Raw genomic sequence first — 57,671 nt, forward strand, 5'->3', positions numbered from 1 at the left:
TCGAACCGGTTACGGCAATGTTGCCTTCTTCATCTACAACGTTATAACCATATGTTGTCCGTAGACCATCATATGCTTCTAACCATGTCTCTACATTTGCAGGTTGACCATAGCGAATTGGTTGTTTGAAATACATATGCGCATCAACAACTGGTGAAACAATTCCTTTCTCTTCCATATCAAAATAACGAAAACCTAATTCTTCTATAAATGCTGTTCGACCTATTTCAAACCAAACAAGGTAATTCGCATGATAAACGACCCCCATTTGATCTGTTTCCTGATAGCGTACTTGGATTGGTGTTCTAACCTTCATATACAATTATTCCCCCTTGACCGTTTGCCATGCTTTTTCAAAATCTTCTTTTTTTAGTAGTAACAGTGTATCCGTTGCGTACTGATCCTCTGATATGCGTAATGATTGAAATTGAATTGCTTCATCAACCAAATTAACGACAAAGCGTGCATTCCCTTTGATCATATGCGCTTGATATTGCTTCTGGAGAAACATTTTTGCTTCTGTATCAAGTTGATATTGATAGCGGGCAACATGGTAGTTTGTAATTTCAACCAATTCTTCTCCATTGTAATCAAGAAACCTAAAGTATTTCTTAAATCGCGATGACAAACCGGGATTACTATTTATAAAACGTTCCATTTCATTCTGGTACCCAGCTAAAATAACAACCAAATTTTCATTATGTTTGGTCATTTCATCTACTAATGTATCGATTGCTTCTTTACCAAAATCATTTTCTCCACGAAATAATGCATAAGCTTCATCAATAAACAATACACCACCCAGCGCTTCTCTGATCTTTTGTTTTGTCTTGATTGCAGTTTGTCCAACATATCCAGCTACAAGATCACTTCGAGAAGCTACTATAAAATGTCCCCTCTTTAGTAATCCACAATCTTTCAGTAATTGCGAATAAATATTTGCAACGGTTGTCTTCCCTGTACCTGGATTACCAGAAAAGACTGCATGCAATTGAATTGGCACAGCTGGATATCCCAGTTTCTTTCGCTTTTGTTGTGCTGTAACGAATGAAGATAGTTTTTTCACTTCTTCTTTAATATTTGTTAATCCAATTAAACTATTTAATTGTTTCATTGGGTTAACATCTTGATTTTCATTATCATCCATAATTTCTAAATCACTTACATCAATACGCATGTGGTCTAACCAATTATCAGTGGAACGTATTATTTTGGTAGAACCCTTTTTAAATATTGCTTTCAAAACAAGATCCCTTACTGTTCGTGCATTACCAAAAGTATCATCTACTTTAGCTTGTTCAATTACATTCTCAAAACGATTTAATGCCTCTTCTGTAAAATAATAATCATTGCTTAAAGCAGTGTTTTGAGCAATTTGCACTAATTCATCCATTTTAAAATCAGGGAGTGAAATAACATTTTGATCTGGAAAACGACTACGCAATCCAGTATTTGACCATAAAAACTGACGCATTTCTTCTGGATAGCCAGCCAAAATAACAGCAAACTTATTCGCATATTCTTTATCAGTCATAGCTGAAACAAGTGTATCAATTACTGCTTGGCCATAATCACTACCACTTTGTTCTGGACGTTTTAAACTATAAGCTTCATCAATAAAAAGAATCCCATCCTGTGACTGTTTAATGTATGCCATGGTATTCTCTTCGGTCTGTCCGACATAAGAGCCAACTAAATGTGAACGATTCACTTCCGTTACTTCCTTTGTATCTAATAAGCCTAACTCATAATAGATCTCCGCTAAGAGACGAGCAATTGTCGTTTTGCCTGTCCCTGGATTACCTGACATAACCATATGTAAACCAGGTTCATCAATCATATGAAAGCCCATTAGTTTTCGTTCCTTTTGATATTTAAGGTAATGATAATATTGTGATATGTATTTTTTTACTTCATGTAAACCAACCATTTCATCTAATTTATCTAAAGGATTTTTTTCATTAGCTCCACGCAGCACATCAGGAAATGCCTGATAAAATTCCTTTTTCAAACTAGCTAATTCTCTGATATAATCATTTAATTGCTGCACGTAGATACCAGATCGCTTATTCTCTAATAAAGCGATGTTATCTTCTACCATTTCTATAAAGTCTTTTAGTGTCTTCTCTATACTTTTATAAATCGTAACAATTTTAGGTTGTGTTTTATTCGATTCTTTTTTTATGATCGCTCTTTTTTGCAATGTTTGTAATTGCTTTAGCCATTCATTTAGTTTTTTGAATTTAACTGGATCGAAATCTGTTTCTCGAATCGACCAAGAATCAACTTCAAGGTTTTCTAATTCGTTATAGAAACGTAAATAAGTTTTTATGTCACGTAATGATTGATATACAGGTACTGTATCATCAAATGATGCTGCCTTATCTAATAATAAATCAATTAAATAGTCCGAATTTTCAAGACGTTTCAATCGATGAAAAGTCAACATACTATATAGAACAGCAATTGCCTGTTCTGAATAATTCATTTCATTTGATTCTACACAATCTAATATACGTAAAGTGGCAACTTCAGTAAGTGGAACTTCTGTTTCTAACGTATCCCATTTCATAATTTCTTCTTCAGTAATTATGTTTCTCAAAAAATAATCGCTCCCTTCACTTACACCTACATTTTATCATATCTGTCTATATATGTTGACTTGAAAGATTCAAAAGAGATATGAAGGATTAGTTTTCCATTGATTGGATAATTAAATGCTTCTATCTTGAACTTTGTTTTTACGTATGTAATTAAAACCTGTATTTAACAGAGTTTTCTGGATTTTTATGATAAAATAAGAGTACGTATATTTTGATTATGTACAAATCAATGTAGGAGTTGTTTCTTTGAATAATATGTATGTTTTTAAAGATACCCTCAAGACAGCTGAAGACCTTCGCACGCTTATTGGTCGTCCTAGCGAATTAGTCGAAAATAAAGTAATCAATTATTTAGATCAAAATTGTATAGATTTTATTTTGAAATCCACATTTTTAACACTCGCTACTTCCACTAAATCTGGTTATTGTGATGTATCCCCCAGAGGTGATCACAGTGGTTTAGTAAAAGTATTAAATGAAAAACAATTAATCATACCCGAAAGATCAGGAAATAAGCGTAGTGATTCTTTACGCAATATCTTGTCCAATCCTAGAGTCGGTATTCTATTCTTTATACCTGGTCTTGAAGAAACGTTAAGAATAAACGGAAAAGCTTGCTTAATTAAAGATGATCAATTACTCGATGAAATGATAATCCAAGAAAAAAAACCCCTTTTAGGAATTGGTGTAGAGGTGGAAGAATGTTTCATTCACTGTGCGAAGGCTTTTAAACGGTCTGGTATATGGGAACCAGACTCTTGGACCAATAAAGATCTCTTACCTAACGCAGCAAAAATTGTATCTGAACACGTTAAACTATCTAATCTCAAAACATGAAATATTTTAAATGAATCGTTACTCAAAATTCTTGATGAAAATTTCGTAATTGATCGATGAGAAGTAAGTAAACCAATGGAGAACAACTTCTAAAATATAGGATTATCTATGAGGTGAGAATAATGGAACTAACGATTGTTAAACCAGATGAAAATCACGCAAGTGCGGTTGCTACTATTTGTGCAAACGGCTGGAGACAAACGGTGGAAGGTAAATTTAGTGAAGCATATCAAATTAAGACTGTTGACTTTTGGTATCAATATGAGCGAGTAAGTAAGGATATAAGTAAAGGAATTTATACATATGTAGCTATAATAAATGATGAAGTTGTAGGAGTAATTGGTGGAGGACAAACAAAGGCAAACTCTGGAGAAGTTTTTGTCCTTTATGTGGATGAAGAAAATTTACACAACACCAACTTAAAACAAATGTAAACGAACAATGGGTATCTGTACAAGATGGGAATCAAAGAGGTATTCCCTTTTATAAAGCGCGTGGATTTGATTTTCAGAAAAAAAGAATAGAACAAACGGAAACTGGAGAAAAACAGGTTTCGCTTCGTTATAAAAGATATATATCTAACTGAACACTTATCCTAATAGTTTAGAAAAAGAAGCCAATAATATCCTGCACCCCAAAAGTTAGAGTTGAAAAACTAAATTTTGGGGTGTTTATTTATGGCTAAATATAGTGAGAAGTTTAAGATGAAGGTAGTTAGTGAACTTGAATTGAACAGTAAAAGTTTCCTTATTTTTTTGTCATTAATCCTTCTATCCCAAACTTCTCATATAACTTTACCCATCGTACAATTTGTCCGTCTGACCCTATATTATATTTTTGAGCTAAAGATCTATAGCTCAACTTCCCATGTTGATACTCTAGATGTATTAAGCTTTATGAAAAAGACAGGTTCTTCAGAAATTGAAACTGCCCTTCACTTTGGGCTAAAAAACCCTCCTCTAATAGCTGCGTGGAAAAAGGTTTTTGCGGAAGGTGGTATTGAAGCCCTGAATAGACTGAAAGGAAGGCCACCTATGTCTGATAAAGCTAAGAACAGTAAAAATAAACCCATAGATGAAAAAGAATTAACCTATGAACAACAATTACAAAAAGAAAATGAGCTTCTTCGTTTAGAGGTAGAATATCTAAAAAAGCTGCGAGCTTTTCAGATGGATCCGGAAAACTATCTAGAAAAGCACAAGCAGCGTTATCATACGAACTCAAGGAAACGTTCCGATTTAAAGATGTTTTACAAGTCGTCGGTATTCCTGAGTCTTCTTATCATTATCATATTAAAATGATAAAAAAAGAGAATCCAGATCAGGAACTAGAAGCGCGTATTCTATCTATATTTGAGGAGAACAATGGGAACTATGGATATCGCCGTGTCTACTTAGAATTGAAAAACCGAGGAATTAAAGTGAATCATAAGAAAGTTTTGCGTATCATGAAAAAGCTCGGAATCAAAGGTGATAAATTCATACGAAAATCACGCAAGTATAGTTCTTACAAAGGAAAAGTGGGTAAAGTGGCGAAGAACCGTATTAACCGTCGCTTTCAAACTTCCGTATATTATCAAAAGTTAACAACAGATATTACAGAATTTAAGTGTCTAAACGGTGTGAAGTTATATATGAATCCAGTCATGGATATGTTTAACGGTGAAATTCTATCAAATGGGATTAGTATGCGCCCAACACTTGAACTAGCGCTTAAACCACTCGAGGAAGCCCTCGACATCGTAAAAAATTCTAAGTACAGAACAACTGTTCATTCAGATCAAGGCTGGCATTATCAACATAATAAAGGGGTGAAAACACTTAAGGACAATAATGTATTTCAGAGCATGTCGAGAAAAGGAAATTGTATTGATAACTCACCAATGGAGAACTTTTTTGGGTTATTAAAACAAGAAATGTATTACGGTGAAGAACTATGCTCATTTGAAGAATTAAAAAAGAAAATTGAAGAATATATCGATTATTATAATAACAAGCGCATAAAGCAAAAATTAGCGGGCATGAGTCCAGTTCAATACAGGATTCATACCAGCCAATTAGCTGCTTAATTTAAAACTCTAACTTTTTGGGGTCGCAACATAACTGCGCTTCTTTTTCTTTATAGCATGAAATTTATTTTTGTTGATTTTTATACTCGTCTTTGATCTCTACGCGTATTGCTTCTAAGGACTCTTCTCTTCTTGCATTCTTAGCTTCAATATTTTCTTTCTCTTGATCCGTTGCATATTGCATTGCGTCATGTGATTGCTCAATATTTTCAATCGTATTATGAACCATCTCTTGTAATTTTTCTACGTTATCTGCACGATTATCAGGATTTGGTTTATTATCGTTTCTACTCATTGTTCATACCTCCTATTGGCCTTTTCCTTTTTGTATGAGGTCGGGTTGTTTGTTACTTTTCATACCCATTTGTTTGCCTTTGTTAGCTTCTGCTTTTCTCGGCTGTGTGCCGTAGTGATCTGGCTGAAACTGTTCACTATCTCGTTTAGGATTACTCATCAAAAAGCCCCTTTCTTTGTTCACGATTAGTTTGGCTTACGTTATTTAATTTATACGAGTCATTCTTCAGGAATATATGTTTCCTTTTACCGTTGCATGAATCTTATCCTCTATGCGATCTATAATATTATCCATCAATTTTTCATCTTGCAACATTTCTTTTTTATTTTCTTCAATTAGTGTTTGAAAGGATAACTTTTTAGCTCGAGCCATTTCTACCACTCCTTTTCAACTGACTTAATATAATGTTTTCCATTATTCTGATAATTTATACACCCTGAATAATCAGATAATAATCATTTGAATAAAAAAAGGTTCCGCATATGCGGAACCTTTTTTACCTGTGCTATTATTCTTTCAGTTTATTACGTAATACCATTTGCAGAATACCACCGTGACGGTAGTAATCAATTTCAACTTCACTATCAAAGCGAGCTAAAACTTGGAAATTCACTTCACTTCCATCTTCTCGTGTTGCTTTTGCATCTACAAGTTGATTTGGTTGAACTGTTTCATCAATATTTACTTCAAATGTTTCTGTTCCAGTTAAGCCAAGCGAGTCAGCAGATTCTCCTTCGTTAAATTGCAATGGTAAGACGCCCATCATCACTAAATTACTACGATGAATTCGCTCATAGCTTTCTGCAATGACTGTTTTAATACCTAGAAGCTTGGTACCTTTTGCTGCCCAGTCACGCGAACTTCCCATGCCATAATCTTTTCCTGCAATAATTAGTAAACCTGTTTTGTCTTCTTGGTATTTCATTGCTGCATCATAAATTGGCATCACTTCATCTGTTGGCCAATATGTCGTATATCCGCCCTCTGTGCCAGGTGCAAGTTTGTTTTTTATACGAATGTTAGCAAATGTTCCGCGCATCATCACCTGATGATTTCCACGTCGTGAACCATACGAGTTAAAGTTTCTTGGTGTTACGCCATTTTCTTGCAAGTATTTACCTGCTGGCATGTCTTTTGCAATTGCACCTGCTGGTGAAATATGGTCAGTTGTAACAGAATCAGCAAATTTACCAATTACACGTAAACCAGATAATACTTTCACTTGACCGGCTTCTTTAGCTAAACCTTCAAAAAATGGTGGATTTTGAATATAAGTAGAATCATCATCCCACTCAAATATAGGCTCATCAGTTGTTTCAATTGCATTCCATTGTTCATTTGAATCGAAGACATTCTCATATTCTTTCTTGAAAATTTCTGGTGTAACAACTTTAGCAACTTCTGAACGAATTTCTTCCATAGTTGGCCATAAGTCAACAAAGTAAACAGGTTCGCCGTCTTTATCCATACCAAGTGGTTCATCTTTGATATCTATATCAACCGTTCCAGCTAAAGCATAGGCTACAACAAGTGGTGGTGAAGCTAGATAATTTGCTTTCACAAGTGGATGAATACGTCCCTCAAAGTTCCTGTTCCCAGACAGAACAGAAGATACGGTCAAGTCTGTATTTGCAATAGCTTGTTCAATTTCTGGCAATAAAGGACCAGAATTACCAATACAAGTCGTACAACCATAGCCAACCAAGTTAAAACCTAGTTTATTTAAATACGTCATTAGACCTGCATCTTCAAGATATCTTGTCACGACTTTTGAACCAGGTGCCAAAGATGTTTTCACATAACTTGGTACGCCTAATCCCTTTTCAACTGCTTTCTTTGCAAGTAAACCAGCCCCCAACATTACGTAAGGATTTGATGTATTGGTACACGATGTAATCGCGGCAATTGCTAATGAACCAGTCTTCATCTTAGAAGTAGAACCATCCGGATGTTCTATCAATGCTTCTTTATCAAATTCTGATTTGTCTAAACCAAAACCTTGATTTCCGGCAGGATTAGAAATAGTTTCATGAAAAAGCTTTTTCATATCGGATAGAGCAATTAAGTCTTGTGGACGCTTCGGACCAGATAAATTTGGTTCTAAATCAGATAAGTTAATTTCAACCAAATCTGTAAATTCTGGATCTGCTTGATCTGGAGAATACCAAAGACTATTTTCTTTGCAATATTTCTCGACTAACGCAATATGATCCTCGTTACGACCAGTTAAACGCAAATAATTCAACGATTCTTTATCAACTGGGAAGAATCCACAAGTTGCACCATATTCAGGTGCCATATTTGAAATTGTCGCTCGATCAGCTAATGGCATATCTTGTAAGCCAGGTCCGAAAAATTCTACAAATTTGCCTACCACTTTTTTCTCGCGTAATACTTGTGTTACTTTTAACGCTAAGTCTGTTGCTGTTGTTCCATCTGGATAACTTCCAGTAAATTTCACACCAATTACTTCTGGTGCTGGTAAATAAGATGGTTGACCTAACATACCTGCTTCAGCTTCAATACCGCCAACACCCCAACCTAATACGCCTAAACCATTAATCATTGTTGTATGTGAATCAGTTCCGACTAATGTATCAGGGTAAGCATCAAATTCACCATCTTTATTTTCGATTGCATGTACAACATTTGCAATATACTCTAAGTTAACTTGGTGAACAATACCAGTTGCTGGTGGTACCACACGATAATTTTTGAATGCCTTTTGAGCCCAATTTAAAAATTCATAACGCTCTGCATTACGCTCAAATTCAAAGCTCATATTTGCTAACAGAGCTTTATTTGTACCGTATTCATCAACCTGAACCGAGTGATCGATAACCAAATCTACCGGTACTTCAGGATTAATTTTATCAGGTGAACCACCAAGATCAACCATCGCCTTTCGAAGGGATGCAAGATCAACTACAGCAGGAACACCAGTGAAGTCTTGTAGGATAACACGTGACGGTTTAAAAGGTACGTCTGTTTTAGCTACCTTACCCCATTTTGCTAAACCTACAATGTGTTCATCTTTAATAACTCTTCCATCATATTGTCTAAGTAATGATTCCAATAGTACTCGAATTGAAAAAGGCAACCTAGATATATCACCTATTCCTGCGTTTTCTAGCGATTTTAGTTGATAATAATTATACGTTTTCCCATTCAAATCGAACTTTTTTTGCGCGTCAATAGTATGATTTTTTTCTGTCATACATAATACCCCCCAAATTAAATAAAACTCATTTTAGTCACCGTATCCTATCCAAAATAGGATTCCAACACATACGTATCTTTCATTTTAATTGAAATAGGCAGATAAGTAAAATAATTCGTCTACATTTGTCAGTTATATTGTTAATCAAATTGTTTTAATTAAGAATAAAAACCAAGCAGCAACGCACATTACATAGTAAGGTGGTGATAACAAGTGGCAGACAAAAAGCAAACGGAAAAGCCGAATAAACCTTTAAGTGGATCAAAAAAAGTTAAAAATAGAAATCATAGCAAGCAAAAGAAAAATGCAAGTCATGATTTATAATATGCATACACATGAAAACAGCCAAGAATAACATGGCTGTTTTCATGTGTATCATATTTTCTTGTTAATACGTGGTAAAAGCACACTAAAAGTACTACCCTTATTTTGATTCTGTGAAATATTTAATTTGCCGTTATGATTTTCTACTATTTTATTTGAGATCATTAGACCTAATCCAGTACCTTCTTTTTTTGTTGTAAAGAAAGGTTCTTTTAATTTATGTAGTAAACTCTCTGGTATACCTGGACCTTCGTCAATAACAGAAATAATACAATAGGTGTGATCATCTGTGACTTGAATTTTTATTGCACCACCATCAGGCATTTCTTCAATTGCATTTTTAATTAAATTTATAAGGACTTGTTTTATTTGTGTACGGTCACAATAAACAGTATGGTCTATTTCTATTTGTGAATCAAGATTAATATTATAAACTTTGGCTTGTGTATTCAATAATGTCATAACGTCTTGTATCATATCAGATACATTTTCATTTTTACGTTCATCTGTCATAGGTTTAGCTATAAATAAAAGTTCTGATGATATAGCATCTATTTTTTCGATTTCATCAATCATAATCTTATAATATTCGTCTTTACGATCTATACCAGCCTGTAGTAGTTGAACAAACCCTTTCAATGATGTAAGTGGGTTTCTAATTTCATGTGCAACACCGGCTGCTAACTGACCTGCTATGGACATCTTTTCAGATCGGATTAACATTTGTTCTGCTTCTTTTTTGTCTGTGATGTCTTTGGATAAAGAAATATATAATTTTTCATGAGTGTCTCTTGAAATTAAGGACGCAATTACTGAATCAATCGCCTTGTATCTCCCTAATGCATCGCGAATGCTAGCAGTAAATTTTTGAACTTCTATTGTGTTTTTTATGAATTTTTCCGAAATCCTTACTTGATCACTAGGTGAAAAATAGCTAATAGCATTGCTTTCAATTAAATCGTCTCTATCAAAGCCTAAAACCTTTTCAATAGAATAAGATATGTAAATGACAGCGCCTATATCATTACATATTGTAATAAAATCAAACCCTTGTTTTTCAATCCAATTTAACACTTCTTTCGGTAAACTGGCTAGGCTAAATTGTGCAGGTTTATTTGCAATTGAGAATGTTGCTAGAACAGCATTGTCTGTATTTTCATCAATTTCATACCCTGACATATTATACCCCCTTTCAAGCAACCAAACCAATCCAAATATTACGTAATAATGATACCACAGTTATTTCATATATATTAGCAATTTATAGTAAATATTAGCGAAAATAGTGATGAAATCATCTTTTTTATAAACATTATTAGATCTAATGTACATAATAACACAATGAGACTTATGACCTATTATTTTATTGGAAATTCTCTTTTTTTAATTTCAAATACTTAATAAACATTACCATTCTCCATGTCGCAATCATTCCAAAAGCTAATAAGAAAAACATACCACTCGTCTCACCTACGGATATAGTAGAACTTAAAGCTAACTTCATTATAATTCGAATAATTAATAGTCCTATCAAAATAACAACAAAATATTTTGAAGGCTTTAAATAAATATTTCCTTTTTCATAGGTAAAAGAAGTTGATTTAATAAGAAAAACCGAAAAAATCATTCCCACAATTAACGCTTCGGTAACTTGTGATAGTGAGACACGAAATAAAGGCACAACAAACATAAAAGCACCTGTACTCATAAAAAGTGGTGGGAGTAAAATTCTCACAGCATTTGTCGGTCTTTTAGATGCACGTGCACGAACAATAATCATCATTGACGCCATCATTAACCCTACAACTGTACTAGCAATAGCCCAAAACATCATTTATACTTCCTTTACATTTTATTTCAACTAATAATTAGCATTAAAACTTATAAATCCCTTGCACCAATTGGTGGCAAGGGATTTATAAGTTGCAATGCCTATACGTATAGAATCATTGAATCATTGAATATATTATTTCGTTTGATTTTGATTATTCATTGCACGCATCATTTGATTAATCTTTTTCTGTGATGGTTTTTGCCCCATCTGCATCATTAGTGTACGTAACATTTGTTCATTAATTGGTGGGTTCTTTTTCAAATAATTCATCATATATCTTCTAGCGATGAAAAACCCAAGCGCAACACCAGCAATTAAAGCTACTATAGCAATAACTACAATCCAAATCGTGCCCATGTCTAGCCTTCCTCCTTCAAATTCTCTCTTATACAGTATAGTAGACAATAACAAAGATTACAATAGTTGAACTAGGAAAGCAAGACTTGTTTTTTAATAGGAGAGAGCCAGCCGTAATTAAACCCACTTGCCTCCATAATAAAACAACAGTGATCATACTTTTCCAGACATTCAAATAACATGGTATTGGCTACCTCTAGTGATTCACAATCTACTTCAAGCCATCTATCATAAACAGTAAACGTATTCGTAGCATTCTGATTAAAATAGTACACAATACGTTCATTTTGAACATAACGATTCTTTTTAGCGTTCTCACTTACATAATGCAGTAATTGATCAGCGGATATCACTCTGGTTATGTAATGGAATTGCGCTGCTAAATCCATTCTATTTTGCTGATTAAAAAAAGATTGGAAAAAACGGTTAAGTAACTCTGGTTTATAGAAATAAGAATAACAAACTTCACTATTTAGAAAAAACACATAATATTTTTGCATCAGCTTGTCCCCCTCTTTTGACAAACAGTATACAAAAGAAATGATGCGTAACGTGTCATAATGAGGAGAAAAAATAATAAGCTTTTGTCAAATACAAAAAATTCCTCACCTTATTATGAAATAAAGTGAGGAATTAGTTAAATTACGCTTTAATCATCGCTTCAAATCTCTTAACTACATTGTCAACAGTGAAACCATACTCTTTCATGATCTTGTCACCATTAGCAGATGCACCAAATGTATCAATTGCTAATATGTCACCTTCATCACCTGTATAACGATCCCAGCCGAATGGTGAAGCCATTTCAATTGCTAGACGCTTCTTAACAGTAGATGGTAAGACTTGTTCTTTATATGCTTTATCTTGTTTATTAAAACGATCCCAAGATGGCATACTTACAACACTTACATCATAACCTTTTTCTTTTAATTCAGCTTGTGCTTTCACTGCTAATTGAACTTCAGAACCAGTAGCAAGCAATAGTGCGTCAGGTGTTGCTTTCGTTGCAGCACTTACTACATAAGCACCTTTTTTCACACCTTCATACGCATTATCTTTTGTATCTGGTAATGTTGGAAGGTTCTGTCTTGTTAGAACAAGCATTGTTGGCACCTTTTTAGACTCTAAAGCTAGACGCCACGCTGCTTGTACTTCGTTAGCATCACCAGGACGAATAACAGAAAGGTTTGGCATTGCTCTAAATGCAGCAAGTTGTTCAACAGGTTCGTGTGTTGGACCATCTTCCCCAACTGCAATTGAATCGTGTGTTAATACATATGTGACAGGTAATTCTTGAATAGCAGATAAACGTACAGCAGGACGTAAATAGTCACTGAATACAAAGAATGTGCCACCAAATACTTTTAACCCACCATGTAATGCCATACCATTTAAAGCTGCAGCCATCGCAAATTCACGTACACCAAACCAAATGTTACGACCTGAATAATTATTTTTCGAGAAATCTTCTTCACCATTAATTTTTGTTTTATTTGAACCTGCTAAGTCAGCACTTCCACCGAAGAAATATGGTACTGCTTCCGCTACTGCATTTAAAACTTCACCTGATGAAGCTCTAGTTGCAAGTGTATGTTCGCCTGCTTCATATACTGGAAGATCTTTTGCCCAATCAGATGGTAGGTCACCTTTGATTGCTTCTTCAAGTTCCTTAGCAACCTCTGGATATGCTTTTTTATAATCTGAAAATACCTTGTTCCACTCTGATTCTGTCTTTTTACCACGTGTAACAATTTTCTCTTCGAAATCTTGATATACTTCTTCAGGTACGAAGAAATCTTCATGACTCCAGTCATAAAATTCTTTTGTTAATTTAATTTCATCAGCACCTAATGGGGCACCGTGTGAGGCAGAAGATGCGGATTTATTTGGCGAACCATATCCAATAACAGTCTTCACTTCAATTAAAGTAGGTTGATCTAGATTAGTTTTCGCCTTTTTGATCGCTTCCCGAATAGAGGCAACATCATTACCATCTTCTACGCGAATTACTTCCCAACCATATGCTTTAAAGCGGTCTTCTACATTTTCTGAAAATGCTTGGTCTAACTCACCGTCTAATGAAATGTCATTGGAATCATATAGCGCAATAAGTTTACCTAAACCTAAGTGGCCGGCTAATGATGCTGTCTCATGTGAAACACCTTCCATTAGGTCGCCATCACTTACAAGTGCATAAGTAAAGTGATCAACTACTTTAAAATTATCTCTATTGTATTTAGCAGCTAGGTGCTCTTCAGCCATTGCCATACCAACTGACATAGCAACACCTTGCCCTAATGGTCCAGTGGTTGCTTCAATTCCGTCTGTATGTGTTACTTCAGGATGACCTGGTGTAATTGAACCCCACTGACGAAATCCTTTTAGATCTTCAATTGACACTTTGTAACCTGATAAATGTAATAACGAGTACAAGAGCATAGAACCGTGTCCAGCTGATAGTACAAATCTATCTCGGTTAAACCAACTTGAATTTTTCGGATTATGGTCCATAAAGTCAGTCCATAGTGTATATGCCATTGGCGCTGCCCCCATTGGTAATCCTGGGTGCCCAGAGTTAGCATTTTCAATTGCATCGATCGATAATGTGCGAATCGTATTAATAGAACGTTGTTCCGTTTGATTTGACATACTTTGTATCCCCTTTCGAAAATTATGAAAATATGTACGTACAATTAATATCCTATAATGAAAACGGATAATAAACAAGTACTATCTTCAAGAATATTCAATTATTTTAGTTTTCTTTTCTTAGATTTTTCACTTTTTCTGGTGTAACATCATCCCCATTAGGGTCAATGATCTTCATGCCTTTGAATTCATTTTTAAAAGATTGTCGTACATTTTTTAAATACTCTTGTCTCAATTTCTGCTGTTCTTCTTTTTCTTTGGTTGTTAAACCATCTTGTTTAGCTTTTTTAGCCAGCAAGTTAATACGATCTAATTTATCTTTTGCTAACATCCTTCTTCTCCTTTACCTATAGAGTTTTCTGAAAAACAGAAAAGACAAGTATCCTCTAAAAAGGATTCCTTGTCTTTTCATTCTATATGAAAGGGATGCTCGGATTCAAGCGATACATATTCTTGATAACGACGATGTACTGTAGCTTTGGATACCGGAAACCCTAATCCTCGAAGTGTTGTGGCTATTTCAGCAAAAGTTAATTGATTATCTCGTAAACGCTTTACCTCTTCAATTGGGAATTCAATTCGAGTTCGGCCAGTCGCATGATCACGGTTACTAAGGTTTTTAGAGGGATCATAACCATTTTCAATTGCCTTTTTCATCCCTCGTTTTATTTTAATGTTATGAATTTTCCGTTGGTACTCTTCGACAACTCCTACAATCTGCAAGACCATTGAATCCGATTCAGATAATTCTAATTCTCCTTGATTGGATAACGCATAAATTTTCACATCTAACTTGGAAAATTGATGAAATAAGGCAATTTTAGTATTACCTCTTCCTAGTCTTGTCTCATCTTGAATTAATAGACAATCTACTTTTTCAGTTGTACATTTTTCTAATATAGTTAATATCCCGTCCCGTTCAATCTCATATCCACTTTGCTTTTCTTCTATAACACTAATAACTTCCATTTTTTCTTTTTCTGCCAACTCTATTAATTCTTGTTTTTGTCTATGTAAAGATGAAGATTGTTCTTCTTTTTCCGTACTTACCCGACAGTATATAATTGCTCGCATAATAACTACCCTTCTTTTTAAATTGATGGATTTAACTAGAGACTAAACCCATATACATAAATCCTAACGTAAGAATAAACGAAACGAAATAGAATAAATCCACCATTGTGATATTAGTAATTTTATTAAACATTTTGTTTCCCCCTTTGTGATTAAGAACGATTGTTCGTACCTATATTTTTATTATAACCGAACAATTGTTCTTGTCAAGTCTTTTTCAGAACTTATGTTTGTCTTTTTGAGATAAACATGCTATACTTTCACTATTAAAATATGTACGGAGGTGCATCATTATGACGAAAATATCTAAACGTCAACAAGCAATCTTAGATTATATTAAAGATGAAGTAGCAGCAAAAGGATATCCACCTTCAGTAAGAGAAATTGGCGGAGCTGTTGGTCTAGCATCAAGTTCCACCGTACATGGGCATCTTGCTCGACTAGAGAAAAAAGGATACATACGTCGAGATCCAACGAAACCTAGAGCAATAGAAGTTCTTCATGCCGCTGATGACTCTAGTATTCCTAAAGGAGAAGTTACGTTTGCACCTGTTATAGGTAAAGTTACGGCTGGTATCCCTATTACAGCTGTTGAGAACATTGAAGAATATATTCCATTACCTTTAACTCTTACGCATGGAGATGCAACTGACCAGTCCATATTTGTACTTGTAATTGAAGGCGAAAGCATGATAGAAGCAGGTATATTAGACGGTGACATGGTCATAGTAAAACAACAACAAACAGCTCAGAACGGAGAAATTGTTGTTGCGATGACCGATGAAAATGAAGCTACAGTTAAACGCTTTTTTAAAGAAAAGGATCATATTCGTCTGCAACCTGAAAATGCAACAATGGAACCACTTATTTATGATAATGTATCCATTTTAGGTAGAGTAATAGGCTTATATAGAAATATCCAATAACAATAAAAGAAATCTCCACTAATATATAGTGGAGATTTCTTTTATCCGTTGAACGTGCTAATAAAGGAATTGAAACCTAATTTATTTAATTCATTTACACGTTCTTCTGCATTCGCTCTGTTTTGAAATGACCCTACAATTACGCGGTAATATGTTTCCCCTTGGTCTTTAAATACAGCTATAAAACTACTGTAACCATGCCTGTTTAAAACATACCTACGTTGCTTTGCGTTTTTCTCCGATTGAAAAGAACCTGCAACAACACGATAAAACGACGATGTATCAGGTTCTGCTGCACTTGAATCTTCTTTTAATTTAAAAGCCTTTGCAATACCAGATGCATGTCCTCGTGCTACTTCTTCAATCCATTGTGGTGTTTTCATTTCCTCAGCATCTGTATCATTATCAATAAAGCCATTTTCCGTCAACATTGCTGGCATCGCTGTTTCTCTTAGAACATGAAAATTCGCTTCTTTCTTACCTCGATCACGCCAGCCAACCGTTTCAACAATTTCATTGTGAATAGCAGACCGTAATCGCTCTGTTTCAGATCTTGAGGCAAACTTGCCATTCCATATATAGCTTTCAAAGCCTACACCACCACCGGCATTAATATGAATGGAAAGATAGTAATCTGCATCCCAATTATTCGCATTATTTGTTCGATTCGTTAAGGAAACTGTTTGATCTGTTGTTCTAGAAAGACGTGTAGTAACATCTTGATAAGAATTTTTCAATATCTGTTCTAGTTTTAAAGCAATATTTAATGTTACATCCTTTTCTACTAACCCGTTACTACTTGCACCTGGATCATTTCCACCATGTCCAGGATCAATAAAAATTTTCGGCATTTGTCAAACCTCCTTCACTACCTTTATATGACGTACAAAGGTTTTACGTGTGGACTGGTTTTCCAGCAAGAGTATTAAATTTATTCACGCTTGTCTCTTGCTACGTAATTGGATGTAATATGATAGAATATTAGAAAAGGTGAGGGTGGTATATAATGGATAGAGTGAAAATCCATCCATTGATATTATTAAGTCTTTTTATCAATGTAATTGCAATCGGAATGTTTGCTTATGAAAATTATAACGAAAATAATTTAGGTTATACTGGAACATTTATTGTTCTTACAATTTACGGACTAGTAAGAAACAGCAAAATATACCGTATCAGGAAATAAATGAAATTTATGCTTCTTTTATTCGCTGAACAGCACTGAAATAGCTGTTCTTTGGAGATGCCACTTCGTATCTTATGCGCCCAATAAAATTTATATATAAGATTACCCTAAAATATTCCCCGGGTAACCGCAAAATCCGACTTTTCCTATTTCCCGATCTTTCTTTTGCAAATCACTATGGATAACAGGACACTGAAAATTGATAAAATCAACGATGTCTTAAAATATGGTGGATAATATATTAGCTCTATCTCATTCTTCCCTTTATCTATTGGAAACCCAATAAATGCATAGTTAACCTTTTCTATTGCCTGTTTTTTATTATTAACTTTAAGATGCCATCCTTTTTCAAACGGAATTGGTAGCATCATGTAATGATCTTTATATTCATTCTGATAGGTTATTGTTATTCTATTATCTTCCCAATTTAACGCACTACTATTTAACGCCCTATTTTTTAGGAATTCCAAACGGGTATAATTTACTTGATATAGTTCTAGATCTTTAAGGCTATACTTTCCTTTTGGTAATCTAATCCGAATAGTATCCGTGCTATCTACTCGTATAGTTAATGTATCGTCATATGTTTTGTAGATCGATTGATTGGATTTTCGAGCTGTTTGATAATCATTTACTTTTAACGTAAATCCCTGATCAAGCGCAAGGTTTTCTAAGTGAAATTGAACATATAGCTCTTTAGCTTCAGACTGTAATGTATCTATTTTTATATCCATCCCCCCATTATCGTCAGTGACGGTTAACGTATTATTAACATAGGACGCACCAACCATTGTGCGTTTCGTTAGATCGATAATATTTTTCGCTTCTGCTATTTTTGCATTTGTTCGCTTTGTGTTCGGTACAATTACTCCTTCCAACATCGCATATTCTTTACTTAAATCAGACACATGTGCAACATCTTTTTCCGTAAAAAGTTTTTTAGTTGTTCGAATAAACGGTAATACATGCATGTTTTCAAACACAGTATAGTTCTTTGATTCAAGTATTTTAGTGAACCCATATGGTACACGCTCCTCCTTTTCCTTTTCCCTTATCATGTACTTTCCTTGAAATAAACTATATAAGTTCGCACGATTACCAAACGTTGCATATCTACTAACACTCTCCCTACCTGTGTCTACATTTAGATGATTCAAATAAAAATCGATCAAGTGTTCGTTCAATATACTTCCGTACACACTTAATCCATTAAAGTCTTGCACAATAGGGGTATTGTTCAGTCTGCCTACTTTCCAGTCGATACGGTATAGGGAATCAGAGTCTTTATCTTTAATTTGTTGTAAGAGATCTCGTTGTTCTTTGCCGTTATATTTTTCACTCAATAAATAATTTTTCGTAGATTTACTAACTTCCCCTGCTTTTGAAAGTCCGTATTGGAAACTATTAGCAAAAATGATTACAAGTAATAATAAACCGACACACATAGAAAAATGTGCACTTTTTGTTTGTTTTATTAACGTATTAACAAGTAATAATATAGTAATCAAAACCATCGTAAAAATAGCCAATGTAAGGACAGAAAAGTTACGTAGGTCATCAGTTAATATAGCAATACTAAGATAAAGAATAAACACTATTACACTTGATAAAATCAATTCTCTTTTTTTTATTCGTTTTATGTGTTGTAAACCAACTGATATGGTTCCTGCGATAGTAAAGGAAATCAAGTACTCCCATCGGGATTGTGGTGCAGAGAAACCGTTAAATGCACTTGCAATAAGTGGGCTAAAATGAAGAATGATTAAAAAACTGCTAATAATGGAAAACAGTCTAAATGTACGGACCTTGAAGAGAGAAAAACTGAACAAAAAAATTAAAAATACTGTAGGTAAAATAATATAACGACTATCAAATAAAATATTATCCCAGCTAAAGATAGGTACTGATTTCTGATATGCTGGTCGATAGTTATGTAAATAGCCATAAACAGCAGGTATAAAAGCTACTGCACTAATCCCGAACCCTAAAATACCTGACCAAATAAAAAGCTTACAATAGTTCCATTTATCTGCTTTATCCTCCAATGGAAGAAACGAACGAAAGATAATATACAAGACAATAAAAATTAAATTGACGTAAGCAAAGTAAAAGTTATTAATTAACGTTACAGCTATTGCAAAAATGAGCCAATTTGGTCTTTTCTCACGGAAAATTTTTTCAACTCCGAGTACGAGTAGTGGAATCCAGATCATTGCATCGGCAAAAAACTCCCAATATGTCACATGACGGAAGTAAATAGGAGCTAATCCATAAAAACAGGCACCTGTGAATGCTGGTAACCACTCACTTTTCATATAACGGAAGACATTGCTTGTAATAAAAACAATTAAGGTTAAGCGAGCGATACTTACAAATACCGTAGCATTTGCCCAAAACAGCACATCAGCAGGTCCAATAACATGGAACGACTGTAGAAAAAAAACAAAAATTGCTGTTAGAATAAATAAAAACGATGTCGAGAAATAAAATGCTAATTGGCTGTATGTTCCTCCACCCAAACCAAATTGATAGGAATAAAAGAAATCTCCATTTTTATATTGCTCGTACAACAGCGCTTTAAAGGTGACCATCTGCTGTAACCCATCATTTGGCCCAACCATATAGCTATCTAGCGACCATTCTCTCAAAAAAAACAAATGACCTAATGTAGCAACGCCAAGACTGCTTAATAAGAGATAGAGGCATTTTCTTTTGTTCTGCATATGTATTCCCCATTATTTTCTTAAAATTTTACCTGTTACAAAAAATGTAATAGGAACAGTGAAGAGCATTGAAACAATCGGTGCCACCGAACTATCTAATACAAAATACTCAACGAATATATATATGACGATCGAGGAAATGATTATATTTAAAAATTGCGTAATCGGAAATTTGATAAACTTCACTATAGTCGGCTTGACTTGAAACGTAAAATAGGAGCTCAAAAAGAATGAAATAATTAAACTTAAACTAAATCCCAAGACATGTGAAATCATATAATTAATTTCCCAGAACGCATGTATGATTAAATAAATCAGATAGTAATTACACGTATTAATGATGCCCACGATGATGAATCTTATAAATTCTAGGCTACGTATCCTCATGATTTTCTCCCGTATTAATATTTGTTTCTTGTATTAAGTAATGTGGGCGATGTTTTGTTTCATAATAAATCCTACCAATATACTCTCCAATAACGCCAAGACAAAGTAACTGAATACCACCTAAAAAAAGAACAGCTGATATTAAAGTGAAATACCCTGGTTCCGTAATTCCATTCCTAATAATAAAAACGAAATTAATAAATATATAAATAAGAGAAAATAACAATAAAATTGCTCCTGAATAAAAGCAAATTCTGAGTGGTCTATTGTTAAAAGAAATAATTCCATCAATTCCATAATTTAATAACGCAGATAGCGACCATTTCGATTTACCATTTTTACGTATGATATTATCATAATAAATTGTTTTTTGACTTAGACCGATCCATGAAAATAAACCTTTTGAAAAACGATTGCCTTCATTTAATAAAAGAAGTGCCTCAACAGCTTTTCTACTTAATAATCTAAAGTCTCCTACCCCATTTTTTATTTCAACATCAACAATTTTGTTAACGAGGCAATAATAGAGCGACGAAAAACAGGCGCGGAGAGGCTTTTCGCCTTTCCGATTACGCTGTGCTATAACTTGATGATACCCTTCTTCATACCCTTGAATAAACGGTTTTATCAAGTTACATGGGTGCTGTAAATCAGCGTCCATAACAATAACCGCTTCACCTGTAACATGCTGAAAGCCAGCTAGTAGTGCAACTTCTTTACCAAAATTCCTTGTGAAAGAAATATATTTAACATTAGAATTAATTGATTCTAACTGTTTAATCCGTTTTATCGTATCATCCGTACTTCCGTCATTAATAAATAGAATTTCAAAGTCATAATCAATGTCGGAACATTCATTCGTTATCGCATTATATATTAATTCAATATTGTTGGACTCATTATAAGAAGGAATAACGATAGAGATAAGGCGGGGTTTCATACATACACCTACTTCTATTGATTGGTAACAGTGATTGAACCATTCACTATTTATACGCCTAGTATGAACAGTAATGTCATAATTATTAGAAGAGTTTACAAGAGGTTCCGATGTAGGCAATAAAAATAGGGACTATCTGTAAAGTAACCTTCCATGATAGTCCCTAGATTCACATTTATTTAAATTGAATTTCTGTTTTTTCCTAAAGCAGAATAGAGTTTGTCCTCATATTCTTTCGTTATATGTGCATGGATATCATAATCCGTAACATTTTTCGCTTTTACACTATCAACTTCAACATAGATATTTTTATCCTGCCATTGTACATCATTTATCCAATCGGTAGCTACTAAAATATAGTTTGCTGCTAAGAATTTACTTGTTTCCACTACTAAATAGTTAATTTTCCAATTCGAATCGTCAATGATAACATCAAAAACATATCCTATTTTGCCACCAATACCTTCTACTGTATAACCTGTTAATTCACCTCTTACTTCATTAACACTTCTTAAATAATTGTTATCTTCTTGAGAAGTTGCATTTTTGCTTTGTATCATTTTTTGTTTATCTGCAAGACCTAGTGCTGCTGGTGTAGGAAAACCGCTCCATGGGCCTGTTCCACTCCAATAAATTGGAATTTCATAATATCCAGCTAAATCGATTTCGTACTGTTTAGAAATTGGTTCATTTTCTTTTTTATGTGGTGCGCTTTTAACAGTTTCCTTTGAAGTTAATACATTTACCGCCTTGTTTTCTGAATCTACTTTATCTAATGAAATAGGTGATAACAATACTTTTTTACTTGGAAGCCATTTACTTGTATCAACAACTAAGTAACGGACTGTCCAGTATTTATCGTCAAAATAGATATCTTTTACATGCCCTAATTGATCATCAGTTGCCTGGATGTTATATTTTTTTAATGTTGTTGCTAAATAATAAATAGTTAGCCTCCTCAGCTAGAAATCTTTTACTTATACTTTTAATTACCTGTTTACTAGAAATTCAAACATTTTAACACCATTTTCATTTCGTAATAGCAAAGAAACATCACGAAATGAAATCTCGTGATGTTTCTTTTACTTGCTTATTTTCCAGCCCTATTTTTATTATAAACGTCAAATCCTACTGCAAGTAAAAGTACCATCCCTTTAATCGCCTGTTGCCAATCAATACCAATACCGATTAGCGACATTCCATTATTCATCACACCCATAACAAGACCACCAACGATTGCACCAATAATGGTACCGACTCCACCAGACATCGACGCACCACCGATAAACACGGACGCTATTGCATCTAGTTCTAACATGTTACCTGCTGCAGGTGTAGCAGAATCTAATCGAGATGCAAACATTAACCCGGCTAATGCCGCAATAACACCATTGTTTACAAATACCCAAAACACAACACCTTTTGTTTTAATACCGGATAAATCTGCTGCTTTTTTATTTCCCCCTGTTGCATAAATCCTTCTACCCATTACTGTGTTATTCATAATAAAGGTATAGACAACAATAAGTAGGATAACAATTATCAATACCATTGGAATACCTTTATTCAAAGCAAGTTGATAAGCAAACCAGTTAATTACGGAAACTAATAAAACAAGCTTTGTAACGCTAATCCACAACGGAACAACTTCGAAACTGTATTGCCGCTGTGTTTTACGATCTTTAATTTCTAAATATACTAGAATAAGAGACAGAATGACAGATAAAATCATCGTCAGTATATGGAAATTACCTGATCCAAAAATATCTGGTAGAAAACCACCACTAAGGAAGCCGAATGAATCAGGAAATGGTGCAAGTGACTGCCCATCTAATAAATATAAGGTTAATCCTCGGAAAATCAACATTCCAGCCAACGTAACAATGAAAGATGGTATTCCTATATACGCAATCCAAAAACCTTGCCAAACACCTATTAAAGCACCTACAATTATTGATAAAATTATTGCTAGCCATACTGGTACATTATTATTAATCATCAATACCCCGGCAATAGCACCAACAAAAGCAACCACAGAACCAACGGATAAATCAATATTTCCAGTAATAATAACTAATACCATACCGACAGCTAATACTAAAATAAACCCATTTTGTAGAATTAAGTTCGTTAAATTTAATGGATTAAACGTAATCCCATCTGTCAGCACCCAAAATAATGCTGTAATAAATACAAGTGCAATAATCATTCCATATTGCCGAATATTATTGCGAAATAAATTAATTAACGTCTGCACGATTAGCACCTCCAAATCCGGTCATATGACGCATGATACTTTCTTGGTCCGCATCCACGCGATCTAGCTCCGCACTAATACGTCCTTCATTCATTACATAAATACGATCTGAGAGTCCAAGTACCTCTGGAAGCTCAGAGGAGATCATTATTACACCCATTCCTTCCGCTGCTAATTCATTAATCTGTGAATATATCTCAAACTTAGCGCCAACATCAATTCCACGTGTAGGCTCATCCAATATTAAGATGTCTGGTTCTGTGAAGATCCATTTACTTAATACGACTTTTTGTTGATTTCCACCACTTAAGTTACCAGTGACTTGTTCCAGTGAAGGTGTTTTAATATTTAATTTCTCACGTAATAATTGTGCTTCTTTAATTTCCATATTCTCATCAATAATAGAATGATGCGAAACCCGTTTAAGATTAGACAATGTAATATTTCTTTTGATATCTTCAATTAAGTTTAATCCGTAAGTTTTTCGATCTTCCGAAACATACGCAATACCATTTGCAATTGCTTCACTCACTGAATTTGCTTTTATTTCTTGCCCGTTCTTAAATAACGAACCTGTTATTTTCTTGCCGTATGACTTGCCAAAAATACTCATCGCTAACTCTGTTCTGCCTGCACCCATTAAACCTGCTACTCCAACAACTTCTCCTCGACGAAGATGAATATTCACATCTTCAAGTACTTTACGATCACGTTGCTGTGGATGATAGACATTCCAATTTTTAACTTCGAAAATTGTTTCACCAATAGCAGCTGTTCTTAATGGAAAACGACTAGTTAATTCACGACCTACCATGCCTTTAATAATACGATCCTCTGAAATATTTTTATCATTGCTCTTAATTGTTTCAATGGTTTGACCATCACGTAAGATGGTAATCGAATCCGATATAGAAGAGACTTCATTTAACTTATGCGAAATAAGAATAGAAGTAATCCCTTGTTTTTTAAGTTCATTTAGCAACTTCAACAGGTTCGCACTATCTGTTTCATTTAACGCTGCTGTTGGTTCATCTAAAATTAGCAATTTTACATTTTTTGATAATGCCTTCGCTATTTCCACAAGTTGCTGTTTTCCAACACCGATATTCATGACAGCTGTCTCTGGTGAATCTTTTAATCCTACTTGTTCAAGTAAATTTTTAGCTTTTGAATATGTTTCTTTCCAATCCATGATCTTACGATTGTGCCTCTCATTACCTAAGAAAATATTCTCTGCTATAGAAAGAAATGGACTTAATGCTAACTCTTGATGGATGATAACAATACCTACTTTTTCACTTTGCTTAATATCTTTAAAATGGCACTCTTTTTCATCGAAATAGATGCCGCCCTCATAGGATCCGTTTGGATAGACACCACTTAATACTTTCATTAAAGTTGATTTCCCTGCACCATTTTCCCCAACCAATGCGTGGATTTCTCCCTTTTCTACTTTTAAATTGACATTATCTAGTGCTTTAACACCAGGGAATGTTTTCGTTATGTTACGCATTTCCAAAATATAATCCGACATACCCTCGCCACCTTCTCTAATTAAAGAAATAATTTGGTTTAGTGGCGGTCACCCACCACTAAACTTAGGCTGTCTTACTCTAATTCATCTTCAGAATAGTAGCCACTGTCCATTACTATTTCTTGATAATTCTCTATATCTACAGACACAGGTTCTACTAGATAAGACGGAATGACCTCAATACCATTATCATATGTTTCTGTGTCATTAACTTCTGCTTCTTCTCCAGTTAAGATTGCATCAATCATTGTTACTACAACAGCAGCTAAATCACGTGTATCTTTAAATACAGTTTGTGTTTGCTCTTGTGCAATAATTGATTTAATGGAAGCTAATTCAGCATCTTGACCCGTTATAACAGGCATTGGTAAATCACCAGAACCATAACCGACACCTTTTAATGCTTGAATTACACCACGACTAATACCGTCATAAGGTGATAGCACTGCATCAACCGATTCTCCACCAGAATATGCTTTACTAAGAACGTTTTCCATACGAGACTTTGCGTTATTTCCATCCCAACGCATTGTTGCCGCTTGTTCAAATTCTGTCTGTGCACTTTGTACGACTACTTTACCGCTATCAATATGTGGTTGTAGAATCGACATTGCACCATCCCAGAAGAAATAGGCATTATTATCATCAGGTGATCCACCAAATAATTCGATATTAAACGGTCCATCTTCTTCTGTAAGGTTTAATGCCTCTGCAATGTACGTTGCTTGTAATACCCCTACTTGAAAGTTATCGAATGTTGCGTAATAACTAACATCAGGTGTTTCCATAATTAAACGATCGTAGGCAATTACTTCAATATCTTGTTCAGCAGCTTTTGCTAACACATTAGATAATGCTGTACCATCAATCGATGCAACAACTAAAACATCTGCACCTTTTACGATCATGTTTTCAATTTGTTCGATCTGTTTATCTACATCATCTTCTGCATACTGTAAATCAGTTTCAAAACCAAGTGCTTCTAATTGTTCTACCATGTTATTTCCATCATCTACCCATCTAGCTGATGACTTCGTTGGCATTGCAACACCGATTGATGCATCATTTGATACAGCATCGTCCCCATCATCGGAACCACCAGATGTGCTTTCATCCCCACCACATGCAGCAAGTACAAACATAAAACTAAATAATAGTGCAAGTAAGGCAAATTTCTTCATTTTTATAACCCCTTTCATTATTAACTTCCTCGTTACTAACAATAGCAGTTTATATAATGTAAGCCTTTACATTATTTTAAAGTGTTTTTATAAAAAATTAATCTAATTGAAATATTACAACTTTAAAAAATCAAACACACACAATTACTTAACAGATAAAATCTGTTAAGTAATTGTGTTCCTTCGAAAGATTATTCTTTAAGGCTTTAATTTTATTTTCTGAATTGGTTTGGAGATATACCGATTGTTTTTTTAAAAGTCGTACTAAAATAATGCTGTGTTTCATACCCAACAATTTCTGCTATTTCTCTAATTGTCATATCGGTTGTTTTTAATAAATCTGCTGCTTTATTTATTCGCAACTGTGTTAATAAGGCGACATAAGAAATTCCTAACTCTTGTTTCATCATACGACTTATATAAACTGTTGAAACATGAGCATTATCTGCAACTCTTTCTAGAGTAAGTGAAGAATCTTGATAATGTTGTTTTACATATGTTTGGGCTTGTTTTACAATTGGTGAAATTCGTGCTTGCTTATCAACTTTCAACTTACATAAATCATACACATTGTATAAATCAGTTAATTCTGTAAAAAGAACATCCTCAATATGTGCATACAAAGTAATTTTTAAATGTTTTTTTATCTCTGTTACAAGATCTGTTATCTGTTCATTGGTCACGCGCTCCCAGATGCAAACATTAAGTAACTCAGAATCCTCTCTAAATAAAACAATCGATGATGAACCAAGTATCTCCTCGACAATATTGTCAATTGCGAATAAGAAGATTTGTCTTTCATTATCTGTAATCAGTGTTTGATTTTGATGATACGTATGCCACCTCAACACTAAATACTGCAGTGGTAGTACTTTTGGTAATCTTAAAAATTGTAATTGATCCTTTACCTCATCATGCGTTAATTTATCTGCTTTCCAATCTTGAAAAAATCGCTCTTTAAGCTGTTGATAATTTTTCACTAGTTGCTTTTCTGCTTGTTTTAAATATATTTCTTGATTAACCTCCGTTCTAAACTTTTTCTTAAGTGCCATTAGTATCTGTCCCAGTTTTTCTGGATTTACAGGTTTAAGAATATAATCTACTACTTGTAAACGTATGGCATCCTGTGCATAATGAAACGTATCATAACCAGAAATCACAAGCATTTTACACTGTGGCAGTTGTTCCTTTAATTGTTTCATAGCTGTTATACCATCCATTATTGGCATATTTAAATCTATTAATAATAAATCAATTTGATTCTTAATTGCTAAATGTACTACTTCTTCCCCATCTTCCGCCTCCCCAACTACTTCCATTTCATACTTCTCCCAGTTAACGGAATACCGTATCCCCTCACGTATCATCATTTCATCATCCGCAATTAACACTTTCCATTTACGCATTAGGCTTACCCCCATTTAACACGAGATCATTTAAAATTGGTAATATAATTTCAACTCTTGTTCCAATCTCTTTCTTACTATCCATATAAATTCCGTATTCCTCACCAAAGGTTAAGAGAATTCGAGCTTGAACATTTAACATGCCGTATCCTTTTTTATCTCTATTTTCTTCTTGATTTTCTGTACGTGTAATCGCCTCACTTAGTGCCTGCCGTATTTCTTCTAGTTGTGTTTCTGACATACCGACTCCATCATCCTGAATAATAATAGATAGCTTTTGCTCTTTTTCATGTGCAGTCACAATAATATGACCCAAGCCACGTCGTTCCTTAATACCATGATAAATCGCATTTTCGACCAGAGGCTGCAAAATAAATTTCAAAACATAAAGAGAACGATTACTTTCATCAACTTGAATTTGATAATTTAGTTTTTCACGATATCTCATTTTTTGGATCATTAAATAGCTTTCTAAATGTTCTATTTCTTCAGAAAGGGGTATCATATCTCTTCCTTTACTTAATCCTATTCGAAATAATTTAGCTAATGATTCCACTACCTCTGCAATGTCATCTGCTTTTTGCTTCCTTGCCATCCATTGAATAGAATCTAACGTATTATAGAGAAAATGTGGATTAATATTTGCTTGAAGACTTCTGAATTCAGCTTCTCGCTTTTGCCTTTCATGCCGCTTTGTCAAGCGCATTAATTGATCTATTTGTGCTAACATTTTATTAAAACTACGTCCAAGTAATCCAATTTCATCATGCCGTTTTTCATGATAACGAACAGCAAGATTTCCTTCTTCTGCTTTACGCATGAATCGCATTAATTCGGAAATCGGTTTAGATATCGAATTGGATAATATATAGGAGACTGGAATTCCAAATAGCATGATTATAAAAACAAAAATAACTAAGTAATATCGTATTTCTCGTATCTCAAAAATTGTCTCTTTAGCTGGAAATACACCAATTGTTGTCCAATTAGCAAACGATGACTTGTGGAATATAAATTGTAGTTTTTGGTCATTAACTAATTTCGAGAAAGTACCAGTTGTTCTTTCATCTATCCACTGGTCTGGTATTGTATCAATCAATGGTTCATTTGGTTGATATATCGTCTGGTTTTGATCATCGATAACCATTAGATAACCCGTTTTTCCTAATCGAATATCCTTAACTGTTTCAGCAATAACTCTAACCTTTAAATCGATTAAAATAACACCCAGAACTTCTTGTGTATATGGGTCTACTACTGCACGAACAACAGAAACTACTTCATCATTTCTATAATTCACTAATGACGTTATGCTCCGACCTTCTGGTTTACCAATGATTTTAAAAATACCTTTATTATCAACAGCTTCTTGATACCAATATTCTTCCGTCAAATTCTTCCCTGACGGTGCATATAGTTCATTACTCATGTAATTACCTTCATTATTTACCACTAATAATCCAGCTACTTCGGGTGATATCGTAGTAAAATTTCTTAAGAAGTCTGTGATATCATATTCGTTCACCATAGATTCTTCTTCTGAATTTTGGTTTAGAAACAGTTGTATATCTTTATTGGCAGCAATGAAATACGTAATACTTTGCATATTATTGATATGAAATTCAAGCGATTCATTTACTTTGCTTATAAGTTGCGACGTGTTATTGTTCACTTGTTCTTCTAAAACACGCTCGACTGTCGAATTGATTAAAAAGCCTAAACAGATTATAGGGATAATACTGATAAGTAAAAAATGTGAGATTAACTTATATCGAATGGGTAAATTATTAATTTGTATCCAACGTTTCATTAATATCAATCCATTCTTAAAGAGATTATTGCGGATAATAAGAATCCACATTTTTCTTTGTAACAATCGTAACGCCCGTATCTACGTAACGGGGTAAAGGTGTTTCCGCATCCTCTTGTTCTACAATTTTATGTTGTAAATGAAACAAAAATTGTAGTGACCAATACCCCATCTCCCATGTTCCTTGTGCCAATGTTGCAGATATAACACCGTCTTGAATCATATCGAGAGTTCCTTTATCCGTATCAAAGCTAATAATTTTTAATGACTCTTCTAGATTATTATTTATGCTTGCTTGACCTACTCCAACACCACCATTTGCCTCTGTAGCAAATACACCAACTAAGTCGGGGAATTCTGAGATCATGTCTTGTGCAACCAGTTTAGATTGCAATTGATTTCCTCTTCCATCTTGGATTGAGCTAACCTCCATATCAGGATATTCCATAAAAATAGTATCTTGAAAGCCCTGGGTTCTTTCCTGGTGATTTAATTGATTTGGCTGTGTAATTACACCAACTTTTCCTTTTTCATTAACCAATGAAGCCATTTTATGTGCCGCTTCTACTCCTGCGTGATAATTATTTGTTCCTAAAAATGCATATGCTTTACTTTCAGGTGCGTCAGCATCAAACATAACTACTGGAATCCCAGCATCTATTGCTTTATCGATAACAGTTCTTAACGCATCAGGGTCCATAGTTGAAACCGCTATTCCTGCAGGATTTTTCGCAATTACTTGTTCTAATACAGTAATCTCTTCGTTTACATCATATTGTCGCGCACCTCGATATTCTACTGACACATTTAATGCCCCAGCAGCATCTTCAAAACCCTTAAGCGCACGTTTCCAATAATCAATTCCAACTTGAAAGGTCACCATCACATACGTTTCATCCATATTTCCTTGTATTTCGTTCTCAGACCATTCCTGTTTCGTTAATTCATTTGTTTGATAGTGATACACATATAGTACAAACAAACTAATCAATAACAAGTAGACGAAAAGTAGATTCCTCAATAAAGAACTCCCCTTATTTAATTAATATGAAAACGCTTCCAAAAGTGCTTTTTTATTATAACACAAAACAAAAAATGGTAAAAATCTTCCTTTACAATACTATTATGTAACAATTAGATATAGAAACAGAAAAAACGGTATTAGTTGTGTTACCTAATACCGTTTTTGAAAATTCGCTATTTAATTTTGCGCGTGCTTTTGTTGAAATGCAACGATTGCCTCATAGTCCTCTTCAAATAGGCGACTAAGACGTATGAAAATCGGAATTAACTCTGTGTATATATTTACCTGTTCTTGGTTAGGACGATTACTTTCTGTGGTACCAATCATTTCTGATACAACGTTTAGATCATCTACTTCACCTAATGCATATAGCCCGAGTACTACTGCTCCTAAACAAGAGCTTTCGACACTTTCTGGAATCTGAACCTCTTGATTAAAAACATCTGAAAGCATTTGTCTCCAAACAGGTGATTTGGCGAAACCACCAGTAGCATGAATCTTTTCTGGAATCCCGATAATTTCTTCTAGTGCTAGTAGGACTGTATAAATATTTAAATTAATCCCTTCTAGTACTGCACGCATCATATGTTCCTTTTTGTGATGCATTCCTAAACCGAAGAACGACCCTCTCGCATTTGAATTCCATAAAGGAGCCCGTTCACCTGCTAAATATGGATGGAAAATTAGACCTTCCGCTCCAGCTTGTACCTTGCTTATTTTTTCTGTCATTAGATCATAGGGATCGACACCTTGCTCTGTTGCTTTTGCAACTTCTTCATGACAGATTTCATCTCGAAGCCAACGCATAACCATTCCACCATTATTAACAGGTCCACCAATTACCCAATGTTTTTCTGTTAATGCATAACAAAAAATTCTTCCTTTCGGATCTGTCACTGGTCGATCTGTCACTGTTCGTATAGCTCCACTCGTTCCTATCGTTAGTGCAACAACACCTGGTTCAATTGCATTAACACCGAGATTTGATAACACACCATCATTAGCGCCAACTACGAATGGCAAATCAGCATCTATTCCAAGTTCATCTGCCAATTCTTGATTTAACCCTTGTATCTGATGAGTCGTTGGAACAATAGTTGATAGTTGATTATCAGTGATCCCCGCTGTCTCTAATGCGCCTTGATCCCATGTCAGATTCTCTAAATTAAATAATCCTGTTGCTGAAGCGATGGAATAGTCAATGATATACGTATCAAAAAATTGCTTGAAAACATATTCTTTAATCGATATAAACTTATCTGTTTTTTTAAATAGTTCTGGTTGCTCGTTTTTTATCCAAATAATCTTTGCAAGTGGCGACATCGGATGAATCGGTGTACCCGTTCGTAAATAGATTTGATGTCCATTCTCTGCTTTTAACTTTTTAGCCCACGGTTCACTGCGTTGATCAGCCCAAGTAATACTATTTGTTAAGGCTTTACCATCTCTATCCACAGCAATCAAACTATGCATCGCCGAACTAAATGAAATAAACAATAGTTCCTCTTTGTTGATCGTGCTGTTTTTGATTGCTTCTCGAATTGAAGTTTTAACAGCACGCAGAATCTCTTCCACATCTTGCTCTGCTGCACCTGGAACAGGTGTATATAATGGATATTCAACTGCATGCTGACTTTGTATTTTTCCGGATCGATTAAATAAGACCGCTTTTGTACTGGTAGTCCCGATATCTACACCCAGCAGATAATTTTTTTTCATAATTATACCTCCAATAACATTTATACATCTTGCGTACATTCTCCTACCTTATCCGTTAAAACACAAGGAGCGCTTTTTAATGCGCTCCCTTAATTCTATGAAATAAATAGACCAAGTGTAAGTGCAGTAATTAAACCAACAACACCAATTAACGTCTCCATCACTGTCCATGTTTTTAATGTGTCTTTCACATCAAGACCGAAATATCTACTTACTAACCAGAATCCAGAATCATTAACATGTGAAAGCACGGTTGCACCTGCCGCAATTGAGATAACGATTAATCCTAAAACAGGACCTTCTAGACCCATAATGCCTATTACTGGTGAAATTAAACCAGCAGCTGTTACCATCGATACTGTTGCTGAACCTTGTGCAACACGAACTACAGCAGCAATAAGAAATGCTAGAAGAATAGGTGGTAAATTCGAACCTGCCATAATATTTCCTAAAACATCACCAACACCAGAGTCAATTAATACTGTTTTAAATACGCCACCTGCACCAGTTACTAAAATAATAATACCCGCTGGCTCTAATGCTTTTGTTGCTATATCTTGTATATCTTGTCTTGAATAACCTCTTTTTGTACCCAAAAATGTAAATGTTAATAATGTTGCGATTGTTAATGCCACAATCGGGTTACCAATAAAGGTAGTGATCGCTCGGAATGTATTTCCTTCAGGAAGCATCACTGCTGAAAGTGTATTAACTAAAATCAAGACTAACGGAACCATAATAATAGAAGTAATCATTCCAAAGCCTGGTAGCTCTTTGTCATACTCTTTTTCTTCAAAGTTCATATAATCAGGTACCGTAATGTGAATCTTCTTCGAAATATACTTACCAAATAGTGGACCCGCGATAATCATTGACGGTATACCTGCGATGATACCAAATAATATTACCCACCCAAGATCTGCACCAATTAAATCTGCTACTGCAATTGGACCTGGAGTTGGTGGAATATAACTATGTGTAACAGCTAAACCCGCTAATAAAGGAATACCATAGTATAATAATGACTTACCTGTCTTCTTCGCTAAACCGTAAACTAAAGGTACTAAAATGATAAAACCAACATCAAAAAACACTGGAATCGCTACCAAAAATCCGGTAATACCTAATGCCCATTGTGAGCGATCTTCTCCAAATTTATTTAATAACGTTTGTGCAAGACGTTCAACTCCGCCTGAAACTTCTAACATCTTTCCAAACATTGCACCTAGACCAACAACGATTGCCACAAAGCCTAGTGTACCACCCATTCCATTTTCGACCGATTCAATAACATGATCTAATGGCATACCTGCAGCGATACCTACCAGTAAACTTACAACCATTAATGCTACAAATGCATGAAGCTTTATCCGAATTACTAAGAATAATAATGTAAAAATTGCCGCTACTGCTACTAAAATTAATATTGTACCTGACATGATGTATTCCTCCTAATGTATTACGTATTAGTTCTTTTCTACTGCGTGACCACCAAATTGATTTCTGAGTGCTGCAACTACCTTGCCACTAAACGTATCTGACTCTAATGAGCGATTACGCATCATTAAAGATAATGCGATTACTGGTGCAGAAACTTGCAATTCTAATGCAGTTTCTACCGTCCATTTACCTTCACCTGACGAATGGACAATACCTTTTATGTCATCTAAATTACTATCTTCAGAGAAAGCGTCTTCCATAAGTTCCATTAACCAGGAGCGAACGACAGAACCGTTATTCCAAACGCGTGCTACCTTTTCATAGTCATAATTAAACTCACTTTTATCTAAAATATCAAAACCTTCTCCAATTGCTTGCATCATGCCATACTCAATGCCGTTATGCACCATCTTTAAAAAATGACCACTTCCTGATTTACCCGTATAAAGGTAACCGCTTTCAACGCATGTGTCAGAAAATAATTTTTCTACTTGGTTAAAAGCTGTTTTCTCCCCACCTATCATTGTACATGCACCTTCTCTTGCACCTTCCATTCCACCACTTGTCCCAACATCTAAATAATAAATCCCTTGTTCTGCTAATTCTTCTGCACGACGAACGGTATCTTTATAGTTTGAATTTCCTCCGTCAATTAATATGTCATCCTTATCTAATAAGCTATTAATTTCAGACAGTACTTTTTCTGTAACATCACCAGCTGGCACCATCATCCAGATGACTCGCGGTGATTCTAACTTTGCTACAATGTCCTTAAGTGATTTGGCCGCTTCAGCTCCATTCTCTTCCGCTTGTTTAACTGAATCTGAAGAAACATCGTAGGCCACAACCTTATGACCATGATCTAATAAATTAAGTGTTAAGTTCATCCCCATTTTCCCTAAACCAATCATTGCTATTTTCATACACTTCATCTCCCAGAAAAATATTATTTCATAAATTCATTATACAAAAAAAAATTATTCTTTTGCAAGCGTTTTCCGAAAAAATATTTCTTTTTTTGAAAGCGTTCTAAAAAAATATTTCCTTTTTTCATATTTCCCTATATAATAATAGTAATAGATAAGGAGGTTATGTAATGCCTACCAAGGAAATCCAACATTGCCTGGTACGAATAAGGTCACACTACGCAACATTTAGTCATAAAGAAAAAAGAATTGCTGATTATATATTAGAAAAGCCTCATAAAGTTGTTTACGGTACAATTAATCAGGTTGCAGATGATATCGGCATTGCAAATTCTACTGTTTTCCGCTTCTGCAAACGCATTGGTTTTAAAGGTTATCAATCTATGAAAATAGTATTAGCGTCCGAAATTACGGAGCCTATAAATGACATTCATGAAAAGATCTTACCTGATGATAATGAAAAAACCGTAGCAGAAAAAATTTTTCATTCCAATATAAAAACACTTGAAGATACTTTAAAAGTAATGGACGAACATGCCATTAAAGCTGCTATAGAACTAATTCTTCAAGGCAGAAGAGTCGAATTTTTCGGCAATGGTGGCTCAAGTGTTATTGCTCAAGACGCATACCATAAATTTATTCGAACTGGTATTCCTGTATTTGCTCAAGTTGACACACATATGCAGCTGATGTCTGCTTCACAAATGACACCTGATGACGTAGCAGTACTCATTTCCCATACTGGTACAACGAATGACATTCTAGATATACTGGAAATCGTGCAAGAGAACGGGGTTAAAACAATTGGCATTACTAGTTTAGCTAAATCACCGCTCAGTCAAAAGGTCGACATCCCATTGTACACGTTGTCTGAAGAAACAGACTATCGCTCGGAGGCTTTATCTTCACGTATTGCCCAACTTAGTCTGATCGATGCCATTTATGTAAATGTTTTAATCGCACAAAAAGAGGTTGGTATAGAATCGATGCGAAGAGTTAGAAGGGCTATATCATCTAAGCGTATCTAAACGAAGAAATCCAAGTTCAAATTTCATTTGACTTGGTTTTTTTTCTGCTTCATTTAAGATGCGTTAATCCGACATTATAATTACTGAATTTAAAAAGCATAACTTATTAAACAGATAAAACACATGGACAAATACCTTTCCACAACTCCCCTCTTTGAATAATATATAGCAACTATAATTTATAGGAGGTGAAGTAATGTTTCCGGAAAGACCAGTACGACCTACCCAACCTTATCCGCTAATCCCATATCACAGACCATATCAAGTAGCGCCAGTTCAAAAGAAACAAAATTTGTTAGCACAATTTAAGACAGCTGATGGAAATTTCGATATAGATAAAATAACAACAACGGCGCAACAGGTGCAAGGTATTTACACGCAGGTTAGTCCAATGATCAAACAAGTGCGTCCATTGATCACAAAATATATTAAGAAATAACTTTTTCTATTTAGCACAAGCTTTCTTTACTTTGAATAGATTAAATAGTGATAAAGCTTTTCAATTTGAATTCACTGATTGTACGATAAGGAGTTTTGAAACAAAATGGCTATTAGAAAAGCCACGCATCGTGAAACACAAACAATTGTCAACCATGCACCTATAGTGCTAACAGAAGCAACCATGGGCTATGGTGAACCAAGTCCAGAAAAAGCACGTCGAATAGTCTCCAATTTTTTAGCTAACGGTGGGTATTATATGATCTATACTAAAGATAATTATATTCATGGTTGGATTGGTGTAGGAGAAAATTTTGATTATTATTCTAACAAATTGATTGGTCATATCTCAGAAGTTTATGTGCTACCATCCTGTCGAGGTCTAGGAGTTGCAAAGAAATTGTGTAACGAGGTTTTCAAACTACTAGAAGCACAAGGGTATACTGAGGTACAACTAAATGTATTCTCTGGAAATAACGCCAAGTACCTTTATGAAAATATCGGGTTTCATGATATTTCGACATTGATGTACAAAAATTTAAAAAATCATCCTAACAAATAAAAAACCAGATCCAATTGGATCTGGTTTTAGCATTATAAATTAATCGTTACTTCTGCATCTTCTCGCAGTCTATCAATAAGTGTTTGGGTTACTTCTGCTTGTTTTTGACTCTTTAACTGCTCAGCAATCTGCGGTTTCGCATCTTCAAAAGATGGAATTTCTCCTGCTTCTCCGTCAGTTTGCTCTTGCTGTTCAACTACTTGATCATAATAGGCTTGTATCTCTTCATCCGTTGGTTCAGAACCTTCTGATTCACTTGCAATCAGCTGATCAACTTTTACTTGTAGCTCAATTTGGGACATTACTTCTTCTCTATCCGTTCCTTGTTCCTCTATAGCTACAAGAAAATCTTCTTGTGTTTCAAGTCCATTTTGTTCAACTAGGTTATTTAACACTTCATCTATAGCTTCTTCTGAAGCTTCATAATCACGATTATTTGCCTCCTGTATTAGGAGTTCTTGTCCAACCATACCTTCTGCAACTTGTGTCTTCAATTGATCTTGATCTATCTCTGCTGCTTCTCCAGACATTTGTGATTGTAAAGCAACTTGCTGCAATTGTCCTTGATAAGTAGTTTCAAAAGTTTCACGCTGTATTTCTTCTCCATTTACCTCAGCAACAACTTCAGGTATACCTTCCAAGTCCGCCTCGGGCATTTCTGGTTGTTCCGTATTTGCTGTTTCACTATCTTCTGAAGTTTCTTCCTCTTGTGATGCTGTATCATCGTTTGTATCATCGGCTGTTTCATCGTCATCATTACATGCGGCTAATACAAGCACGAATAATACGAGAAGTAAACTTACTAACCATTTCTTATTCATTGTCATTCTCCTTCCAATTTAAGCTTTCGCAAGTGTAACATATTTATTTTAACTTTAAAACCAATACAAGTTTGAAATGATTTTGTTTTTAAAATATACAAATATTGCTTTGTTTAAACATATACGTTAAACTTACTGCCATAAGTGAAAATTTTTCACAACTTTATAATAGTTATCCTGAACCTAGTAGATAGAGAGAAATGGGAGGGCATAACCATGCAAATGAATCATTACTTTGCTTACGGACTTGTTATTCTGGGAGCATCCTTCTGGGGATTAACAGGTTTATTTGTTGAGAATTTGTACGCATTTAATTTCACACCCTGGCAAGTAGTAACGGTACGCTTAAGCGTATCCAGTTTCATATTATTTATCATTCTAGCAAGTATCGCAAGAAGTTATTTAAAGATTAGAATAAAAGACTTACCTTATTTTATGGCACTTGGTGTAGTTAGCATGGCCTTGTTTAATTGGTGTTACTTTGAAGTAATGGAGAGGTCAACCCTTTCTGTTGCTGTTATATTCATTTATACTTCACCAGCTTTTACAGCCATAATAGCAAGATTCTTATTTAAGGAAAAATTGCCACTTCAGAAAATAATCGCTGTTTTCTTAACTATTATAGGATGTGGATTTGTCATTCAATTTTTACCTATAGGGAGCTTTTCTTTAACATCGACTACGATTATATTAGGGTTATTATCTGGTCTATTTTGTTCCTCTTACAGTATTATTGGAAAATTTGCTAGTAGAATTTATCACCCTCTCACGATTACAGTATATTCGATGATTTGCGGTAGTATATTTATGATTCCAACAAGTTCTATTTGGACGCAAAAAGAAGCCTTTATGATTAAAGAAGTTTGGTTGAATATTTTAGGTATATCCATCATTTCTACCATCTTCGCTTATATTTTATTTACTATTGGACTTTCTTATGTGGAATCAAGCAAAGCTTCTATCCTTTCTTCCTTTGAGTTAGTTATAGCCGTTTTAATAGGTCTCCTCCTATTAAATGAAATGTTGAGCAGTTGGCAAGTATTTGGCTTTATACTTGTATTTCTATCTTTATTTTTAACCGTTTTTTCTTTTCGAATAAATAGAACAAGACCCATCCAGAATTGATTTAGCACAATGAAAAGACATTAGATAGCCCTCTAATGTCTTTTCATTTTATCTAAACGTTCTATTTAGGCAGATATTTTCTCTTTGAATTTAAATAGTTTGTCATTTACTTCTGTGATAAGTTTCTTTAATACATCATTGTTTGGTTTCTCACTTTGTGCTGCATCGATTAACGGATAAAGACTTTCTTCAATATTCGTATAATCCTCGGGATACGCATCTTCTACTTTCTTTTCAATAAGCTCCCAATCTTCATCTAGTTTTTTACCACGTTTTATTATTTCCTTACTTTCATCTGGAGATTGTTCCACAACATCTTTTAATGCTTCAATTGTTGCTAAAACTGTATTTACACCTTCCATGATAGTAGCGTCGCTACTATTGTTTTGTGTATCTTGTAAAAAGACTTCTGAGTTTACTGTCACTTCTTCTGTATAAACAATGATTTCATCCACATTTATATCGGTTGGGATAAAACTAAAACCCGCTAATATAAAGAAAGAAACCAGGAAAACGGCAAGCAATTTTTTATACATTGTTCGATCATCTCCATTTCACATAGTCATATTTACTTTTTCCCAATCAAACTATACTATCCATAACAGCATAAACTTTATTCTGTTTAGGCTATGTTTCAAATATGTTGTTTCAGAGAAATTGATACACGCGCAATGTTCACGAAAATTACCGCTCTAATTCAGAATCTATACGTGATATAATAGATTGAAATGTTTAGTTTAATAAGATTTAACAGGAGGAATTTACATATGACAATAAAAATAAAACCAATCCTAGTCTTAATAAGTAGTTTGTTGCTACTATTAATACTTGCAAGTTGTGGTTCTACAACAGAACCAGACGAACCGCAAGAATCAGCAGAGCAAACGGATGAACAATTAGACTTATCTGATGTAGAGGAAAACCCAGTGGTTACTATCACGATGGAGAATGATGAAGAAATAATCTTAGAATTATTTCCTGACATCGCTCCAAATACAGTTGCGAACTTTGTCTCCTTAATCGAAAAGGGTTTTTACGATGATCTAATCTTTCACCGAGTCATTCCTGACTTCATGATTCAAGGTGGAGATCCTGATGGTACAGGAGGTGGTGGTCCAGACTATTCAATTCCAGGTGAATTTACTTCGAATGGATTTGAGAATAACTTATCACATGAACGTGGTGTACTATCAATGGCACGAACAAATGAGCCAGATTCAGCAGGATCACAATTTTTTATCATGGTAGCCGATTCGACTAACCTAGATGGTGAATATGCTGCTTTTGGACAAGTTATCGAAGGTATGGAAGTTGTTGATTCTATCGTTACTGTTGAAAAAGATCCAGAAACGAATAAACCTCTTAAAGATCAACGTATGAAAACAGTCGTTGTCGATACATTTGGGTATGATTATCCAGATCCAATTGTAGAATAAAATAAGGTAATATAAGGGTGCATCCATTTATTATTCAATGGATGCACTTTTTTTTACTATCTATTATCTTTAGCTTCCTCTTCATTAACACCAAATTGTACTTCTGGATTATTAGACATTTCAATATCGACACCATCTGAATTCTTTTGATTTTTAGGTGTTTGTGGTAATTTCGCTTTGTTGTGTTTGCCATTTCGATGTTCGTCTCTGCCCATTACGCCACTCCTTTCTATATTTTAACACTTAGCATGGTAAATATGCTTCTGAATTATCCGTATTTTTTGCAAGTACTATCTTATTCAACGTTCTATTCATGAACGCTGACTTTTTATCATAGATTTAACTATCAGGAATTTGGACAGGTTAGATGCATTTTATGTAATTAAAAAGGATGATTAAAATGAGAATAAAACTTCGATTACTTTGTCTGTTTTTACTGTTGTTTTTGTTAGTTAGTTGTGGAGATAACGATCGTGCTCTAACAATTGAATCTGCAGACATCCAGGCTAACATAGACACTGACGGCACAGTACATGTAACAGAGCTATACACCTATAGTAAGTCTTTTAAAAAAACTACTCGCTCCATGCATGATGATATTGAAAATTTCAAAGCATTTCAAGCACCCAATAATCTTAGAAAGAAAGTTCCTAAAACAGATGATTTAGAACCTTTAGATGTTAAAAAGATTAAAAATGACTATCAAATCGACTTATCTTCCGAAAATGAATTAAATCAACTCGTTTTTAGCTACGATATTATAAACGCTGTTACGAAATATAATGATATAGCAGATTTACAGTACAGCTTTTTTGATTCGAAAACGTCTAGTGATATACATGATGTTACCATTAATATACGTACTCCTAAGAACCAGATACAGCAGGATGCTTTTATCTTTTTTTATACTAGCAACCAACCATTCACTCATACCATCAATAATGAGACCTATTACACATACAAGGACCTATCTGGGTCAGAGACAATTGATTTTAGATTTGTTTTTCCTGCTAATGAGTTAACAAATCGACCAATTGATCAGGAAAAAGATATCAAAAGTGATCTTCTAGTTACAGAAAACGCCTTACAATCACGCTATAAAAATGTGGAAAGTAAATTTAATAATCAGGTTTCCATTTTACTTATTGCTATCATCATTAGCATAATTATTGGGACTTACCTTCTATTACGACATCCAAATCGAAAGCGTGAAAAAAGTAACAAGAAAGCATTCATATCGTTAATGGAAATGGCAGATCCGTTAATCGTTTATTATGTAAATAAAAATGCAAAACTAACAAAAGAATCTATTATTGCAGGGCTTTTCTCCTTACATAAACGCGATTTAATTACTTTAATGGAGGTACCTTCTGATTTGAATCAAGGTAGCACATTTCGTTTTACTTGGAAAAGAACACATCAAAAACTTGCAGAAAGTGACCTTTATCTAAAGGAATGGCTATTCACAAAATACGATGACCAAGGTCCCTACTTTATACTTGAATCATTCACAAGTTTTGAACAAACCAAAAGTCGATCCAAAAAGAAACAGATAACAAAATCAGTTACCTATAATTTGGATAAATGGCGTCAACTTATAGAAATGAACGATATATTTAAAAAGGTAAAAACAAACTACATTCCCTATCAACTTTTTGGTTTTTTACTTGTCCTTTTTTCGCTTGGAATGTTTACTTATTTCGTTTTAAACGATGTATGGGTACGTGAACTGCAATATGCTGTCATTCTAGCTTTTACTATTTTTGCTGCAATTGTTCTAATTTACAATTGTCACAAAATACTTATGACTCTATTATTTAGTGCCATATTTTTGCAAAGTCTTTTTTTTACCATCACAACAGCTACCAATCTTTATCTACTTTTCACCATACTTGCGGCTTCCCTAAGCTTCTTCATTCCAAGCGTAATTTGGCGGAGTGACATGAATGAATTACGAAGAGCAATTAAATTAGCAAAAAAACGATTCAAACAAAAGAGATATCCTATCGGGAACACACCAAAACATCTGCAGCATCAAATGCAGTATGCGATTATTCTAAATCAAGAAAATAGATTCGCACAAGCCTGTAAACCAGTTCCATCCAGTCTATTAGTTACTGGTCATTATCCCTTGCTTCATAATTCAAAGCATACTGCTGCTGTCTTTGATCAAAGCTTACAGGCAATTAATTAAAATTTTGCGAGATGCCCTTTCATTTTTTAAATGGTATGCTTTTCCTTTTTTGTAAGCTTATCAGAAATACTTGATTTCTATTGTATTATCAGCTAAATCCTGCTTATGTATGATAAAATAATAGTATAAATGATTTTTGAAATTGGACGGTGTCATATGAAAGAAGTAAAAAAGATACAAGAATCTGATTTGTACCAGCCTATTCAGAGTCACTTCGTTAAAGAAGGTTATCAAGTTTACGGAGAAGTAAAAGACTGTGATATCGCAGTCATAAAAGATGAAGAATTAATCATCATTGAATTAAAACTCAACTTAACTGTCGACCTTCTTATGCAAGCAGCGAAAAGACAACGATTGTCTGAATTTGTATACATAGCCATCCCAAAACCGAAGTATAACCGCAGATCAAAACGTTGGACAGATATTTGCCATTTAGTTAGAAGATTAGATTTAGGACTAATTCTCGTTACTTTTTCAGGAAACACGAAAAATACAGAAATTATTTTTCATCCTACTCCATTTAATCGTAAAAAACTGATTGGTAAAAATAAGCGAAAGCGACAAGAGGTCTTAAAAGAAATTAGTGGACGAAGTGCGGATTTCAATATTGGCGGATCAAATAGAACACAAATCATGACTGCTTATAGAGAAAATTGCATTCAAATTGCTTGTTACCTTGAACATGCTGGTCCACTATCCCCAAAGCTATTAATTGAAATGGGAACCGGCAAGAAAACTCCCTCTATCTTAACAAAAAACTATTATGGCTGGTTTGAAAGAATTAAACGAGGTGTTTATATCCTTAGTGAGAAAGGTCATAAAGAAATAAAACAATATCCTGAAGTTTGTAAGTTTTATCAAAAAGAGTGAATTGACTTTTTTCTACTTAAATTCTACCAAATACATCAACACTTCGTATCTGTAATTAAAAAACAGCCACTTAAACTAGGCTGTTTTTTGATACAATAATATCTTTTATTAACAAAAAGACTAGTATTATACTTCAATTTGTTTCAATACTTTAGCAGGATTACCACCAACTACGACATTATCTGGTACATCTTTCGTGACGACTGCACCTGATGCAATCACAGCATTGTTCCCTACTGTTACGCCTGGATTAATTATTGCACTTCCTCCAATCCATACATTGTTTCCGATTGTAATCGGTTTTGCATATTCCTTACCCGAATTACGTTCGGTTGGATTAAGTGGATGTGTTGCAGTATATATTTGTACGCCAGGTGCAAGCATGCAATTATCGCCAAATCGCACCTCACATACATCTAAGATGGTGCAGTCGAAGTTTGCATAAAAATTCTTGCCGACATGTGTATTATAACCATAATCAAAACGTATATTTGGCTCCATATATATGTTTTCTCCAGTTGAACCAAGTAATTCTTTTAATAATTTGGACCTTCTTTCTTCTTCATTTTCTTCTGTTTGATTATATATTCTAACCTTTCGTCTTGCTTCCTCACGTTCCTTTATTAATACTGAATCAGCAGATATGTACATTTCTCCAGCCAACATCTTCTGTTTTTCTGTTCTCATAAGCACTTCTCCTAAATGATTTTTTATCTAGCTGTAGCCTTCCTTAATATTTCGAGGAGGATTTTCTTCCAAAGTCTGCTTTACTTTCTCCCCAAAGCTTTGTTTCCCATTTAATAATTTCAGTTGTATAGTTATTTTGATTTAACCAATTTGTTGCACGATCGATTAGTTTCCACAAATGTTCCGTTGAGAAGTCCCTTGGTATTGTCGTATTCGCATGTTTTTTACTAACCCAACTAATTGCTGTTTTAGAGTCTGTATAAATTGGTAAACTACTGTTCTGTTCTTTTAATAAAACTAATGCATGTACAATTGCCAAAAATTCACCGATATTATTTGTTCCATTTGCTACAGGTCCAAAGTGGAATAATTCTTCACTGTCTTTAGTATATACGCCTTTGTATTCCATTACTCCTGGATTTCCACTACATGCGGCATCAACACTTATGCTATCTTCAATAAACGTTGTTTTATTTTTTGAAGATATTTGCTCATTCTTGGAGTCCTTTTTCACAGAATTCGTCTGCATTTTAGGTCCATTTTTAAAAGCAGATTCAGCTTCTTCCTTTGAGAGAAAAGACTTATATCTAGCTCCTTTTATCCCGATAACTTGTTTTTTACATGCATCCCAAGTGTCATAAATCCCAGCATTTTTACCTACCCATACAACGTAGTACTTTTTCTTAGCCATATTTAAACTCCTTTATAACAAATAATCTATTCTTTAGTTTGAACTCTATCTATGACATGATTCTATCATAATATTTATCAAATAATAATCTTTATCCTAACCTTATTATTATTCAATATGCTATATTATAATTTGAAATGAAAATTCACAGTTTTGGACACGAGGAGATTTAGTATGAAAAAACGATACATAATTGCTACATCAGTTATTGGAATACTCATCATATCATACGGGTTTGTAGGTAACTATTTTTATAACTTTGCTTTAAATCCTAATTCAGAGAAAGAGTTTCTGCAGGATAACCCTAATTTAGGTGAATCTGAAGCAGTTTCTGCTTTAGTAGCTGAAGAGAATGAATTATTAGATGTTACTTTTTCAGAAACGAACGTACCGATCCAAGAAAATATTGTTTCTAAAGATGATCTAACATTAAACGCCAATGTATATGAGAATAATAATGCAGATCATAAATGGGCTATCGTTGCACATGGATATACATCTAATAGCACGCAGATGACTCGTTGGATTCGTAATTTCTACGATAAAGGGTATAGTGTATTAGCACCTGACTTACGCGGACACGGTGAGAGTGAAGGAGATTACATTGGCATGGGATGGGATGATCGGAAAGATATGTTGCAATGGATTGATACCATTATAGCAAAAGACCCAGATGCTGAAATTGCACTATTTGGTATCTCCATGGGTGGTGCTACTGTTATGATGACATCTGGAGAAACATTACCCGATAATGTAAAAGTAATTGTTGAAGATTGTGGCTATACTTCCGTTATGGATGTGTTTACGTATCAATTAGATGACTTATTTAATTTACCCCCCTTCCCTGTAATGTCTGCAGCAAACACAATAACAAAAATACGGGCGGGTTACGATTTAAATGATGCCTCCGCTATTGATCAGGTATCGAAAAGTACTACTCCAATGTTATTTATTCATGGAGAAGCTGATAGTTTTGTTCCATTTGAAATGTTAGATGAGGTTTACAATGCAGCAAATGTGGAGAAAGAAAGCTTAGTAATTCCAGGTGCTGAACATGGTCAAGCTGAAAACGTAGATCCTGAACTTTACTGGAAAACAGTGTGGGAATTTGTTGATAATTATATGTGAAAATACAGTACCTTTTCTCACGAATTGTTGAGATTAAGGTACTTTTTTTGTAACTAGGTGAGCTTTTACTAATTAGGCTATTTATTTTCTTGATAAGATAATTATGTATGCTGCTACTATACCTCTAAAGCACTATAAAATCTCAATATTTTAAATTTTCTCTTAATTACATTGACTTAATATTTGTACTTGTGTATTATAATTATATCGTGTTTTTACATATAATAGAAATAATGTAGGTAGGATTGATTATAGAAACTTTGACTTTATGGAGGGATTTCTGTTATGGAAAGTACTGTTGAGAAAAATCTGAACGTTTCGATATTAATGAATGAGCTTAAAGATGATAATAGAAATATGGAAAATGTAATGCATAAAATAAAAGATATTTCTATGAAGTCAAATATTTTAGCATTGAATTCAGGAATTGAAGCTGCTCGTGCTGGAGAAGCTGGAAGAGCGTTTTCTGTTGTTGCGAAAGAAATCAAGAAGTTTGCTGAAGAATGCTTAGATTCAAGTAAAGAGAGTGAAGTTTTGATAAATAGAATTCAAAATAAAGCAAATGAAATTATTGCCTTGCGGACAGTCGATATTGCCTTTGATACGATTGACAAGATTGACCGTAACCTATTTGAACGAAATTGCGATGTACAAGCATGGGCTACATTTGATGCTATTAAAGACTGTCTAACCAATCCAACGCCTGAAATGAAAAAAAGTGCTCAATCATTTATGAAGAATATTTATGAAATATATGAAGTATACTTTGATTTATTCGTTGTTGACCTGTCGGGTGAAATAACAGTCGCAGCTAAAAATCAAAGCCAAGTCGGAACAAACATGTCTGATAGAGAGTGGTTTAACGAGACAATTAGAACAAACGCTGTTCATGTAACGGATATGTACTATTCTAAAGCAGTCGGTGGATATACAATGGGATACTCCGCCCCTATTCACAATGAACAAGGAGAAATTATTGGCGTCTTCACTACTAGATTTAACTGGGAATTTATTTATGACATTATTGATCGTGCAAAGCTACACGAAAAAAGTAAACTCTATGCGATCAACTCGCAAGGCTATATTATTGCTTCGCAAGATCGTAAGGGTATTCTAGAGACAAATTTAAATGATTTAAAAGCTGTAAAAAATGTTCTTTCAGGTAAAGACCAAAGAGGGTATACAATTGAAAATAATCAAATTTATGCTTACTGCTTAACAGAAGGTTATAATGCATATAAAGGTAAAGGTTGGTCTGTTATTGTTAGCGAGTCAATCTAATTACCAATACATATAAACGAGTTTTAGCCAGCTAGCGTGGCGTAAAACTCGTTTTTTTATTTATCTATTTTATTTAAAATAACCTCTTCTTGGTATTTCTTCACCCTTATGACTTTTTAATTGACCATTTTTATCTAGCTTATCTATTTTCGCATCAATTGTACCTTCCATATAATCATCTGACACCTGTTCATGCGTTATTGCTATACCTTTGTCAACGGGATCATTACTTTTATAATCAGAAACATCATACATTTTTTCCGCAACTTTTTCTGCATTTTCAATTGATTCATTATTATTTTTATCCATTATTTATCATCCTCCTCGTATATTATAAATAGTATGTGAAAAAAGCAATAAAATATATATTCCTTTTTTTACTATAATTATAAAACACTTTCATAATTGCAAGTACATCATTTGTATAATATTAACACTCGTTTTATCAATCATCTAAGTTGTCTATACTAGTAAAACTTGCTACAATTATTATTTAGTAAGCAAGTTACATTAGGAGTGTTGATATATGCCAAAAATACGACGAATTATCATTTTATTACTTTTTGTGGCTATGTTTTGGCATTTTTATGGAGATACATTTAATCAATCTGGTCTTTCGGGTGTGTATAGTGAAATTAGTTCAGATATAAATGGAATCATAGATAATCCCAAAGTAATTGAAACTGTTGAATCTTTCAAAACAGAATTGCAGCAATTGCTTAACAGGGTTCAAGGAGATACGGAAGATAGTGAAAATACTGCACAATCTATTCCTGAAGATCCTACATTAGATGCGCCTTCTGAACAGCCATTTTCCGTTCATAATGTTGAACTTGGTGATGACCGTTCAACAGTAGAAGAACAAGCAGGAGAACCAAAACGTTCGTCCATGAATGAGTATAAGGTCAATTGGGTTGCTTACCATGAAAACTATCATAATTACTTTATGGTAGCTTATAATGAGGAAAATAAAGTAATCGGATTATATACAAATCAAAATTTACTAACGTCTACAGAAGACATTACATTTGAGAGCACCAGAGATTCCGTACTTACAGCATTAAATGATCCACTTGAAAGTATCCAAAAAGGATTAATAAACTATCAGATCCAGCAAAATCAAGAATATGATGTGTTTCTTATCAACGATAATTATGTAACACTATTTTATGACAAACATGAAGATAGTACGGTAACAGCTATTCAAATAGTCAGTGATGAAATGGAACAAAAAAGGGATAAGTACTTTGGGGAATCAAGTGATGCTCTAAAAGAAGGTTTTGAGTATCAATTATTTGATCTTACGAATGCAGCACGCGTGGAACATGGACTTTCCGTTTTGTCATGGGATGAGTCGGTAAGAACGACCGCTCGCGACCATAGCTTGGATATGGCTGAAAACAATTACTTTAGCCATACAAATTTAGATGGACAGTCCCCATTTGACCGCATGACGGAAGATGATATCAGCTACACGATGGCAGGCGAAAATCTTGCAGCAGGCCAACCAAGCAGTATTTTTTCACATGAGGGTTTAATGAATTCACTCGGTCATCGGGAAAATATATTAAAAACTGAATTTGAATTACTTGCTGTTGGCGTCGCATTTAATGAAGATTCTCAACCATATTACACAGAAAACTTTTTAACTAAATAGATTAAAAAATGAGGCAAACAATATATAGTTTGCCTCATTTTTTATAAGTGGTTAGTTTTAATAAGGTGCAAAACACACTGACTAAAACGGATTTGTCGCCCACTGTAAGGATTGCTTAATAAAGATACGTGGGTGCAATTTCAATTGAGCCACCATATATTCTGCAAGATCCTCTGGCTGCATAAACTTCTCGTCGTTCTTTTCATCCAAATTGTCTCCAAATACGAGTTCAGTTGCAACTAAACTAGGATTGAGTGTAAATACGCGGATATTATTACGACGTACTTCCTGCATTAAAGCTTCTGTCATTCCTTGAATCGCAAATTTAGAAGCGCTATACGATGTGGAACCTGCTGTACCTTTAAGACCGCTACTAGATGAAATAGTGATGATATCGCCTTGATCTTTTTTTATCATTTGTGGTAAAACTGCACGTGTAACATGATAGGTACCAAATACGTTGACTTCGAATGTATGCTTCCAATCTGTTGGATCAGTCTCTAAAAATGATCCCTTAAGTCCAATGCCTGCATTATTAATTAATATATCTGCTGGGCCCAAATTAGTTTCAAGTGTTTCAATTGCCTGATCCACTTCAGCCATATTTGCAATATCAGCAATGGCTATATAGGCATTTATCCCGAACTCTTCCGCTTCTTTCTTTACTTCAAGCAATTTCTTTTCAGTACGAGCAATAAGTCCAACATTCACACCCTCTTTAGCTAGTTGAATTGCTGTTGATCTTCCAATTCCACTGCTTGCCCCGGTGATATAAGCAACTTTCCCTTTTATCTCTTGTGCCATTTTTAATCATCCTTTCTACTAATCTTATCTTTAAGTGTAAAGTCTAGCAACGGAAGAATCCACAAATAAAAATTAAGATTCTACTAATAATAGTTAAAAGTATCTTTTCAATCCCAATCTAGCAAATAAGAGTGCTTGAATAAAGAAAACAACTCCCCATACCAGTGTTGGAATAAGAAACGTCATATTCGCTAAGTTCGTTGCATCCCCTGCTCTACTCGGTGAGACAAAGCTAAGGTACATAATCTCGAATGATGAAGTAACAGACTCCACTAACACTAGCGAGGTTATGAATAACGCAAAATAGTCTAAAACCTTTTTAGAACCTTTAATTAGTACCCACGTAAATACAGCAATGATCGTAAGAATCCAGAATAAACCATATGCATTTCGAATCCAAAATAGTAAACTAATGAGTAGCGTTCCTAATAAAATTAATAATACATATTTACTTTTCCTTTTATAAATCAATGTAAGAAACAAATAAGCCATAAAAGATGCAAATAAATATCCAGCAATACTAGTTAAAAATCCGCCTAACCAATACCGATGACTGGCAAGCGTAACACCTTCTGTATTTGAGAATAAGGATATCGATTGTACCTTCCCACCAGTGATAATGGACATAAGTGCATGACCTGTCTCATGGATTAACGTATTAACAATGGAAAAGTATGGACCTATAAGTGGCATTTGAGTTAAGAATATTGCCAAAACAATAAATAAAATAACCTTTTTTTTCATTGTATTTCCCCTTTGTTCCTAGTATATCAATTACTTTTTCAAATTGATAATCAGAACAACAAAAAAGTGTTAGGTAACAAAAAGACGATTGTCTATTTGTGATAGCTAACACTTACAAGTAACTTTTAATTAATACTTAGATATTTTTTGCATATCTATCATCAGGAATATTATTCAGTACCACATAAAGGCTTACATTTTTTGTTCCAGTATTAAGAAAAGCAAGCTCCTCATCTCCACCAATAAAAACAGTGTCATTTTTTTCTACCACAACTGTTTCTCCATCGATGTTAAATTCTCCATTACCTTCTAAAACTAATAGTTGTACATTTGATCCTGGATGCTTATGTGCAGGCAACGATTGTCCTGGTTTGAAGTTCAAGATAAAAACGGTCGTCTTACCTTCTTTTATAATGACACGTTTTGTAAGCTTTTCCTCAGTAAATTCCATAAATTCATTGATATTATTTCTTTTCACTATTTAGCACTCCCTTAATTTAATTATTGATTCACATGAATTATATATGACAATCATTATCATTGGTGTGATTTAAAACACTTAATCTGCACTTTCAATTGATCACGCTTTTTCACTTCTTTTCAATTCTTTTCTTATTACTCTATTAAGGACAATAACACAAATCCCAGCAATCGGAGCGACTGCATACGCATAGTCAGCTAAAGCATCTAATTCTAAATTCCGAAATACAAGTAAAGAAATAACACAGATTATCATTATAGAAAATAAAATGTTTTTTAACCGATTTAATTTTTCAACCTTTTCATTGTTCAACTTAACCTCTCCCTTCTTTCAATTGGCTAATAAAACAGGGACAAGTACTTTTTCCTTGTCCCCTTGCTTATATCTCATAACACGTTAACATGCTTCCCTTTCTCTTCTAATAACTCCTTGTAAAAAGGATCCTCTCCAATACAATAAATGTAATCACAAAAAGAAAGTATTTCCTCCATATCATGGGATGTATAAATTATCATTTTGTCTTTTTCTTTAGCCAAATTATAAAGGTAGCTACCAATTTCTTTTCTCGATCGCAAATCTATTCCAACCGTTGGCTCATCTAAAAGCAGGATTTCTGGGTCATGAATCAGACTAATAGCAATGTTTAATTTACGCTTCATTCCACCAGATAGAACCTTTGCTTTTTCCTTCCACTCTGTAAGCTTCATATCTAAGCAAATTTGTCTGAGTTGCTTTTTGGATTTTTTCTCCCATGACAACTTTTCAAAAAAAACCATGTTTTCTTCAACAGAGAATTCCTCCCAAATAGCAATTTCTTGGGGAATATAGCCGATTTTTTTTCTGAGTTTCTGTTTATCTGTCACATAGTTAAGATCCTGATATGTGATCGTTCCTTTTTCAAGAGGAAGTAAGGTTGCTAATGTGTTTAACACTGTTGATTTCCCTGCTCCATTTTCGCCTACTAATCCAACTACTTCACCCTTTTTAATTTGAAAAGAGACATCTTTTAGTACACGTTTAGAACCGTAATCTTTTGTTAAGTTATTTACTGTAAGCATTAACTTTCTCCTTTCTCCAATACCAAATAAAAAGTATGATTAGTAGAACAATGAGCCAAGCCGTGATAACTTGACCTTTTAAAAAGGCATGAATTGGACTTGCATAAATTAGCCATGGCCAACGATCTGTTAATCCATCTATCGGAATGAAGGCCCCTCCGATCACAGAAAAGAATATAGTCGCAAGAATCGAAGAGATGTAATAAAAAAAAGCTGTCCGGAAGTATAATGCAAACAAGAAAGCCGCTATACTAATCGTTAAACGGAAACTTATTATCGTTACTATTTTTGCAAGATTAATTGATTGATCAAAATACATGGATAGAACCAAAATATTTATTAAGTCAAAAAGGCCTAATAAAACGAGATAAACAAAGGCGTTTCTTAACATATACGATCTAAATGATATTTTTAAAAGAGACAATCTAACTTTAATAGACGATTGCTGTTCTTTAATTACCCAATCATATATGAAGAAAGTTGTTAAAAAAGCAAAGAAAGCCCAAATCCCCCAAACATTCCATAAGGAAATGCCACTCTCTTCCTGTTTCGGTTCAATTTGATTATAAAAAGTAAAAGTAGAATGTAGTAACGCCTCTTCCTCCCGAATCTCGTTGCTTCTCACGATAATCTCTTCCCAACCCCAACTTTTCTCTCCACCAAATTGTCTTACCAATTGGTCAACAGTATGAGCAGCTTTAGCGTTACCAGCATCTTGTTGCACATAGGAGGTAATCGCTTCTTTTACAGGAGTATAGGCCAAAGACATATCAGAAACATAAGCCGTTATTACCTGATTGCGACTATTATTCTGGATACTTTCTTGATACCCATCCTTAATAACAAAAACACTATCTAATTGATGTTGTTCGAGTTGGACCAACGCTTCGTCCTTATTCATTTTTTTTACAGCAAGAAGCGGTACATTACCTATTGATTGAGATAAGTTCTCTGCCATTATCGAGTCATCCTCGATTACTAGTCCAACTGGAATTTGCATATCGTTTTGCCATTGATTTGCAACCGAAACAAATGTACATGTTGCAATAATCGGCAAAAGAAGCCAACATATCATACTTAATGGCTGTTTACTCCAATGAAGTGCGCGCGTATATAGAATTGCTTTCATGCTTGTCGTCGCTCCTTCCATATAGCAATCGCTATTACAACACAGATACTAGTGACAGACAAGGTAAGCAGCAACGTGTAATTAACATACATCCGACCTTTAAGTGCAACTTCGTTTAACCAATAAAATGTCTCAGTTGAATAAAGATAAGGCATAATGAATTTTACCTCTTCTGGAAAATATAAAGATGGTAGTAGCGATCCACTCATGAATAATACAAATGCCGTAAAAAAAAGCTGGACGATTAGTGCCAATTTGTTTGATTTAATCAGTAGTTCGATTAGCAATAAACCGACTAAAAACAATGTACTGTATAAACTAACTAATACGCTAATCCTTACGTAGTCAATAAGGTAAAACTCGATATCCATTACATTTATGAATAAATAGAATCCAACCATCGCTAAAATAAATCCATAAAATAACGATACAATAAAACGAGAAACAAGCCGTTGTAAAATAGTTACACCATATAACCTCATCCGATTCCACATCGTCATGCTCTCTTCTTTTCCTAATAAAATGTAGATACTTACGATCCATATTGTAAATAAGACAAACCAACCTGATAGGGAAAAGTATTGAAGTGGTGAAGATGTAGTTATATTAGCTATTTCTTTCTCATGGATTACTTTATCGTTTGATATGGTAAACAGCATAAATTGATTAAACTGTTTCATTAGAATTTCTTGACGTTTTGCATCGTCTATTGGTAGTTGTTGTGCATATTCATCTATTGTTAATATGTTTGCCTGTGCGGATGCAATATATCGCGACATACTATCAATTAGTTCTTTAATCATATAACTATCTACTGGCCTATCGGGGTTTCCAATAATGGAAATCTCTACAGCATTTCCTTTATATAAATCATCTGTGAAGTTTTCCGGAAAAGTGATGTAAGTACTAATGTTCCCGTTCTCTATTGCACGATCTGCCTCTTCTTCTGTATATTCACTAATATGTATGTACGAACCTAATAACGAAGAATCATCAATAACAGTAACCAACATTGTAGTTTCTTCAGATTGATCTAGATCAACCAAACCAACTTGTATTGACTCCTCATCATTCGGAAGAAATAGAGCGACAATAACAGTAAGACACAAACCAATAATTAGAATTGGAAATAACAAAAGAAGAGGAATAAACTTCCACTTCTTTTGTAGCTGTTCTTGATATTGTTTGATAAAAAATAAAATCCTTTTTAAACTAGACATTATAAACACTTCCGTTCATTACAAACCAGAACCAGAGTCAAACATTGATCCATAAAATTCCGTCATCCATTGCTCAAACTGAGGTGTAACGTCCTCCATCATAAACGTATCAATTTCAGCAGTACTCATCGTACCTAAATTGACAACATCCATCGATTCCGTATCAATATCTAAGCTTTTAACGAGTTGTGAATTGGTATTAATATGCAACTTAAAGTCATTTTCACTAATGCCATCACCCTTAAGGGATACATACTGCTCCGTGTTTGTTTGGTCATTATTATACGTAGATGTTCCATTCCAAATCACTTCCATCGGAGAAGAAAATTCATCTTTTATTGCTAATCTGCGATCAAAGTTTCTTGTACCATCTTCAATTTCTTCTGAGCCTGTATAAGACGCTTCGAAAGCACCTACTGAAACAGTAATCTGGTCGTCTGCAACATTATCCTGCCAAGATAAATCGCCCGTTAAATTCATTGTATTCGCACCAAATTCATCGGTCACTACCAATTCATAATCAAACATTTGATCCTGTTCGTTCATTACTTGTTTGCCTATAAACTCAAATACTACTAACTCAGATTCAGACGGACCCATCTCCACAGAAAAGTCACGTTGAACAATAAGATCATCTTTTATCCACAAAGTAGAAGTCAATCCACCAGGGATCTTAAAGTCATTTATCGCTTCTTTTGCCTCGGCAATTTCTGCTTCAAAGTCTTCCGTAATTTGGGCTAATTCATCAGAATTTGAAGAAAAAGAACCAAAAGAAGCTTGATTTTGAATGACTTCTTTTAATATTTCATCTTGTTCAGCTTCATTCAGTACCTTAACCATAATTTCTTTCATCTTTTCTTCTGATAATTGAAGTGTAATTTTTGAAGTTGTAATCGATTCACCATTAACTTCTATCGATTCATCCTCAGAAGTAAATGAATCCTCAGGTAGTTCTTCATAGACCATTTTTAGATAGGCATCCTGAAAATGGTCTTTTTCGTCCTCGCTTACAACAGTTTGATTAAAGAAAGAATCAAACTCAATTTCTTCTTCTCCTGTATAAGTCATTGGATCTATTTCATATAGTAAGTTACCAAGTTCATTTTCTTTCACTTGTACATACTGATCAAGAAACGGCACAGAAGCCAACATTTTATCAGTTGTAAGATAAAACTCAATATCCTCGATTGACATTTCAGCAACGTTTACCGCAGCCTCAAATTTCATTTCTTTATTCTCTGGATCTAAACTGTTCGTTAAAGATATAGTAGAACTATTAATAATTTCCTGCATTCCTGTAGAGTCAAAACCTGCCGGATCATTAAATGCAGCAGAAAGCTCTAGATTGGTTTCACTTGGTGTTTCTTTAATTTCTTCGGCCCAATCAAATTCAGCACTATAACGATTTTCTACAACTTCAGTCATGAAATTAGCTGTATTTAGTTCCGCTAAAAAGTAGTCTTGTTTTGAAGTTTTCGTAAGTAATGTTGTAGCCGTTATCGTACCACCAACTAGTATTACAGCTGCTATAATACTAATCCAAATTGTTTTTTTTGAAAATCGTTTACTTTTTCTTTCCAATAATATCCCTCTTTCTGTTTTCGTTCTATAATGTTGTGAAAACCTAGTCATTAGTTCCAAAAATCACTAGATTACTAGACATTCTATAAAATTATCACATCAAATCCCGACAAAGTCAATATAGTATAAATAGTTAGAAAACACTGCTAAGCAATATCACTTTTATTAAGCTATGTACTTATTGGTAAATAAGACCTTACAAATTATTTATAGTGCTAATTATCGAAATCGTTCATTATCTTTTGCGAATTTTCACTGAAGAAACGCGATGATCTAATCCCTTTTTCAATATAATGTCGGCACGCTTTTTCGTAGGTCTTATATTCTGTTTAAGGTTCTTTTTATTTATTCTATTCCAAATATCTTTCGCAATCACTTCTGTTTCTTGATCAGAAAGCGTAGCGTATTTATTGAAATAGGAATTTTGTTTTGTAAAAGCAGTGTTTTTTAGTATTTTAAAACGGTCAACATACCATTTACTAATATCTCGTTCATCAGCATCTACATAAATCGAAAGATCAAAAAAGTCAGAAACAAAAATATTCGGTGTTCGTTCTCCTACGAGCTTGGAAGTCTGTAAAACATTTATTCCTTCAATGATCACGATCTCTGGTTCACCAAGATCAATATATTGATTTGGTAAAATATCATATTGTTCATGTGAATATATTGGGGCTTGAATATTTTTTTCACCTGACTTAACATGTTTCATAAAATCAATTAACGCTTTTCGATCATAACTCTCAGGAAACCCCTTTTTATTCATTATTCCTTTAGCCTCAAGTACATCGTTCGGATATAAAAAACCATCTGTTGTAATTAGTGCAACTTCAGGTTGAGTAGTTAATTTTAACAGTAGAGATTTTAAAATTCTTGCTGTGGTACTTTTTCCTACTGCAACACTTCCCGCTACCCCAATAATAAATGGAACCTTCTTAACTTCCAGTTGAAAAAAGACATCATTAACCTTATCGGATTTTTCAGCTGCTTCCATACTAACGGATAGATAGCGAATTAGTGGTAAATATATAGCGATAATTTCTTCTAATGATATGTCTTCATTTATTCCACAAAGGAACTCAATTTCAGATTGTGTTATGTTTAGCGGTGTATTCGAACGAAACTCTGCCCATTCTTCTCTTGTAAAAGACATAAATCTTGAGTATTTACTTTTTTGCATATCTAAGCTCCTAAACTATGAACTACATTTAATCTAGCATATTTTATTTTAACATAAAATTCCATGCATGCTTATTGTTTATTGAGAAAAAACAAAAAAGGCTACTACATTTATGTAATAGCCTTTCTAAGTTTCTATTCTTGTATTGTAAATACTTCCAATTACCATGCGCACAGAAGACCTTAATTACTGTGTACTGCATGAAAACTGCTGTAATCCGTTATCTTTTTACTTATCTTATTTTTTTCAATGCGCCGCTCCATGAAAGAACTTGATCAAGCATTTCATTGGCATTCGTAGCATGGTAATCTGCAGGTTTGAACTCACTAAAGTTTTCAAAGTCAGTCATTAGTGAAAATCCGATTGCTGTTCTTACATCAGCAACTTGTAATTCACCTAGAATTAAACGTAGGTTTTCATATGCTCTCGCACCACCAAGTCCGCCATATCCAACAAAACCGGCAGCTTTATTATTTACTTCTGGATTCAAGTAATCTAGTGCGTTTTTCAAAGCACCACCTATTGCATGGTTATATTCAGGCGTAACGAAAATATAGCCATCAAATGAAGCAATCTTTTCAGACCATGCCTTAATTGCCGCTTCTGCCTCTTGTTTTCCAGCCTCAGGTACTACTGCTCCTAAAAATGGTAGGTTATAATCCACTAAGTCGACAATTTCATATACAGCATCATCGTTACGGTTTGTTGCAAATTCATACGTCCAGTTAGCAACAGCTTCTCCATTACGACCTTGACGAACACTTCCTAAAATAATTCCTATCTTTAACATTATATTTCCCCCTCGTGTTTACTTAATATCTCGAATATGAGATATT

General features: G+C 34.2%; 59 protein-coding genes and 1 pseudogene (1 of these 60 only partly in view). 17 read left to right on the forward strand and 43 right to left on the reverse strand.

Features of this window, described 5'->3' with window-relative positions:
* Together D2K60_RS08405 and D2K60_RS08410 are read right to left on the reverse strand one after the other, a co-directional pair.
* Window positions 1–316: the 5' portion of an acyl-CoA thioesterase gene (locus D2K60_RS08405; protein WP_117169561.1), read on the reverse strand. The gene continues 104 nt to the left of window position 1, outside the view; the window shows 316 of its 420 coding nt (coding positions 1–316); its start codon is at window positions 314–316; its stop codon lies beyond the left edge, outside the window.
* Window positions 317–322: 6 nt separating this feature from the next.
* Entirely contained in the window at window positions 323–2,602 is a 2,280-nt protein-coding gene (locus D2K60_RS08410) for an AAA family ATPase (RefSeq protein ID WP_338048361.1), read from the reverse strand.
* 256 nt (window positions 2,603–2,858) lie between these two features.
* On the opposite strand from D2K60_RS08410, the gene D2K60_RS08415 reads away from it, so the two are divergent.
* The 4 genes and pseudogenes from D2K60_RS08415 to D2K60_RS08430 all read left to right on the forward strand — a co-directional run.
* Window positions 2,859–3,440, forward strand: a complete 582-nt coding sequence (locus D2K60_RS08415) for an MSMEG_1061 family FMN-dependent PPOX-type flavoprotein (protein ID WP_205418612.1) — start codon at window positions 2,859–2,861, stop codon at window positions 3,438–3,440.
* A gap of 122 nt (window positions 3,441–3,562) precedes the next feature.
* Window positions 3,563–3,874, forward strand: a complete 312-nt coding sequence (locus D2K60_RS08420) for a hypothetical protein (RefSeq protein ID WP_240335281.1) — start codon at window positions 3,563–3,565, stop codon at window positions 3,872–3,874.
* A 243-nt stretch (window positions 3,875–4,117) separates the two neighbouring features.
* Entirely contained in the window at window positions 4,118–4,741 is a 624-nt protein-coding gene (locus D2K60_RS21385; RefSeq protein ID WP_240335282.1) for a helix-turn-helix domain-containing protein, read from the forward strand.
* Window positions 4,642–5,508: pseudogene (locus D2K60_RS08430) on the forward strand (IS3 family transposase); the annotation flags it as partial. The gene D2K60_RS21385 and the pseudogene D2K60_RS08430, both read left to right, overlap by 100 nt.
* A 64-nt stretch (window positions 5,509–5,572) precedes the next feature.
* On the opposite strand, the gene tlp reads toward D2K60_RS08430, so the two are convergent.
* The 4 genes from tlp to acnA form a co-directional block, all read right to left on the reverse strand.
* Complete coding sequence (gene tlp / locus D2K60_RS08435; protein WP_117169565.1) at window positions 5,573–5,803, reverse strand: small acid-soluble spore protein Tlp; 231 nt, start codon at window positions 5,801–5,803, stop codon at window positions 5,573–5,575.
* A 12-nt stretch (window positions 5,804–5,815) separates the two neighbouring features.
* Window positions 5,816–5,962, reverse strand: coding sequence for an acid-soluble spore protein N (locus D2K60_RS08440; protein ID WP_117169566.1), 147 nt, complete (start codon window positions 5,960–5,962; stop codon window positions 5,816–5,818).
* Between the two features lie 66 nt (window positions 5,963–6,028).
* Window positions 6,029–6,175 carry an FbpB family small basic protein gene (locus D2K60_RS08445; RefSeq protein ID WP_117169567.1) on the reverse strand — a complete coding sequence of 49 codons (147 nt, stop codon included), beginning with the start codon at window positions 6,173–6,175 and terminating at the stop codon, window positions 6,029–6,031.
* Between the two features lie 136 nt (window positions 6,176–6,311).
* Window positions 6,312–9,020 carry an aconitate hydratase AcnA gene (gene acnA, locus D2K60_RS08450; protein WP_117169568.1) on the reverse strand — a complete coding sequence of 903 codons (2,709 nt, stop codon included), beginning with the start codon at window positions 9,018–9,020 and terminating at the stop codon, window positions 6,312–6,314.
* A gap of 216 nt (window positions 9,021–9,236) precedes the next feature.
* Between acnA and D2K60_RS08455 the strand changes: the two genes are divergently transcribed.
* The gene (locus tag D2K60_RS08455) at window positions 9,237–9,347 is read left to right on the forward strand and encodes a small acid-soluble spore protein P (protein WP_117169569.1); all 111 of its coding nucleotides are present in this window, start codon (window positions 9,237–9,239) and stop codon (window positions 9,345–9,347) included.
* A 51-nt stretch (window positions 9,348–9,398) separates the two neighbouring features.
* Here D2K60_RS08455 and D2K60_RS08460 read toward each other — a convergent pair whose 3' ends face one another.
* From D2K60_RS08460 to D2K60_RS08490, 7 genes are all read right to left on the reverse strand, one after another.
* Window positions 9,399–10,526: an ATP-binding protein gene (locus tag D2K60_RS08460; protein ID WP_117169570.1), complete on the reverse strand. Its 1,128-nt coding sequence runs from the start codon at window positions 10,524–10,526 to the stop codon at window positions 9,399–9,401.
* A 184-nt stretch (window positions 10,527–10,710) separates the two neighbouring features.
* Window positions 10,711–11,178, reverse strand: coding sequence for a CcdC family protein (locus tag D2K60_RS08465; protein ID WP_117169571.1), 468 nt, complete (start codon window positions 11,176–11,178; stop codon window positions 10,711–10,713).
* A gap of 135 nt (window positions 11,179–11,313) precedes the next feature.
* Complete coding sequence (locus D2K60_RS08470) at window positions 11,314–11,538, reverse strand: YneF family protein (RefSeq protein ID WP_112180983.1); 225 nt, start codon at window positions 11,536–11,538, stop codon at window positions 11,314–11,316.
* A 71-nt stretch (window positions 11,539–11,609) separates the two neighbouring features.
* Window positions 11,610–12,038 (reverse strand): sporulation inhibitor of replication protein SirA, encoded by a 429-nt coding sequence (gene sirA / locus D2K60_RS08475; protein ID WP_117169572.1) that lies wholly within the window; start codon window positions 12,036–12,038, stop codon window positions 11,610–11,612.
* A 142-nt stretch (window positions 12,039–12,180) separates the two neighbouring features.
* Window positions 12,181–14,187, reverse strand: coding sequence for a transketolase (gene tkt / locus D2K60_RS08480; RefSeq protein WP_117169573.1), 2,007 nt, complete (start codon window positions 14,185–14,187; stop codon window positions 12,181–12,183).
* Window positions 14,188–14,293: 106 nt separating this feature from the next.
* A complete protein-coding gene (locus D2K60_RS08485; RefSeq protein WP_117169574.1) occupies window positions 14,294–14,518 on the reverse strand; it encodes a DUF896 domain-containing protein in 225 nt (74 codons plus the stop codon).
* Between the two features lie 77 nt (window positions 14,519–14,595).
* Window positions 14,596–15,261 carry a YneB family resolvase-like protein gene (locus D2K60_RS08490; RefSeq protein WP_117169575.1) on the reverse strand — a complete coding sequence of 222 codons (666 nt, stop codon included), beginning with the start codon at window positions 15,259–15,261 and terminating at the stop codon, window positions 14,596–14,598.
* Between the two features lie 293 nt (window positions 15,262–15,554).
* Between D2K60_RS08490 and lexA the strand changes: the two genes are divergently transcribed.
* Window positions 15,555–16,187, forward strand: a complete 633-nt coding sequence (gene lexA / locus D2K60_RS08495) for a transcriptional repressor LexA (protein ID WP_117169576.1) — start codon at window positions 15,555–15,557, stop codon at window positions 16,185–16,187.
* Between the two features lie 41 nt (window positions 16,188–16,228).
* On the opposite strand, the gene D2K60_RS08500 is transcribed toward lexA, so the two are convergent.
* A complete protein-coding gene (locus D2K60_RS08500; protein ID WP_117169577.1) occupies window positions 16,229–17,038 on the reverse strand; it encodes an N-acetylmuramoyl-L-alanine amidase in 810 nt (269 codons plus the stop codon).
* Between the two features lie 155 nt (window positions 17,039–17,193).
* Here D2K60_RS08500 and D2K60_RS08505 point away from each other — a divergent pair, with 155 nt between their 5' ends.
* Window positions 17,194–17,373 (forward strand): hypothetical protein, encoded by a 180-nt coding sequence (locus tag D2K60_RS08505; RefSeq protein WP_117169578.1) that lies wholly within the window; start codon window positions 17,194–17,196, stop codon window positions 17,371–17,373.
* Window positions 17,374–17,519: 146 nt separating this feature from the next.
* Here D2K60_RS08505 and D2K60_RS08510 read toward each other — a convergent pair whose 3' ends face one another.
* The 13 genes from D2K60_RS08510 to gnd form a co-directional block, all read right to left on the reverse strand.
* Window positions 17,520–20,096: a YfhO family protein gene (locus D2K60_RS08510; RefSeq protein ID WP_117169579.1), complete on the reverse strand. Its 2,577-nt coding sequence runs from the start codon at window positions 20,094–20,096 to the stop codon at window positions 17,520–17,522.
* A 12-nt stretch (window positions 20,097–20,108) separates the two neighbouring features.
* On the reverse strand, window positions 20,109–20,483 hold the full coding sequence (locus D2K60_RS08515; RefSeq protein ID WP_117169580.1) for a GtrA family protein: 375 nt from the start codon (window positions 20,481–20,483) through the stop codon (window positions 20,109–20,111).
* A complete protein-coding gene (locus D2K60_RS08520; RefSeq protein ID WP_117169581.1) occupies window positions 20,470–21,423 on the reverse strand; it encodes a glycosyltransferase family 2 protein in 954 nt (317 codons plus the stop codon). The genes D2K60_RS08515 and D2K60_RS08520 overlap by 14 nt, the downstream gene beginning before the upstream one ends.
* Before the next feature lie 179 nt (window positions 21,424–21,602).
* Window positions 21,603–22,385: a PRC-barrel domain-containing protein gene (locus D2K60_RS08525; RefSeq protein ID WP_117169582.1), complete on the reverse strand. Its 783-nt coding sequence runs from the start codon at window positions 22,383–22,385 to the stop codon at window positions 21,603–21,605.
* Between the two features lie 128 nt (window positions 22,386–22,513).
* Window positions 22,514–23,680 carry a multiple monosaccharide ABC transporter permease gene (mmsB, locus tag D2K60_RS08530; RefSeq protein ID WP_117169583.1) on the reverse strand — a complete coding sequence of 389 codons (1,167 nt, stop codon included), beginning with the start codon at window positions 23,678–23,680 and terminating at the stop codon, window positions 22,514–22,516.
* Window positions 23,664–25,214, reverse strand: coding sequence for a multiple monosaccharide ABC transporter ATP-binding protein (gene mmsA, locus D2K60_RS08535; protein ID WP_117169584.1), 1,551 nt, complete (start codon window positions 25,212–25,214; stop codon window positions 23,664–23,666). The genes mmsB and mmsA overlap by 17 nt, the downstream gene beginning before the upstream one ends.
* 74 nt (window positions 25,215–25,288) lie before the next feature.
* Complete coding sequence (chvE, locus tag D2K60_RS08540; RefSeq protein ID WP_117169585.1) at window positions 25,289–26,395, reverse strand: multiple monosaccharide ABC transporter substrate-binding protein; 1,107 nt, start codon at window positions 26,393–26,395, stop codon at window positions 25,289–25,291.
* Between the two features lie 212 nt (window positions 26,396–26,607).
* Complete coding sequence (locus D2K60_RS08545; protein WP_117169586.1) at window positions 26,608–27,801, reverse strand: response regulator; 1,194 nt, start codon at window positions 27,799–27,801, stop codon at window positions 26,608–26,610.
* Window positions 27,794–29,611: a cache domain-containing sensor histidine kinase gene (locus D2K60_RS08550; RefSeq protein ID WP_117169587.1), complete on the reverse strand. Its 1,818-nt coding sequence runs from the start codon at window positions 29,609–29,611 to the stop codon at window positions 27,794–27,796. Before D2K60_RS08550 ends, D2K60_RS08545 begins: the two co-directional genes overlap by 8 nt.
* 25 nt (window positions 29,612–29,636) lie before the next feature.
* Complete coding sequence (locus tag D2K60_RS08555; protein ID WP_117169588.1) at window positions 29,637–30,632, reverse strand: substrate-binding domain-containing protein; 996 nt, start codon at window positions 30,630–30,632, stop codon at window positions 29,637–29,639.
* A gap of 180 nt (window positions 30,633–30,812) precedes the next feature.
* On the reverse strand, window positions 30,813–32,357 hold the full coding sequence (gene gntK, locus D2K60_RS08560) for a gluconokinase (protein WP_205418615.1): 1,545 nt from the start codon (window positions 32,355–32,357) through the stop codon (window positions 30,813–30,815).
* 92 nt (window positions 32,358–32,449) lie between these two features.
* Entirely contained in the window at window positions 32,450–33,793 is a 1,344-nt protein-coding gene (locus tag D2K60_RS08565; protein ID WP_117169590.1) for a GntP family permease, read from the reverse strand.
* Window positions 33,794–33,820: 27 nt separating this feature from the next.
* Window positions 33,821–34,717, reverse strand: a complete 897-nt coding sequence (gene gnd, locus D2K60_RS08570) for a phosphogluconate dehydrogenase (NAD(+)-dependent, decarboxylating) (RefSeq protein ID WP_117169591.1) — start codon at window positions 34,715–34,717, stop codon at window positions 33,821–33,823.
* A gap of 173 nt (window positions 34,718–34,890) precedes the next feature.
* Here gnd and D2K60_RS08575 point away from each other — a divergent pair, with 173 nt between their 5' ends.
* From D2K60_RS08575 to D2K60_RS08585, 3 genes are all read left to right on the forward strand, one after another.
* Entirely contained in the window at window positions 34,891–35,748 is an 858-nt protein-coding gene (locus D2K60_RS08575; protein ID WP_117169592.1) for a MurR/RpiR family transcriptional regulator, read from the forward strand.
* A gap of 196 nt (window positions 35,749–35,944) precedes the next feature.
* Window positions 35,945–36,187: a YppG family protein gene (locus D2K60_RS08580; protein WP_117169593.1), complete on the forward strand. Its 243-nt coding sequence runs from the start codon at window positions 35,945–35,947 to the stop codon at window positions 36,185–36,187.
* A 105-nt stretch (window positions 36,188–36,292) separates the two neighbouring features.
* A complete protein-coding gene (locus D2K60_RS08585; protein ID WP_117169594.1) occupies window positions 36,293–36,748 on the forward strand; it encodes a GNAT family N-acetyltransferase in 456 nt (151 codons plus the stop codon).
* A 32-nt stretch (window positions 36,749–36,780) separates the two neighbouring features.
* Here D2K60_RS08585 and D2K60_RS08590 read toward each other — a convergent pair whose 3' ends face one another.
* Window positions 36,781–37,569 (reverse strand): SurA N-terminal domain-containing protein, encoded by a 789-nt coding sequence (locus tag D2K60_RS08590; RefSeq protein ID WP_117169595.1) that lies wholly within the window; start codon window positions 37,567–37,569, stop codon window positions 36,781–36,783.
* Between the two features lie 216 nt (window positions 37,570–37,785).
* On the opposite strand from D2K60_RS08590, the gene D2K60_RS08595 reads away from it, so the two are divergent.
* Window positions 37,786–38,694, forward strand: coding sequence for a DMT family transporter (locus D2K60_RS08595; RefSeq protein ID WP_240335283.1), 909 nt, complete (start codon window positions 37,786–37,788; stop codon window positions 38,692–38,694).
* Between the two features lie 65 nt (window positions 38,695–38,759).
* Here D2K60_RS08595 and D2K60_RS08600 read toward each other — a convergent pair whose 3' ends face one another.
* The gene (locus D2K60_RS08600; protein ID WP_117169596.1) at window positions 38,760–39,230 is read right to left on the reverse strand and encodes a hypothetical protein; all 471 of its coding nucleotides are present in this window, start codon (window positions 39,228–39,230) and stop codon (window positions 38,760–38,762) included.
* 231 nt (window positions 39,231–39,461) lie between these two features.
* Here D2K60_RS08600 and D2K60_RS08605 point away from each other — a divergent pair, with 231 nt between their 5' ends.
* The gene (locus tag D2K60_RS08605; RefSeq protein WP_117169597.1) at window positions 39,462–40,130 is read left to right on the forward strand and encodes a peptidylprolyl isomerase; all 669 of its coding nucleotides are present in this window, start codon (window positions 39,462–39,464) and stop codon (window positions 40,128–40,130) included.
* A gap of 56 nt (window positions 40,131–40,186) precedes the next feature.
* Here the strand turns inward: D2K60_RS08605 and D2K60_RS08610 are convergent, their stop codons facing one another.
* The gene (locus tag D2K60_RS08610) at window positions 40,187–40,345 is read right to left on the reverse strand and encodes a YfhD family protein (protein ID WP_117169598.1); all 159 of its coding nucleotides are present in this window, start codon (window positions 40,343–40,345) and stop codon (window positions 40,187–40,189) included.
* Window positions 40,346–40,530: 185 nt separating this feature from the next.
* On the opposite strand from D2K60_RS08610, the gene D2K60_RS08615 reads away from it, so the two are divergent.
* Window positions 40,531–42,324: a DUF2207 domain-containing protein gene (locus D2K60_RS08615; protein WP_162880737.1), complete on the forward strand. Its 1,794-nt coding sequence runs from the start codon at window positions 40,531–40,533 to the stop codon at window positions 42,322–42,324.
* 156 nt (window positions 42,325–42,480) lie between these two features.
* Window positions 42,481–43,194, forward strand: a complete 714-nt coding sequence (locus D2K60_RS08620) for a DUF2161 domain-containing phosphodiesterase (RefSeq protein WP_117169600.1) — start codon at window positions 42,481–42,483, stop codon at window positions 43,192–43,194.
* Window positions 43,195–43,320: 126 nt separating this feature from the next.
* On the opposite strand, the gene D2K60_RS08625 is transcribed toward D2K60_RS08620, so the two are convergent.
* Both D2K60_RS08625 and D2K60_RS08630 read right to left on the reverse strand, forming a co-directional pair.
* The gene (locus D2K60_RS08625) at window positions 43,321–43,881 is read right to left on the reverse strand and encodes a sugar O-acetyltransferase (protein ID WP_117169601.1); all 561 of its coding nucleotides are present in this window, start codon (window positions 43,879–43,881) and stop codon (window positions 43,321–43,323) included.
* 43 nt (window positions 43,882–43,924) lie between these two features.
* The gene (locus D2K60_RS08630) at window positions 43,925–44,572 is read right to left on the reverse strand and encodes a ribonuclease H1 domain-containing protein (RefSeq protein WP_117169602.1); all 648 of its coding nucleotides are present in this window, start codon (window positions 44,570–44,572) and stop codon (window positions 43,925–43,927) included.
* A gap of 174 nt (window positions 44,573–44,746) precedes the next feature.
* On the opposite strand from D2K60_RS08630, the gene D2K60_RS08635 reads away from it, so the two are divergent.
* Together D2K60_RS08635 and D2K60_RS08640 are read left to right on the forward strand one after the other, a co-directional pair.
* Window positions 44,747–45,700 (forward strand): alpha/beta hydrolase, encoded by a 954-nt coding sequence (locus D2K60_RS08635; protein ID WP_117169603.1) that lies wholly within the window; start codon window positions 44,747–44,749, stop codon window positions 45,698–45,700.
* A 285-nt stretch (window positions 45,701–45,985) separates the two neighbouring features.
* On the forward strand, window positions 45,986–46,981 hold the full coding sequence (locus D2K60_RS08640; protein WP_117169604.1) for a methyl-accepting chemotaxis protein: 996 nt from the start codon (window positions 45,986–45,988) through the stop codon (window positions 46,979–46,981).
* A gap of 69 nt (window positions 46,982–47,050) precedes the next feature.
* Here D2K60_RS08640 and D2K60_RS08645 read toward each other — a convergent pair whose 3' ends face one another.
* On the reverse strand, window positions 47,051–47,290 hold the full coding sequence (locus tag D2K60_RS08645; protein WP_117169605.1) for a YozQ family protein: 240 nt from the start codon (window positions 47,288–47,290) through the stop codon (window positions 47,051–47,053).
* A 217-nt stretch (window positions 47,291–47,507) separates the two neighbouring features.
* On the opposite strand from D2K60_RS08645, the gene D2K60_RS08650 reads away from it, so the two are divergent.
* Window positions 47,508–48,638 carry a CAP domain-containing protein gene (locus tag D2K60_RS08650; RefSeq protein WP_117169606.1) on the forward strand — a complete coding sequence of 377 codons (1,131 nt, stop codon included), beginning with the start codon at window positions 47,508–47,510 and terminating at the stop codon, window positions 48,636–48,638.
* Between the two features lie 81 nt (window positions 48,639–48,719).
* On the opposite strand, the gene D2K60_RS08655 is transcribed toward D2K60_RS08650, so the two are convergent.
* The 10 genes from D2K60_RS08655 to D2K60_RS08700 all read right to left on the reverse strand — a co-directional run bounded on the left by D2K60_RS08655 (window position 48,720) and on the right by D2K60_RS08700 (window position 57,625).
* Entirely contained in the window at window positions 48,720–49,442 is a 723-nt protein-coding gene (locus tag D2K60_RS08655; protein ID WP_117169607.1) for a 3-ketoacyl-ACP reductase, read from the reverse strand.
* A gap of 93 nt (window positions 49,443–49,535) precedes the next feature.
* Entirely contained in the window at window positions 49,536–50,186 is a 651-nt protein-coding gene (locus D2K60_RS08660; protein WP_117169608.1) for a M50 family metallopeptidase, read from the reverse strand.
* 136 nt (window positions 50,187–50,322) lie between these two features.
* Window positions 50,323–50,664: a cupin domain-containing protein gene (locus D2K60_RS08665; protein ID WP_117169609.1), complete on the reverse strand. Its 342-nt coding sequence runs from the start codon at window positions 50,662–50,664 to the stop codon at window positions 50,323–50,325.
* Between the two features lie 102 nt (window positions 50,665–50,766).
* Window positions 50,767–50,979 (reverse strand): hypothetical protein, encoded by a 213-nt coding sequence (locus D2K60_RS08670; protein WP_117169610.1) that lies wholly within the window; start codon window positions 50,977–50,979, stop codon window positions 50,767–50,769.
* A 74-nt stretch (window positions 50,980–51,053) separates the two neighbouring features.
* A complete protein-coding gene (locus tag D2K60_RS08675; protein WP_117169611.1) occupies window positions 51,054–51,725 on the reverse strand; it encodes an ABC transporter ATP-binding protein in 672 nt (223 codons plus the stop codon).
* The gene (locus D2K60_RS08680) at window positions 51,709–52,854 is read right to left on the reverse strand and encodes an ABC transporter permease (RefSeq protein WP_162880738.1); all 1,146 of its coding nucleotides are present in this window, start codon (window positions 52,852–52,854) and stop codon (window positions 51,709–51,711) included. Before D2K60_RS08680 ends, D2K60_RS08675 begins: the two co-directional genes overlap by 17 nt.
* Window positions 52,851–54,074 carry an ABC transporter permease gene (locus D2K60_RS08685; RefSeq protein WP_117169613.1) on the reverse strand — a complete coding sequence of 408 codons (1,224 nt, stop codon included), beginning with the start codon at window positions 54,072–54,074 and terminating at the stop codon, window positions 52,851–52,853. The genes D2K60_RS08680 and D2K60_RS08685 overlap by 4 nt, the downstream gene beginning before the upstream one ends.
* Before the next feature lie 18 nt (window positions 54,075–54,092).
* Entirely contained in the window at window positions 54,093–55,655 is a 1,563-nt protein-coding gene (locus D2K60_RS08690) for a DUF6583 family protein (protein WP_117169614.1), read from the reverse strand.
* 235 nt (window positions 55,656–55,890) lie between these two features.
* Entirely contained in the window at window positions 55,891–56,835 is a 945-nt protein-coding gene (gene coaA / locus D2K60_RS08695; RefSeq protein ID WP_117169615.1) for a type I pantothenate kinase, read from the reverse strand.
* 232 nt (window positions 56,836–57,067) lie between these two features.
* On the reverse strand, window positions 57,068–57,625 hold the full coding sequence (locus D2K60_RS08700) for an NADPH-dependent FMN reductase (protein WP_117169616.1): 558 nt from the start codon (window positions 57,623–57,625) through the stop codon (window positions 57,068–57,070).
* Window positions 57,626–57,671 lie beyond the last annotated feature (46 nt).

This window comes from Paraliobacillus sediminis, assembly GCF_003426055.1.

Bases quoted from the DNA above. Each gene is read 5' to 3' on its own strand.
- D2K60_RS08415 (WP_205418612.1), top strand. From the start codon at position 2,859: ATGTATGTTTTTAAAGATACCCTCAAGACAGCTGAAGACCTTCGCACG.
- D2K60_RS08420 (WP_240335281.1), top strand. From the start codon at position 3,563: ATGGAACTAACGATTGTTAAACCAGATGAAAATCACGCAAGTGCGGTT.
- D2K60_RS21385 (WP_240335282.1), top strand. From the start codon at position 4,118: ATGGCTAAATATAGTGAGAAGTTTAAGATGAAGGTAGTTAGTGAACTT.
- tlp (WP_117169565.1), bottom strand. From the start codon at position 5,803: ATGAGTAGAAACGATAATAAACCAAATCCTGATAATCGTGCAGATAAC.
- D2K60_RS08440 (WP_117169566.1), bottom strand. From the start codon at position 5,962: ATGAGTAATCCTAAACGAGATAGTGAACAGTTTCAGCCAGATCACTAC.
- D2K60_RS08445 (WP_117169567.1), bottom strand. From the start codon at position 6,175: ATGGCTCGAGCTAAAAAGTTATCCTTTCAAACACTAATTGAAGAAAAT.
- acnA (WP_117169568.1), bottom strand. From the start codon at position 9,020: ATGACAGAAAAAAATCATACTATTGACGCGCAAAAAAAGTTCGATTTG.
- D2K60_RS08460 (WP_117169570.1), bottom strand. From the start codon at position 10,526: ATGTCAGGGTATGAAATTGATGAAAATACAGACAATGCTGTTCTAGCA.
- D2K60_RS08465 (WP_117169571.1), bottom strand. From the start codon at position 11,178: ATGTTTTGGGCTATTGCTAGTACAGTTGTAGGGTTAATGATGGCGTCA.
- D2K60_RS08470 (WP_112180983.1), bottom strand. From the start codon at position 11,538: ATGGGCACGATTTGGATTGTAGTTATTGCTATAGTAGCTTTAATTGCT.
- sirA (WP_117169572.1), bottom strand. From the start codon at position 12,038: ATGCAAAAATATTATGTGTTTTTTCTAAATAGTGAAGTTTGTTATTCT.
- tkt (WP_117169573.1), bottom strand. From the start codon at position 14,187: ATGTCAAATCAAACGGAACAACGTTCTATTAATACGATTCGCACATTA.
- D2K60_RS08485 (WP_117169574.1), bottom strand. From the start codon at position 14,518: ATGTTAGCAAAAGATAAATTAGATCGTATTAACTTGCTGGCTAAAAAA.
- D2K60_RS08490 (WP_117169575.1), bottom strand. From the start codon at position 15,261: ATGCGAGCAATTATATACTGTCGGGTAAGTACGGAAAAAGAAGAACAA.
- lexA (WP_117169576.1), top strand. From the start codon at position 15,555: ATGACGAAAATATCTAAACGTCAACAAGCAATCTTAGATTATATTAAA.
- D2K60_RS08500 (WP_117169577.1), bottom strand. From the start codon at position 17,038: ATGCCGAAAATTTTTATTGATCCTGGACATGGTGGAAATGATCCAGGT.
- D2K60_RS08505 (WP_117169578.1), top strand. From the start codon at position 17,194: ATGGATAGAGTGAAAATCCATCCATTGATATTATTAAGTCTTTTTATC.
- D2K60_RS08510 (WP_117169579.1), bottom strand. From the start codon at position 20,096: ATGCAGAACAAAAGAAAATGCCTCTATCTCTTATTAAGCAGTCTTGGC.
- D2K60_RS08515 (WP_117169580.1), bottom strand. From the start codon at position 20,483: ATGAGGATACGTAGCCTAGAATTTATAAGATTCATCATCGTGGGCATC.
- D2K60_RS08520 (WP_117169581.1), bottom strand. From the start codon at position 21,423: ATGAAACCCCGCCTTATCTCTATCGTTATTCCTTCTTATAATGAGTCC.
- mmsA (WP_117169584.1), bottom strand. From the start codon at position 25,214: ATGTCGGATTATATTTTGGAAATGCGTAACATAACGAAAACATTCCCT.
- chvE (WP_117169585.1), bottom strand. From the start codon at position 26,395: ATGAAGAAATTTGCCTTACTTGCACTATTATTTAGTTTTATGTTTGTA.
- D2K60_RS08545 (WP_117169586.1), bottom strand. From the start codon at position 27,801: ATGCGTAAATGGAAAGTGTTAATTGCGGATGATGAAATGATGATACGT.
- D2K60_RS08550 (WP_117169587.1), bottom strand. From the start codon at position 29,611: ATGAAACGTTGGATACAAATTAATAATTTACCCATTCGATATAAGTTA.
- D2K60_RS08565 (WP_117169590.1), bottom strand. From the start codon at position 33,793: ATGTCAGGTACAATATTAATTTTAGTAGCAGTAGCGGCAATTTTTACA.
- gnd (WP_117169591.1), bottom strand. From the start codon at position 34,717: ATGAAAATAGCAATGATTGGTTTAGGGAAAATGGGGATGAACTTAACA.
- D2K60_RS08575 (WP_117169592.1), top strand. From the start codon at position 34,891: ATGCCTACCAAGGAAATCCAACATTGCCTGGTACGAATAAGGTCACAC.
- D2K60_RS08580 (WP_117169593.1), top strand. From the start codon at position 35,945: ATGTTTCCGGAAAGACCAGTACGACCTACCCAACCTTATCCGCTAATC.
- D2K60_RS08585 (WP_117169594.1), top strand. From the start codon at position 36,293: ATGGCTATTAGAAAAGCCACGCATCGTGAAACACAAACAATTGTCAAC.
- D2K60_RS08590 (WP_117169595.1), bottom strand. From the start codon at position 37,569: ATGAATAAGAAATGGTTAGTAAGTTTACTTCTCGTATTATTCGTGCTT.
- D2K60_RS08595 (WP_240335283.1), top strand. From the start codon at position 37,786: ATGCAAATGAATCATTACTTTGCTTACGGACTTGTTATTCTGGGAGCA.
- D2K60_RS08600 (WP_117169596.1), bottom strand. From the start codon at position 39,230: ATGTATAAAAAATTGCTTGCCGTTTTCCTGGTTTCTTTCTTTATATTA.
- D2K60_RS08605 (WP_117169597.1), top strand. From the start codon at position 39,462: ATGACAATAAAAATAAAACCAATCCTAGTCTTAATAAGTAGTTTGTTG.
- D2K60_RS08610 (WP_117169598.1), bottom strand. From the start codon at position 40,345: ATGGGCAGAGACGAACATCGAAATGGCAAACACAACAAAGCGAAATTA.
- D2K60_RS08615 (WP_162880737.1), top strand. From the start codon at position 40,531: ATGAGAATAAAACTTCGATTACTTTGTCTGTTTTTACTGTTGTTTTTG.
- D2K60_RS08620 (WP_117169600.1), top strand. From the start codon at position 42,481: ATGAAAGAAGTAAAAAAGATACAAGAATCTGATTTGTACCAGCCTATT.
- D2K60_RS08625 (WP_117169601.1), bottom strand. From the start codon at position 43,881: ATGAGAACAGAAAAACAGAAGATGTTGGCTGGAGAAATGTACATATCT.
- D2K60_RS08630 (WP_117169602.1), bottom strand. From the start codon at position 44,572: ATGGCTAAGAAAAAGTACTACGTTGTATGGGTAGGTAAAAATGCTGGG.
- D2K60_RS08635 (WP_117169603.1), top strand. From the start codon at position 44,747: ATGAAAAAACGATACATAATTGCTACATCAGTTATTGGAATACTCATC.
- D2K60_RS08640 (WP_117169604.1), top strand. From the start codon at position 45,986: ATGGAAAGTACTGTTGAGAAAAATCTGAACGTTTCGATATTAATGAAT.
- D2K60_RS08645 (WP_117169605.1), bottom strand. From the start codon at position 47,290: ATGGATAAAAATAATAATGAATCAATTGAAAATGCAGAAAAAGTTGCG.
- D2K60_RS08650 (WP_117169606.1), top strand. From the start codon at position 47,508: ATGCCAAAAATACGACGAATTATCATTTTATTACTTTTTGTGGCTATG.
- D2K60_RS08655 (WP_117169607.1), bottom strand. From the start codon at position 49,442: ATGGCACAAGAGATAAAAGGGAAAGTTGCTTATATCACCGGGGCAAGC.
- D2K60_RS08660 (WP_117169608.1), bottom strand. From the start codon at position 50,186: ATGAAAAAAAAGGTTATTTTATTTATTGTTTTGGCAATATTCTTAACT.
- D2K60_RS08675 (WP_117169611.1), bottom strand. From the start codon at position 51,725: ATGCTTACAGTAAATAACTTAACAAAAGATTACGGTTCTAAACGTGTA.
- D2K60_RS08680 (WP_162880738.1), bottom strand. From the start codon at position 52,854: ATGAAAGCAATTCTATATACGCGCGCACTTCATTGGAGTAAACAGCCA.
- D2K60_RS08685 (WP_117169613.1), bottom strand. From the start codon at position 54,074: ATGTCTAGTTTAAAAAGGATTTTATTTTTTATCAAACAATATCAAGAA.
- coaA (WP_117169615.1), bottom strand. From the start codon at position 56,835: ATGCAAAAAAGTAAATACTCAAGATTTATGTCTTTTACAAGAGAAGAA.
- D2K60_RS08700 (WP_117169616.1), bottom strand. From the start codon at position 57,625: ATGTTAAAGATAGGAATTATTTTAGGAAGTGTTCGTCAAGGTCGTAAT.